This window comes from Mesocryomonas lacus (assembly GCF_055730135.2).
This window is the reverse complement of sequence record NZ_JBUZWE020000006.1, coordinates 1-56,783: the sequence shown is the minus strand read 5'-3', so window position 1 is coordinate 56,783 and position 56,783 is coordinate 1. Positions and strand designations below refer to the sequence as shown.

The following is a 56,783-nucleotide window of genomic DNA, read 5'->3' as shown; positions in this document are numbered from 1 at the left end:
TAGGTAAGTGGACCAACGCGAGAAGATGTTTCCCACACGGTGACGGCGTCGACCCTCCGAGTGGCGGGTCACGGCGCCTGATTAAGGGCAAACAGCCTGTTCCGCCGGCGCAGGCCGGGCCGTCTCGGCGACACAGCTCAGCCGTTCAGGTAACGGGCATGTCATCCTGCGAGGATTGCCAGCAGTTTCTTGCGTTCTTCGGCGTTGACGAAGCCGAGAAGCAAAATGGCCGCGGCGGTGCGCGATCGCAGGCGAAGGGTCCGGTCGTCGTACTCCCCCGCTGTCCAGAAAGATAGTGAACCTCTAAAGGCGATAGCCAACTGGTCCGGAAGAAAGCTGAGCGCCAGGTCACGCGTTGCATCGATGAGACCGCGGCCATCGCCAAGGGCTTCGGCCCACAGCGCTCTCGATTGCGAAGAGATGTCGCCAGGCTCCTCGCTAGGTGCGCCGATCGTCCCCATCACGACCCGGTTCACCCCCGGCGCTTCCAGCATGACGGAGACGGCGACATCCACGGTTGCGAGGACACGGGCAGCCACGGTTCCATGGGGCAGGTCCCGGACCAACCGCTCCTGCATGAGATCGATCCGGCGTTTCGACAGCGCCAGCATTATGGCGGCTTTGTTGCCAAACTGGTTGAACGGCGTGGCGAAGCTCAGCTCCGCCTCGGTCGCAAGGTCTCTCATGGAGAAGGCTGCATTGCCCCGGACGAGAAGTCGTTCGGCGGCGTCCAGCACTCGCTCTCGTGTGGATGGTTTCTGCGGTGGGTGGGTCTTGTCACTGGTCATATAATTTTATATCTTGATATAATCTCGAATATCAATGGAGATTCCATGTCCGCTTCAAAGACATTTCTCATCACCGGTGTCAGCTCCGGCCTTGGCCAAGCCTTCGCCCGTGGCGCCCTTCAGGCCGGCCATAAAGTGATTGGTACCGTGCGCCGAGGCGCCGACGCGGATGCCTTCGCTTCGTTCGCGCCCGGGCGGGCCCATCCGCTGGTCCTCGACGTGACCGACTACGACGCGGTTCCGGAAGCTGTCACTGATGCCGAGCGCCAGGTCGGTCCGATCGACGTCCTGGTGAACAATGCCGGGTACGGTCACGAGGGAGTTCTTGAAGAGTCGTCTGTCGACGATCTCCAGCGCCAATTTGCCGCCAACGTGTTTGGACCGGTAGCGATGATCAAGGCAGTTCTGCCGGGCATGCGCGAACGTCGTCGGGGGCATATCTTCAACGTCACCTCGATGGGCGGCTTCATCACCATGCCGGGCATCACCTTCTACTGCGGCAGCAAGTTTGCCTTGGAAGACATTTCCGAGGCGCTGGGTAAGGAGGTGGCAAGCTTTGGCATCAGTGTCACCGCCCTTGCACCCGGCCAGTTCCGCACCGACTGGGCAGGGCGCTCGATGGACCGGACGCCCCGGAGTATTCCGGACTACGACGCGGTGATGGATCCAATACGCGCCGCCCGGCAAGCCAAGAGCGGCAACCAGCCCGGCGATCCGGCAAGGGCAGCGAAGGCCTTGCTGGAGTTGGTCGAGGCAAAGGACCCGCCGGTGCGGCTATTCCTGGGTGGGGATGCCCTGTCCTTAGTAGACGCCAAGCTGGATGCCATGAAAGCGGAACTCACCGTTTGGGATACCCTCTCGCGTTCCACCAACTTCGCGGCATAGACCCGCGCTCACATCGGAGAAGCGGCCATGCCCATTATAACAGTCGACGGTGTCTGCGAGATCAATTTCGTGCGGGCGGGGCCCGTTGGAGGAACGCCTCTCGTGTTTCTCCACGCGGTCGGCTTGGACCTGACGTGGTGGAGTGCGCAAGTGGAGGAGTTCGGGCGCGACTACGATGTCGTCGCTCTCGACCTCCCGGGGCACGGATTGTCGGGAGGTCTTGCCGTCAAGCCCAGCTTCGACGCGATGACCGCTGCGGTGGAGGCACAGATTGCTCATCTGGCTGCCGGGCCCGTTCATCTGGTGGGTATATCGTTTGGTGGCATGATCGCGCAGACTTTGGCTTTGCGACGTCCAGACCTCGTATGCTCCCTATCGCTGGTCGCCACGCTTTGCACTTTCCCTGACGCCGTCCGACGCGCGCTACGCGAGCGTGCCCGGGTTGCCAGTGCCGATGGGATGGCGAAGATCGCAAAGCTTTCGAACGAGCGGTGGTTCACCCCAGACTTCCGTGCTCGGCGTCCGGATATGCTTGACCGGGCCACGAGAAGCCTTTTGTTCCAATCCCCGGACTTTCACGCGTCGATCTGGGATTTGATCGCGGATCTCGATCTGGAGGCTCAACTTCCTTCGATCTTCTGCCCGACCCTCGTGGTGGTGGGAGGCAAGGATATCAACGCTCCAATGGCAGCAGGGCAGCGGATAGCCGCCCTCATCCCCGGTGCCGAGTTACATGAGATGGAAGGCCTAGGTCACTTTCCGCCGTTTGAGGCACCCGTGGCTTTCAACGTCGTTCTCAAAAACTTCCTTGGCATGGTTGGCAAGCGATGACCCGCTGGAGGGCCTGAAATCAATACGACAGCGCTCCGTTGGTTGGGGTGGTATCCTGCCTCAGAAAGCGCAGACGGCCGAAAGGCAGCAGATCGAACGGCCGCTTTCGGGTTGACCGTTCGGAGCCGAGAACGACCTTAGAGAGACTTATACGGAAGGGCCGCTATCAGCGACGGTAACTCAGAAGCGGACGGGCCGCTTTCGGCCCACTGCGGTATCGGAAATCATTTCCGGACGGGGTGGATTAGGTCTGTCCGCTGTTGGACTCAGACAGAGAAAAGCGGATATTCTTTTTTCCAAGGCCACGTTTCAGCCGGGGCGGAGGTCGCTTACGAGCGTTGGGATGAGTTCAGACACCGTGGGGTGGATGGGCACGGCACGTTGGAAGATCGTAAAGGGGAGGTCGGCGTTCATTACGTTGAGGATGCTATGGATTGCCTCGTCGCCTTCGACTCCCAGAATTGCAGCACCGAGGATTCGGTGGGTTTGTGCGTCGGCCACGAGTTTCATAAAGCCCTGCGTTTCGCCTTTCTCGACTGCTCGCCCCACCCGGCTCATCGGTCGCTTGGCAAACAGAAGCGACCGGCCGCTCGTGCGAGCCTGCGCTTCTGTCATGCCGACACGGCCGAGTGGTGGGTCGATGTAAAGCGCGTAGGCGGGAATGCGCTGGTCGAGGCTGCGCGTTCCGCCATCCAGGAGATTGGCGGCGAGAATCTCGTAGTCGTTGTAAGCAGTGTGAGTGAAAGCGCCGCGCCCGTTGCAGTCGCCGAGCGCGAAGATACCCGGCACGCTTGTCTCCAGCCGATTATCCACCTCAATGTAGCCACGAGCGTCTGTTCGAATGCCTGCCGCATCGAGGCCGAGATCGTCGGTGTTCGGGCGCCGCCCGACCGCCACCAAAACATGGCTTCCAACGACCTCCGGCGCGCCGGCGCGGCAATCCACGCGGACCGCGGTGCCGTCCACATGAGGCGCGAAGGAAATGCATTCTGCGGACGTGCGGACCTCGACGCCCTCTGTCTCGAGAATCACCCGTACTGCTTCCGAGATGTCTTCGTCCTCCCGCGCAACCAGGCGTGGTCCCTTTTCGACCACCGTCACGGCCGCTCCGAAGCGGCGGTACATCTGCGCGAACTCCAGTCCTATGTAGCTGCCGCCAATCACCACGAGGTGGCGCGGCAGCGTGTCCAGCGCGATCATGTCGGTGTTCGTCATTATTGGAACCTCGCCGATGCCCGGCAGGTCCGGCATGTGGGCGCGGCCGCCGACGTTCAGGATGATCAACGGAGCAGTAAACCTGTCGGACCCGACAGCGAGTGTATGAGCGTCGAGGAAGCGGGCATGGCCGCGGATCAGGGTCAGCCGATCCATGTTCTCCAGCCAGATTTCATTGCTCTCCCGGGCGTTGCGCGACACCGTGGCGGCGCGGGCTTGGACGAAAGGCATGTCGACTGCGACTTCGCCAGACAAGGCGATGCCATACTTCGCCGCCTGCCGAGCCATGGCCACAACCTTCGCGCTGGCGACGAGCGTCTTCGTCGGCATACAGCCGGTGTTCACGCACGTACCACCGACAAGGTGGCGCTCAATCAGTGCGACTGTCCGCCCCGCTTCAGTAAGGCGGGCGGCGAGCGAGGGACCGGCTTGGCCCGCCCCGATAATAATCGCATCGAAGGCACGAGTCATGTGGCTGCCGACACGATCAGAAGGGCACCGGGGATTGCAGTCGCGTCCTCTACATGCGCGGCTGGCAGGTCGCGCCGGATGGCTGCGGCAAGCCTACCTCTGGCGGCCGCCCCGCCTAAGGTACCGATTACCGCCCCGACGACGCCCGCCACCGCCCGAAGCAAGGACGAGCCCACTGCGTAGCCGACTGCGGCCCCGCTCATGGCGGCAGCCAAGAGTCGGGTCCCGAACTGCACGGGCCCGGCGTTGTTGACCACCATGGTCACTGAGTCATCGGCGCTAAGACAATCTTCGGTCCGCTTGAGGCCCGCCGGATCGCTCAGGTCCAGGACAAGTAATTCGATCGAGCGTCCTGTCTTGGCGAGGCTAGCCTTAAGCTCCCCTAGCCGTTCGTCGTTGCGCGCTATCACAACGACGTCGTAGTACCGCCGAGCGAAGCGTTCAGCGAAGGCGGCACGGATGCGGGGCGACGCGCCCGTAACTATGGCGTGGTTGAGCTTTGATAGCATGACTGGTGCCTTCCAGCAGAGAGGGGATCCCCGCGCTCAGGGGGCGTACGGATCCAAGAACACAGTTTTGCGTCGGTAAAGAAGCTTCAGCAGTATACATCCGCATCGGCGACGCCGGTACATACGTCGATGCCATTCTCAGTCAGGGCCAATTCTCAGAGCAGGTGCATCGACCGATCTGACAGAGCCGTTCGACACAGTGCTTCTAGAAAGCTATCTCGGAGACTTGGCCTCGCGCTTTGATCTACGATGATGCCACGGAGCGAACCGTTAACATCGTTGACGATGACCCGCCTTTCAGCGACAGCAAATTGCTGGCCATATACGATCTGCACTGATCGGCTCAGATGGGATTCCAGCGGAATGGCAGCTTTTTTAGAGATCGCCCCGGAAGCGGAAGGACCGCTTTCAGCCCAATGACGTCGGACCTTAAAACGCTGCGTTGGGTGGAAGAACGAACCCGCTTCCACGGGAACGGCGGCGGCTTCGTCGTTGGTGGACTGACATGAGCGCGCTGCGCTGATTGAGCGTCGCCCGGTGCGGGCGGCCGATCCTGGCTCCTTCACCCAGACGGAGCCTTCCCATGACGACCTCCATCATTCCCGCCGCCACGGTCAGTCCATTGCGCCAGCGCCTGATCGCCGACATGACGATGCGCCGGTTTTCGGCGGATACGCAGCGCAACTACCTGCGCGACGTCGGACGTCTGGCCTCGTTTCTCGGGCGCTCACGCGGGCAGTACCACGCTCTTGCCGCCATCGGCCATTGCAATCGACCCGACCATAAAGCTTGCTTCGTCGGATGCAAGAAAGGCAATCACTTTCGCGATTTCCTCTGGCTGAGCCGCCCGGCCGATCGGTGCGTTTTTGCCAAAATCGGCGAGCGCCGAGGGGCCGTCCTCGTGGATATGATTGAGGATATTGGTCACGGTATCGCCCGAGCCCACCGCATTCACGCGAATGCCGTGGTCGATCGCCTCCACGGCAAGCGTCCGGGTGAACTGCGCAAGAGCACCTTTCGAGGCGGCATAGGCCGCGATCGAGGGAAAAGTTTGAAAGCAGGCATACGAGCCTACATTGATGATGGCCCCACTCCCGTTGGGAATCATCGCACGCATGGCTTCACGCGAGTGCAGGAACACGCCCCGAATGTTGACCGCGAAGATGCGGTCCCAGTCGTCGAGGGTCATATCCACCACCAGCTTATTGATGATGATGCCCGCATTGTTCACGAGGATGTCCAGCCGACCGAAATGCTCAATCGCAGCGGCCACGGCCTCTCGGGCGGCGCCTTCTTCTGCTACGTCGGCAACGAGGGGGAAGATACCGGGTCGGGCAAGAGAATTGACCTCGGGATTGCGGTCCTCCGCGACAACCGATGCGCCACGCGCGTGAAGCAACTCCACGGTAGCGCGGCCTATCCCACTTGCGGCGCCAGTGACGATCGCGACCTTGCCCACGAAATCTCCTGCTGTGTTCATCGTATTCATATCTAGGCTCCTTATGATGTCGAAGACACTATTTAGGCCCGCCACATCATGATCATAATACCGCAAATTTTGGATGAGCTATCCTGCTGTGAGGCTACAATCGCTCAAGGCTTTCCTGCGTCCCGCAAGGAGGCGACGAAGGTTTTCACCGCAGTCGACCGCTGACGATGCGGGGTGTAGTAGAGCGCAAAGCCCGGAAAGGTGGCAGAGTACTCCGTCAAGAGGGGGAGAAGGCACCCTGCAGTGATGAGCGTCTGCACCTCGCTCTCCAGCCAAAATGCTATGCCGGCCCCCGCGACCGCGGCATCGAGCGCTGCCCGCTGATCGTTGAATGCCAACGGACCGGCTACAGCCACGGAGAACCACGCACCGTTTTCGCAAAACTCCCAATTGTACGCTCCATGGCCTGGCCACCGGAAGCAGATACAGAGATGGTCGCGAAGCTCGCGCGGATGAAGCGGCGCACCGTGTTGCTTGAGATATGCCGGAGCCGCAACGGCGATTTGCCGTACATTAGGTTGCAGTGGAAAGGCAATTACATCCTGATCCAGCAACTCGCCCAGCCTTATCCCTACGTCGAACCGCTCGGAAACGATGTCCACGCCAGCATCGTCAATCTGAACCTCCACGCTGATCTGCGGGAAGCGGCGAACGAACTCAGGCAGGAACGACCGTAAGAAGAGTTCGTATCCTAGGCGTTGCGCATGAACCCGTACCAGACCAGCGACTTCACCACTCATCGCGCCTGCTTCGCTCAGAGCTGCCTCGATTTCTTCGAACGCCAAACCGCAACGTGCGGCCAGGCGTTCGCCCGCGGGCGTAGGGCTGACGCTGCGCGTGGTGCGATTCAGAAGTTGGACGCCGACATTGCGTTCCAATCGGCGAATCGTCGCGCTGAGTGCAGAGCGCGACACGCGAAGCTCTCTGGCAGCGGCGACGAAACTGCCGCGATCGATGATAGAGCGCAACGCGCGAAGGTCAGAATAATACCGGTCGGACATCGTCGTCCTAAGCACAGATGCTAAACTCCAACGGACCTACATGCGCTATCATGAACGGGAGATTCTACTGGCGCGACACGACGAGATGCGAGGCAAGATGTCGATCTCGCTCGGTCCCGAACGATGTGATCCAGTCGAGGAGTTTGAGTTCGAGCGGATTACTCCGCAGATCTTGCAGGCACGTGGATCACGCTCGGCTCATCTGCAAGCATCGGTGCCAAGGCTGCCATGAATTGCGCATGGGCTCTGCCTGGTTCGAAAACCTCGACATGGGCGGCGAGATCGCGCCAATCGACCTCGAGGAGGTAGAGATCGGCATGGTCTAGCGCCGGAACAAGGCGATGCCGGATGTGCCCGTCCGCGTCCGCCAGAAGTTGAGCGACGCCAGCGAAGGCGGCTTCAAAGGCTGGTCCAGCGTCAGGCTTGACGCGCAGGACGACGAGTTCTGTGATCATTTTAGGTCCTCGGAATAGATCGGCCGACCGTGGGATGGTCCGATGGTCGGCCGGCGCAATGCCTAACTAATTTAAGGGAGCACGACCGTCTCTCCGGTGACGTCGATCGCAACCTTTCCGCGAAGCCGTCGGGGCCCTTTGCTTTCGAGCAGTTCATGGGCCTCGCTCATCCGGGCAAGCGGCAAGATCGCACCGATCACCGGCTTCACGAGGCCGCGCTCGACGAGGTTCGTCAGTCCGTCCAACTTGCCTCTGTTCTGGCGGGTGAAGACGAAATGGTATGCGGCGTTCTTGCCCCAGGCCTCGACAAGGTTCTGCGGCTGCGCGATGTCGACGAGGCTGACGACACGCCCCATGTCTGCCAGCGCCAGTGGGCTTTTCGAGAGGGCGTCCCCACCGATGGTGTCGAAGACGACGTTCACCCCTTGCCCCCCGGTCAACTGCGAGACGGCGTCGACATAGTCCTCCGAGGTAAAATCGATCACCTCATCCGCCCCGAGGCCGCGGACAAATGCGTGGTCGTCCTTCCGCGCTGTCGTGATCACCCGTGCCCCCATCGCTTTCGCAACCTGGATCGCGATGGTGCCGACGCCCCCGGCACCGCCGTGAATGAGAATGGTCTCGCCGACGGCGAGCTGGGCACGCGTGACGAAGGATTCCCACACTGTTCCACCAACGAGGGTGAGGCTTGCCGCTTCCAGATGACTGATGTTGCGCGGCTTGCGGCCTACAAGCTCGACATCGGCGACGTGCTGCTCGGCATAGGACCCGGGGCCACCAAAAATCTTGGGCGTGTAATAGACCTCGTCCCCGACGCCGAATTCGCTGACATGCGATCCTACCTCCTCAACGACCCCGGAAATGTCATGGCCGATGATGGCGGGAAGTGGCACGTAGTCGGCATAGTCGCCCCGGCGGATCTGGTAGTCGAGAGGATTGACGGCGGTTGCGTGGACACGCACCCGCACCTGCCGCGGCCCGACCGCCGGTATGGGAACGTTGCGCAGCACAAACGCGTCAGCGCCGCCGAAGCGGCCAAGCACGATAGCCTTCATGGTATCGGTCATTGCGAAATCTCCTTGGTGCGATCGACGTTCGAAGCAGCTTTGAAGATGCCCGACGTCTCTGACGGCTCATGACGGAGGACATCTCGGTGACATGTCTCCGAGGCTATGAGTGCCGCCGGTCCAGAGGCTGACGATGCCTCTCGACCTATTTGGCTTGCCAGGCTGTCCGATAGTAGTCGGGTGAAAGCCGAAGCAGCTTCAAGGATTTTTTGAAGCTGCTGTACGATCGAATTCTCATTTGACGATGGCATTTGCCGGGAGGCGAAGACTTTCAGCGCGTCAATGCCTGTGATCGATCCACTCGAACCGCCAAATCGCGGTCCCAGTACGGCTCCGGGCCAAACCGGGCGACGAGCCAGTCGATGAAAACCCTGACCTTAGGGGCCAGTTCGCGGTAGCTTGGATAGAGCGCCCAGAGGGTCTGCGTCGACACCAGGGGATAGTCGGAAAGGATGGGGACGAGCGCTCCGGTCCGAAGCTCGTCGGCCGCGCACCAGGTTGCCATGAGGGCGACCCCAAGCCCGGCACAGGCGGCGTCGCACACCGCGCCGCCATCGTTGATCCGCAGCGCCGGCGTCACCCGCTTGGCGATCGATTTCCCGTTCGCCCCTCTGAAGGTCCAAAGGTCCAGGGTGCCGACGACCAGGCAGGTATGCGTGTCGAGATCCTCGGGGTCACGGGGGTGACCCTTGCGCTCGAGATATCCCGGCGATGCTACAAGGACACGGCGATCGGGCGCGAGCCGCCTCGCCACGAAAGATGAATCGCTGGGCTCGGTATAGCGAACCGCGACGTCGAACGCTCCTTCGACAAGATCGACCACGCTGTCGGAGAGCCGCATGTCGAGCTTGAGAGCTGGATAGCGGGCGGTGAACTCGGAGAGGCCGGGCACGATATGCATCCGGGCGAAGGAGGAGGGGGCCGCGATCCTCAGCGTACCCGTCGGCATCGTTTGCTCGCGCCCCAGGGCGGCACGCGCAACGTCGGCGGCGTCCAGAAGGTGCTCGGCGTGCGGCAGGAAGGCCTGACCGTCCTCCGTCAAGGTCGCCATCCGTGTCGTCCGGTGAAGGAGGCGAGCGCCGAGACGTTTTTCAAACGACTGGAGCCGGGCGCTGGCTGCGGCGGGGGCCAGGTTGAGGTCGCGTGCCGCTGCGCTGATGCTGCCCAATCGAGCAATGCGCACAAAGAGGGTCAAGTCACTGAAGTCCAAGGCTTCATCCAAACTGCTGGAGGTCGTCGATAGGGCGGACGGTGTCTGAATGCCTCGGTGATCGTGACGGCTACCCAGCATCACCGAAAAAGTTGCGTTCGAGGCTGTTGCCTTTGCCGCGCGACTTAAAGCTGACGTTCCTGGCTCTTTCGAGGGCGCTGCGCCACCCGTGTTTCAAAAATGGGCGAGCCCCGTCTCAAGTCTCCACCTCTCGCGAGGCCGAAATTGCCCCCGCGGCGACAATCAAGGCACCACCGGCAACGATGCCAATGCTCGGGACGGCAAAGCCACAGGCGATCAGAATCAGGGCCCCGGCCAAGGGCGTCCCATAGGCCATGATGGCGAGCAGCCGCCTGTCGCCGCGCCGAATGCCGTTGTCCCAGGCCAGGGCGCCCAAGGCCAGAGGCAGGATGCCGACCAAGAGCGCCAGCAGCAGCGAGCTGACGGAGGGCACGACCGTCGTCTCCAGCGCGAAGTGCAGGACGGCGCCGAGCACTGCCGAAGCGGCAAAGCCGCTGGCCAGGACGTTGCTGGCGTCCTTACCCTCGTAAAGGCGAAACAGGCAGAACGCCGCCCAGGTGAGACCACTTCCCAGCGCCAAGCCGATGCCCGTCCACGACAGGGTGAACCCGCTGCCGCCGATCACCAGCGCGGCCCCGGCCAGCCCGATTGCGACGCCGAGCCTTTGCCTCCAGGTCACCGACATCAGCCCGAGCGCACCGCCCATGACCACGATCATGACGGGCCAGAGATAGGCGATCAGGTTCGCTTGTGCAGGCGGAATGCTGTCCATCGCAAACACGTAGAGAGCATTGGAGATGAGGTAGCCGACCACCGCCATGGCGATCGTTACCCATTGCGACAGCCGGCCTGGAGAGGCAGCAGCCTTGACTGGGCGGGACCGATCTAGAGCGAAAAGGAGCAGCGCACCGGCGCCGAAGGCGATGGCGAGCAGCTCGAAGGTTGGCAGGCGGCTGTCGGGCGCCGGAACCTGCCCGGACAGCGTCGCCAAGAGGGGCCACGTCGCCCACAAGGGAATGGCCGACAGGCCAACAAGCGTCCATGTGCTCCGTCTTTCCCAGAAACGTTGAGGTTCGGGCGCCGTCGGCAGGGACATCTGCAAGGTGAGATCACCCATGGCTCAGTTCCTTCCCAGTCAAATAATGACGCAGCACCGCGAGAGCTTCACGATCGTTGGTCAGAGCACTCCGAGCGCAGCGACATCTCCCCCGCTGGCCTTCAAAGCCGTGGCTGGTGCCACAGCGTTTGCACGAAGCGCGCGACCTCCGCTGCCAGCTCAAGATCCTCCGGTGTTCCACCACCGAAGCCCCCGTGCGGCATGGCTTCGAACACGTGCAGTTCCGCCGCAACGCCGACTTTGCGTAACGCGCGGTGCAGCCGAACTGCGTTGGACAGAAACAGGTCCCGAGTACCCGACTGAATGAACGTCTCGGGAAGCCCCCTTAGATCGCCAAACAGCGGAGAGAGGTATGGGTCCGAAAGATCGGCTCCGTCTGCGTAGAGACGGTTTGCGGCAGCAAGGGAGGATGGGAGCACAACGTCCACCCAGCGGTTGACCTCAAAACTGTCTCCGGACTCGGTGAGGTCGACCTCCGGAGAGAGGAGGACCATTCCGGCGGGGACCTGCAGGCCCTCGGCCTTGGCGCGAAGCATCAGCGCAACGGCGAGGTTCCCACCCGCTGAGCGACCTGCGACGACGATTTTGGTGGGGTCGTAGCGGTCCAAGACGTAGCGGTATGCCGTCAGGCAGTCGTCCAGCGCGCAGGGGTATGGGTGTTGCGGCGGCATTCGATAATCAACGCTGTAGCAGGGGATGCCATGCCGGTCGGCCTGCATCCGCGCTCCTTCGCGGCAGGCATCGCCGCCGCCAAAGACCAGGGCGCCACCATGAAGGTCGATCATCGCGCAGCCCGGATGAGCCGACGTTTCGGGACGAGCCACGTGAATGACAGCATCGCCCATCGCAATCGTCTCGACAGGGGAGCGCAGCGTGGCTGCGAGGGCCCGCGCAGCCTGATCGTATTGCGAGCCGACAGCAGCCTTCATCGCGTTCCACGCTGCGTGATCGTCCGGCGAGGGCATCTGGTAGAGCGCGTTCAGCGGCACTCCGTCCTCGCCTATGAGGCGTTCAAGGGCAGCCCTGGCCTCCGGGCTGATAGAGATAGGTAACGGAAGGCTGCGTCTCGGCACGGCGACGCCGCGAAAGTCTGGTTCGGTCACGGTTCGATCCTTTCGATGGCTGACGTCGCTCTGCAGACGATGGAGGGAGGGATGAACGACATCCTCCCTTGCGTTGTTTGCGTCGATCAGCCGGCCTCACCAGAGGCAGGCGCGGTCCTATGTGCCGGCCAGGCCAAGCTGCTGCTGCATCACGGAAGCCGCATTGTAGCAGTGGAACGAGGTAATCTTGCCGTTCTCCAGATGGAAGACGTCGCAGCACGGCACGTCGATCGTCCGGCCCGTCGGTGCCAGAATTCCCGAAGGAAGCGCCAACTCGCCCTTGTGCGTCCCGCGAATGGCAAGCTCGACCACGACGACGTTTCCCGTGACGTAGATTTGGAACAGTTCGCGGTGAATATCCGGGAAAGCAGCGGTGAGCGCGCCGATGTAGTCGCCGATGGCCTTGCCGCGCTGCGTCGCCCCGGCGGGAATGTCGGTCATGTATCCATCGTCCGAGAAGGTGGAAACGAACGTCTTCATATTGAACATGTCTCCTTCCGCGACGGCGTAGAGCTCCCGAATGATCGTCTCGTTGTCACTCATGGCCTGTCCTTTCGGTTTTTGATTGGCGGTTCCGCGGCCGCCCGTTCGCACGGTCGCGAACCTTCTCGACGCCCGGTCTAGATCTGCGCCTGTCCGCCATCGGCGAAGAGCTCGCTGCCATTGACGAAGCTGCTCTCGTCGGAAGCCAGAAAGAGGGCCGCAGCAGCCGTTTCGTCGGGTGTCCCCATCCGCCCCAGCGGAACCTGCGCTTCCATCGCCGCGACGAAGGCCTGCTTTGCCTCCGCGGTTGAGGAGAGACCGTGCAATCCCGGGGTCGAGGTGGGACCCGGGACGAGGACGTTCACGCGGATCCGGCGGGGTGCCAGGTCGAGGATCCAGCCGCGGGCAAAACTGCGGATCGCCGCCTTACTGGCACCGTAGACGCTGAAGGCCGGCGAGCCCGTGCTGGCGGCCGTAGACCCGGTGAGGATCACCGAGGCCCCGTCGACGAGAAGCGGCAGCGCCTTCTGCACGGTGAACAGCGTTCCCTTGACGTTCGTCGAAAAGGTGCTTTCGTAGTCCTCCTCGGTGATATCGGCGAGGGAGGCGAACCTTCCGCCGCCGGCATTGGCAAACAGCACGTCGATCCGGCCGGCTTCCTTCCGCACAACGTCATAGAGCCTGTCGAGATCGGCCAGGTTGGCGATGTCCCCCTGCACTCCCTGGGCGCCGTGGCCGACCTCGGCCACCGCGGTGTCGAGTTCACGCTGCCGGCGTCCGGTCATGAACACCCGCGCGCCCTCCTGCGCAAAACGTTTGGCGCTGGCCAGTCCGATGCCGCTATTGGCACCGGTGATGACTGCGATCTTGTTGTCGAGCCTGCCCATCGTCTTCTCCTTTTTCATAAGGGCGATATAGACAGGCGCTAACATCGGAAATAGTACATACCAAAAGGTAAGTGAGAGATTTCACGATGAGCACGAGTGATCCCGATTGCGGCCTCGACATCGCGCTGGCGGTCATGGGCGGCAAGTGGAAGCCGCTGATCCTGTATCATCTCGGGCACGGCCCGAAGCGGTTCGGAGGCCTTCGGCGGTTGGTCACCGGCATCAGCGAGAAGGTGCTGATCCAACAATTGCGCGAGCTGGTCGGGGCCGGCGTGCTGGTCAGGCACGACTACCGGGAAGTGCCGCCGAAGGTCGACTACACCGTGACGCCTTTCGGCCAGACGCTTGTCGATGCACTCCGGCCCCTGTGCGCGTGGGGGACGTCGCACCGGGTTCACGTCGAGGAGATGCTGGACTCCCCCGTGGTTGATCAGGATCCCGCCCATCGATCGTCGTGACAGCCGACGGCGCACGAGGGCGCGCGCAAACCGGGCGAAAGTGACCTCATCCCATGCTCAAGGCGCATCGACACCTTCGATTTTCGGGAGGCGGTCGACGGCAAATTCGGCAAAGGCCCGGACTGCCGGGCGCATGAATTTGACGGACGGGTAGGCCAGGAACATCTCGGTCGGACGCACCACATAGTCCGGCAAGATGCGCACGAGGCGACCGCTCGCGAGATCGTCGGCAACCATAAGATGCTGGACGGGGCCTGCCGCATGGCCTTCGAACGGCGTTCTTGAGATCACTTGCGCATCGATGATCCACAGGATGGACCAGGCGCCCACCTCCGTCCCGGAGCAGCGCCAGGCGGTTCTAGTGGATTGACCGGAACGGATGAGTCCTTTTGTGGATTCCCATTGCGGTTGACGCATGCCACGGTTGGCCATGCGAACAGGAATATCCATTTCCTTGATGCGGCGGATCGTGAGGCTCTCGAAGCCCTCGCCGCAGACCGCAACACTCCTCAGAAGTATGTCTGGCGCGCCCGGATTGTCCTCTTGAGCGCGGACGGCGTCGGCACGAACGCCGTCATGGCCGCAACCGGCACATCAAAGACCACGGTCTGGCGCTGGCAGGAGCGGTTCATGGCCGAGGGCGTCGCCGGCCTGCTCCGCGACAAGACCCGGCCACCCGGCAGGCTTCCGATCACCGGGGATCGGACGGCCGCCGTCGTTGCGATGACGCTGAAGCCGCCGCCCCACGAGGCGACCCACTGGACGGCGCGGGCGATGGCCGGTTCGGTCGGGCTCGCTGTCTCGACGGTGCAGAAGATATGGAAGACCCATGGCCTCGCGCCGCACCGCTGGCGCAGCGTCAAGCTCTCCAACGATCCAGCCTTCGCCGAGAAGCTCCACGACGTCGTCGGCCTCTACGTCGCTCCGCCTGCCCATGCCGTGGTGCTCAGCATCGACGAGAAGGCGCAGATCCAGGCGCTCGACCGCACCCAGCCGGGCCTGCCCCTGAAGAAGGGACGCGGAGCCACCATGACCCACGACTATAAGCGTCACGGCACGACCACCCTCTTTGCCGCGCTCAACGTCCTCGACGGAACGGTGACGGGCCGCAACATGCAGCGTCACCGACATCAGGAATTCATCCGGTTTCTCAACGCTCTGGAGCGGGACATCCCGGCTGGCAAGGTGGTCCACGTCATCCTCGACAATTACACAGCGCACAAGCATGTCAAGGTCAGGCAGTGGCTCGAGCGCCATCCCCGCTGGACCTTCCACTTCACCCCCACTTCCAGCTCCTGGCTGAATGCGGTCGAGGGCTTCTTCGCCAGGCTCACCCGGCGGCGCCTGAAGAACGGCGTCTTCCACTCCATCGTCGACCTCCAGGCTGCCATCAACCGCTTCTTGGCAGAACACAACCAGAGCCCGAAACCTTTCATCTGGCACGCCGATCCCGATGCCATCATCGCCGCGCGATGCCGAGGGTTCCAAACGTTGGAGTCAATCCACTAGGGTTACGGAGCGGGGCGTTGTATTCGACGGCACCTCCGACAACCGATCGAGTGACTTGGCCTGCTGCCAATCGAGGCCGGCACACGGCGTGCCGGGCTTTTGCTAGAATTCACAGAGTGATCGGTGCGATGGCGTTCGGCCCGGTTGCGAAGTGCTTGGGGACGGATCGTGGGTGATAGAGAATCCGTGGTTATACTAACCTTCAGGTAGGTTCTATCGCCGCTAGCCGGGTCGCTCTATATTGTCCTGATGCCTGCATCACAAGGGCATTCTGTACGAGTGTCTAGAGTACGCTCCTGGTTCCAACGCGCATTTCAATATTACAGCTCAAGGTGTGAGCAACATGAATACCAACATCGTCAGCCAATTTCAGCTCGGAGTTCCGCTGATCCAGGCCCCCATGGCGGGAGTGTCAACGCCATTGCTTGCTGCCGAGGTGTGCGAAGCGGGTGGCCTCGGCTCGATCGGCGTAGGTGCCACCGATGCCGCTAGTGCCCGAGACATGATTGTCGAGTTGAAGGCCCGTACGAAGCGGCCGTTCAACGTCAACCTGTTCGTGCATGCCGAACCTGAAACAGATCAGGTTCGCGACGCCGCGTGGCTGAAAGCGCTCTCTCCCCTTTTCGCAGAGTTCGGCGTCCGCCCGCCCAGGGAATTGCGACCGATCTACCGGAGCTTGGCCGCCGATGCTGATATGCTGGCGATGCTGTTGGAGGAGGCGCCCTCCGTCGTCAGCTTCCATTTCGGCTTGCCTCCAACGGAAATTCTGGCCGCCCTCCGCGGACGCGGCGTACATCTGATTGCGACAGCGACCAGCATGAAGGAGGCAGCGGCCATTGAGGCGGCTGGCCTGGACGGGATCGTGGCCCAGGGGATCGAGGCCGGCGGGCATCGCGGCATATTCGATGCCGACGCGCCCGATGATGGCCTCGGCACCTTCGCGTTGACTCGCCTGCTTGTGAAACGAACGCGCCTTCCGATCATAGCAGCAGGTGGCATCATGGATGGTGCGGGGATTGCTGCCGCGCTCGCCCTCGGTGCCGAGGCCGCGCAGCTTGGCACGGCGTTCATTGCCTGCCCGGAATCGGCCGCGGATCCCGGCTATCGCAATGCGCTTGCTGGCCCTGGCGCTTGGCATACCACGATGACCCGGCTGATCTCCGGACGGCCCGCGCGCTCGCTCGCCAACCGCTTCACGGCCCTGGCTGATCGGCTCGACGGATTGCAGCCACCAAGCTACCCGATCGCTTACGACGCCGGCAAGGCGCTGAACACGGCAGCAAAGGCAGCCGGCGAGTACGGCTTCGGCGCGCAATGGGCTGGGCAAGGTGCGCCGCTCGTCCGGGCAATGCCGGCAGGCGAACTGGTCCGGACACTCGAGCATGAATGCCGCAATTCGCGAGTGTCTTAAGGCTCGTGCCAGCGATCTGGCACAAGCCACCGCTCCTCCTGGCAAAGGTGCGGGCGCGTCTGGCGTACAGACAGGAGTGATCCTCTCATATGCTTCCTCGATTGCCGTCGTGCAATCGGAATGACGGTCACGATGGAGACAGGAATGACCAAGCAATTCAACGCAACATCGACGACCGACGACGTGCTCGCCGGAATCGATCTCTCCGGGCGACGCAAATTGGTCACCGGAGTATCGGCGGGATTGGGTGTCGAGACGGCGCGCGTGCTGGCCAAGCACGGCGCGGAGGTCGTCGGCACGGCCCGTGACGTGGCGAAGGCGAAGCGCGCGCTGGCTGCGGTTACAGCCCACCTTGACGGGCAGGGACGCATCGATGTGGTGGAACTCGACCTTGCATCCTTGAAAAGCGTGCGCGCCTGTGCCGACTCGCTGCTGAAGGACGGCAGGCCGTTCGACGTCGTCATCAACAATGCGGGTGTTGCGAGTACGCCGTTCTCCCGGACGGAGGATGGCTTCGAGATCCAGTTCGGCACCAATCACCTTGGCCATTTCGCTTTCACCAACCAGATCGCGCCGCTGATCGCATCGGGGGGGGCGGCTCGTGGTCCTCGGATCGTCCGCGCACCGCTTCGCCGACATCGACCTGGACGATCCGAACTACGATCATACGCGCTACGACACAGGCCTTGCCTATGGCCGCTCCAAGACGGCGACGATCCTGTTCGCCGTAGAGTTTGACCGTCGTCATCGCGAGCGCGGCGTGCGTGCGGTAGCGGTCAACCCCGGCGTTATCCCGACCGAACTCGACCGCCATATGGACGCCGCGGCACTGTCCAAGATGTTTGACGACCTGAACAGGCAGCGCACGGCGAAGGGTGAACCCCTCTTCGCGTACAAGACGGTCCCGCAAGGTGCCGCGACCACGGTATGGGCAGGCTTCATCGCCGATGCCGAAGAAGTTGGCGGCCGTTACTGCGAGAATTGCCACGTCGCGCGGATCATCGAAGATCCGGTGGATGCGGTCGCCGAAGGAGTGTTCGCCTACGCCGTCGATCCCGCACGCGCACAGGCGCTGTGGCAGAAGAGCGTGGAACTGGTGAACGAACGCTGAGGAGGAGCGGCCAAGGCCGAAGGGCGCCAGAATTCCCTTACACGTCTTTCGTCAATTCGACCCCAACGGTGACCGAACCCGTTGCCGGCTCCACTCCTGGGCGCAGCTCCACAAACAACATTGCATAGCGTCGCCGTAGTCGTGCACATTTCCATATCACGGATGGCTCATCTTCTCAGTGTAGCGACAAGATTATTATAGCAGTGGAACGATTTTACTTTTCCACTTTCGAGTTTCCATATGTCACAGCACAACACATCGAACTTTCTGCCCGTGGCTTTAAGGACGCCGTCGGGAAGGGGAAGGTCACCATTATGGGTGCCTTGCAGCTTGAGCTCGACCACAACCACATCGTCAGACGTGAAGTGGAACCTCAGCAGCTCACGATGCATGTCGGGATAGGCCAATAATAGTCCCGTGACGGGCTCTCGAACCTCTTGGCCGACCCATTTCTGCCCTGACGAAACATCGAAAAAGTATCCATCGTCCCAGAAAAGAGAAACGAATTTTTCTGCGTCGAGACTCGTTGCCTCAGCTACCCGGTATAGTTCTCTTATGACCGCTTCGTTCGTTGAGGGAACGGGCGCCTGTGCACGAACTCGCTGCGCCAGAGGCAACGCCGCGAATGTCGCAAGGCCAGTTAAGATAGATCGTCTGTAGAAATTCATTATTTTATTCTAGAGTGCTGGAAAGAATTGCGATCCTCACGATATAATTTCCTGTCTATTGGGTCTAGTACTTACTATTTGGTAAGTGTATTATTTCCAGAATGACTGCGTATCTTGCAGAAATCCTTCGCCACACACACACAGCGTCAGACGTTTTGACTGCAAAATGGCGCTTGGCTAACGGTCGGCGGCGAGCTTCTGATCGAGTTTCGACAAATCGGGTAAAAGGTCTCGATGCGCTTACAGTTCTGTCACAAGTGGTTCCCAGATATTGCCGCGAGACGGTCGATGAGGGCGGAAGATGGCGGGAGGCAACCGGGGGAAGCCAAGCGAGATGTCGACCTGGCTGCCTTCCTATCTTGCAATGGGAACAGAGGGACTGGCTCCCGTTTCATACACAGTGCGCAAGTTTACCGGGCAGGGATCCTGCACCGATCGCTGCCGCAGCGACTGGTTCTCGGCTTCCAATTCCGCCAAGCGAGCTCGGAGAGGCTATAGCGCGCCCTCAATCTCGTCAGCGGTAAACCGTGGCACGATATATTGCGGGCAGTTCCAGTCGAAGCTCTCAAGGCTCAGCGTCATGATCCGCTCAGCACGGCTAGTCGCCGCGTCTCCCAGAATCTTTCGCGTCAATTCGGGGTCGTCATCCAGCGCGTGGGCCTTCGCCCGCGCGTAGATCTTGAGCCGCGTTTTGTTGGGGTAGTCCATGAGAAAAAGGCTTGCTTTGTCGTTGGCCGAAAAGTTGCCGAGACTGATGTATTGTCGGTTGCCGCGATAGTCGGCGAAAGCGAGCGTGACATCATCGACGACCTTGAGAAAGCCGCGCGCTCCGCCTCGGTGCTGGACATAGGGCCAGCCCGTCTCCGATGTGGAGGCGAGGTAGAAGCTGTCGCGCGCCTCGATGAAGCGTTTCGTGGGCTCATCGAACCGGTCGAAGGCGCGATGCCCTTTGAAATCCTGCCACATCTGCGTTGCGCCATTCGCTTCCTGCGCGGCGCGGACGGCGGGCGTCACTGCGATGTCGAGAAATCCGTAGGCCATGCTTGCCTCCCTGGAAGCCGCAGTTGTCAAGTATTCAGGCGGAGGGATCCGTCACGCCGTTGAGGAAACGACGCATCAGTGCCGCGATCTCGCTTGCATGCGTTTCCAATGCGAAGTGCCCGGCGTCGAGCAGGTGAATCTCCGCGTCCGGCAGGTCACGCCGATAGGCCTCGGCGCCGGCCGGCAGGAATGCCGGGTCGTGCCGTCCCCAGACGGCCAGGAGCGGCGGTCGATACGCGCGGAAATAGGATTGGAAATCAGGATAGAGCGCGACATTGCTGCGGTAGTCGAGGATGAGGTCGAGCTGGATTTCCGCCGCCCCCGGCCGCGCCATGTAGGCGATGTCGAGCTCGTAGCCATCGGGCGACAGGAGCGCTGGATCGGCGCCGGTCCCGTATTGCCAGTTGCGGATCGTCTCCGGCGCCAGCGAAGGCCGGCAGGCTTCGCGGTTGGCGGCGCTTGGTTCGCGCCAATATGCCTCCCAGGGACCCCATTCGTCGCTGAAACCATCCGTATAGGCGTTGCCGTTCTGCGAGATGATCGCCGATACCCGTTCGGGATGGCGCATCGCCAGACGCAAGCCCACCGGCGCGCCGTAGTCGAAGACGTAGAGCGCATATCGATCGAGCGACAACGCTTCGGCAAATCCCTCGATCACATCGGCAAGGCGGTCGAAGGTATAGTCGAACGTGCCTCGCGGCGGCGCCTTGGTCTGTCCAAAGCCCGGCAGGTCCGGCGCGATCAGCCGGAAGCTGCCCGCAAGGAGCGGGATCAGATCGCGAAACATATGGCTCGCGGTCGGAAAGCCGTGCAGCAGCAATATCACCGGTGCGTCGCTCGGCCCCGCCTCGCGGTAGAACACGTCGACGTCCCCGACTTCCTGAAACCCATACCTGATCGTCATCGATTGATCCTTTCATCTGTCCCGCCAAATCTAGGAGATTTAAGATCTCGACATAATGCGTTGACGATGGAAGGCTTGATTGCAGAAGGTGGAACAATGGATCGTCTGGAAGCGATGTCGGTTTTTGTGGCCGTGGTGGAGGCAGGCTCGCTCGCGGCCGCAGCACGCGCGCTTGGTTGCTCTCCGGCGTCTGTCACCCGCGCCATCGCGGGCCTCGAGGTGGTCGCCGGCGAGCGCCTGTTGGAGCGCACGACGCGTCGCTTCTCCGTCACTGAAGCCGGTACACGTCACCTCGCGGCTTACAGGTCGGTACTGGGTGAACTGGCGCGTCTCGATGTACGATCGCCCGACGTCGAAATCCGCGGCAAGGTGGTGGTGACCGCTCCGGAACTCTTCGGCCGCCTGAAGGTGCTGCCGGTGATCGAGGGTTTCCTCACGGCCCATCCCGGCACGCAGGTTCGACTGCTGCTCCTCAACCGCGTGGTCGACCTTGTCGGCGAGGGCGTGGACGTCGCCGTGCGACTGGCCAACCTGCCGGACTCGTCGATGACGGCGATCCGGATGGGCGAGGTGCGCAGGCTGACCTGCGCTGCGCCTTCCTATCTCGCCCGGCACCCACCGCCGGGCTCGCCCTCCGACCTTGCGGCCCATTGGTGTATCGGCTTGAATGAGGCCGGCGCTCAGGAGCTGTGGCGGTATCGCCGATCCGCCCCGGCGCGCCGTGTCCATTCCGTCCGGGTCACCTGCCGACTGGCGGTCAACGGCGTCGGCGCCGCGATCGAGGCCGCCGAGCGGGGCATGGGCATCGTGCGCCCCTTGTCCTACCAGGTCGAGCGGCAGATCGCGGAGGGGACCCTCGTCGCCCTTCTGCCCGACTACGAGCCGGAGCCGATCCCTGTGCACCTGGTCTTCCTGCCCCGCCGGGATGACGGCAGTGCCGTCCGCGCCTTCATCGACTATGCGCTGCCTCTTCTGCGACGTTCGACGGGCTGGGGCGCTTGAACCGTCATGGTCCGCCCTCTGGAAAATGTGGCCCTCCCCTGGAGAAGCTGACCTCGAATGGCGGTTGCCGAACCTGCGAGAGGCCCGATTTTGCTCGGACGGCGCGAAGGTGACAGCAACTGCGGCTCAAAGAACATCCACGCCTTCGATCTTCAAAAGGCGTTCGACAGCAAACTCCGCAAAGGCGCGGACTGCCGGGCGCATGAACTTGACCGAGGGATAGGCCAGGAACATTTCGGTCGGGCGGACCTCATACTCGGGCAAGATGCGCAAAAGCCGGCCACTCGCCAGATCCTCGGCAATGAGCAGATGCTGGACGGGGCCTGCCGCATGGCCGTCCAGCAATGTTCGCTCGATCACTTGCCCATCGATTGTCCGGAGGATCGACCAGACATCCACCTCCGTCTGGGTGCCGTCCCGGAGCAGTGCCATGCGGTTCTGCGGGGTGAGGGAGCGGGGGGTCGTGATCAACGGCACTTGCGACAGCCGGTCAAGGGAGTCGATCGGGCCGTGTTTTGCAAGAAAAGCCGGGCTCGCGACTAGGATGCGGCGGACCAGACCCAGGCGGCGGATGATCACGTCCTGCGCCTCTGGACGACCATAGACGAGTGCCAGGTCGAAGTTCTCGAACACGAGGTCGACCGTCCGGCTTTCGAGAACGAGGTCGATGGCGACATTCGGATGATCCCGCTGGAACGCCATGACGATCAGGTGGAAATGCTTGGCGCCGATACAGGACGGGGCGTGGACGCGGATCGTCCCCTCGATGCGGCCGGAATCGGCCTGCAAGCCCTCGACCGCCGCGTCGATCGAGGCGAGTGCCGAACGGCTCGCATCATACAGCGCCTGCCCCTCCGCCGTCGGACGAACGCTCCGGGCAGACCGCTCGAGGAGGCGTGCCTGCACGCGATGCTCCAGGTTGGCGATATGCTTGGACACCGCCGGCTGGGAAAGCGAGAGGTCGCGGGCCGCAGCCGTCAGCGACCCGCGCTCCACTGTTCGGGCAAAGGCACGCAGGGCGGCGGTCAAATCCATTGCGTCATTCCAAACGGTTATAGGTCACATTCCGGCATAGCCGTTGTTTATGCACGGATGATCTGGTGCTCTCAAGTCTTCCATTAAAGGTGATTGAGAATGAATCGACGGATATTGATGCTCGGAGCGCCTCTTGCTCTCGCGGCCTGTGCAACGATGGCGGAGCAACCGACCGCCGTGCTGTCTTATGTGCCGCCAGAACCCATGATCGATCCCGCTTATCTCGCCATGTATGCGGCGCTGGATGGCGAGCCGTTCCCTGTACCGGCGATCGATCTGAAGCGGATCGTCGACCCGAAGTTCCTGCGCCGGGAGGTCGATTACGCGACCAACGAGGAGCCGGGCACGGTGGTCGTGGATCCGAACGAGCGCTTTGCCTGGTACGTGCTCGGCAACGGCCGGGCGGTGCGGTACGGCGTCGGCGTTGGCAAGGTCGAAGCCTTCAACTTTCAGGGTGAGGCGACGATCGCCTGGAAGGCGAAGTGGCCGAAATGGACGCCAACCTCCGACATGATCGCCCGCGATCCACAACGCTACGGCCCGCTCCGGAACGGCCTGCCCGGCGGACCCGGAAACCCGCTCGGTCCCCGCGCCCTTTACCTGCACCGCGACGGTCGCGACACGCTCTACCGCCTGCATGGCACGGTGGAGCCATGGACGATCGGCACAAAGGTTTCCTCCGGCTGCATCCGGCTTCTAAACCAGGACATCATCGACCTGTACGACCGGGTTCGAGAGGGCAGCAAGGCCATTGTCCTGCCGATCCGCAGCGAGGCTGTGGCCTGACGCTTTAGGAGACGTGGGTGCAAGATCTGGAACGCAACAAGGCGGCTGTTGTCGCCTTCTACCAGCTGATGTTCAACGAGAGCAGACCAGCTGAAGCGGTCGCGCGCTATGTCGGGGCGGACTACATCCAGCACAATCCGCTCCTCGCCACGGGCAAGGATGCCTTCATCGGATATTTTGAGCAAATGGCACGGGCGTGGCCCGGCAAGCGCGTTGAGATCAAGCGGGTCATTGCCGAAGGTGAATATGTCGTCCTGCATTGCCTTCAGCACTGGCCCGGGGACCAGGACTATGCCGGGATCGATATCTTCCGTTTGGATACCAGCGGGAAAATCGTCGAGCACTGGGATGTGCTGCAAGCCGTTCCGGATAGTGCGAAAAATCCGAACGGCATGTTCTAGTCGAGCCACTGGGCCGGGCGTTTGAGCCCCGTAACTGGATCGAGCCGTCCGTGCCGACGAGCGCTTTAATCGTGCAGTGCAGTACGCTCTTCCTGACGGGTCGCCTCCTTCACACTTCCACAGGTGGCGCTTTCCTTGACGGCCTCGTGCGCCACGTCCATCCGCCGGCGCGCGACTTTGCCAGTATCCTCGGATCCAGAAGCTGGTGACGGACCACGCTCGGGCGGCGGGCGCATCTATCCCGCTTCGGCCGTCAAGACCGGCATCTTCACCTGAGACAACGCGATCGGGGCCTCGGCCAGCGGCACCGTCATTGCGGGCGGCTCAGGCTATCCGGTGCTCAACTGGGCAAACGCAGTCCTGGTTGCGCTCGTTCCGGTGCTTCTGTCGTCCTGGATCGGCCGAACCGACGCAGAATCCGTCGTCCCTTCCGACGTTTTTAGTCTGAGGTCGAGCATCTGACTGATGCCGACAACGCGCTGGCAATCCGGGCTTCGTGGCTCCCGTTGCGGAGCCCGCAGAAGCCTCAACCATTCTTTCCGCCCTCGCTTTCCACCTTCCGATCTCCGCGGCCGAACGCGGCAGAGGGAAAAAAGCCGTTGCGTCGAATGTCATCAAGTGACATATGAACTGTCATTAAGTGACAGAAAATTTAACTGGAGCTCTAGTTCTCGGTTTCGAGGTCGCCACACCACAGACGCAGAGACCAAGGGACGTATTCCTTTCGCTCCACCCACCGAAAGTGATCACATGCAGCTATCCAACCAGACCGGCATCAGCCGCCACGCCTTCTCGATCGGCGGCATCGGCATGCTTGCCATTGCTTTGACCGGATGCATGTCGCCCGAACAGGAGCGCATGGTGAACCTGAACGAGGATCAAAGTTCCTGCTCCAGCATGGGCGCCCGATACGGTTCTTCGGCACACACCCAGTGCATGCTTCGGCAACAGGAACGTCGGGACAATGAGGGTCTGCGTTTCGCCGAGCAGGCCCGCATCCATTCCGAGATCGCGCGCAACGCGCAGGAGATGCGCGAGGAACGGCGTCGCCACCGCCGCCACGACAACCGTGACTAGCTGTGCTTGAGAGTCTGATGGTTTCCGGTCAGAACACGGTGGCAAAGCGACGGATTCACGGGAGCCCACCATCGAACGTTCGAAGGCAGAAGAGGCGCGGCTCGCGGTTTCCCGTCACGCGGCGGATCTGTTCTGCCGGCATGGCGTCGACGGCACCACCGGTGATGACATCGCCGCAGCCTCCGGGCTCTCGAAGCGGACCGTCTGGCGCTACTTCCGCTCAAAGGAAGCCTGCATCGAGCCCTTGTTCCTCGCGACGGAACTGCGCTTCGTCGGGCATCTGGCGAAATGGCCCCGGAGCCTGTCGATCGAGGCCTATCTCCAGGCCACGATCGCCAGCTTCGTGGCGGACGAGCAGTTCGTTCGCGACGGGATCGCGGTCGTGCGCATCATCGCCATGCTTCCGAAGGAGCCGGCCCTACGCTCCTCCTGGCTGATGGCCTGCCACCAGGCCGAGGCGGAACTGGTCCCGGTCATCGCCGACCGCGCCAAGCGTTCGCCCCGGGATTTCGACGTCAAGCTCTGCACGGCCATGATCATGGCCGCCATTCGGGTCGTCGACGAGGAGATCTGTTCGGCTGCCGTCAACGACGGCCAGCACTACGATCAGGCCGAGGCCACCGACCAACTTGCCGCCGCGATCCGGGCGGCGAGCACCCTGCCGATCTGCGATCCCGTCGGACGGTAGTGCCGGCGGGCGCCCGGACACCGCATTGCCGACATCGGCAAGGCGGACCAGCGCAACAACGGAGACCTTCGATGGAAACGATCCCGACCCGGCGTTCCGGGTCCGCTTCCGCATTCTGTTTCGCATTGACCCTGGTGCTTTCGGGCGGCCCGGCGATTGCAAACGAGGACACCCCCATGATTTATCCAGAAGCAAAGCGCGGCGACGTCGTCGACCAGAAGTTCGGCACGGCGATCGCTGATCCCTATCGCTGGCTCGAGAACGACGCCCGCCACGACCCGGACGTTGCCCTTTGGGTCAAATCCCAGAACGCCATCTCTGCAACCTATCTCGCGGGTCTCCCGGGCCGGGATATCTTCCGACAGCGCCTGACGGCGCTTTTCGACCACGAGCGCCTGACGGTGCCGGAGAAGCGTGGCGCGCGATACTTCTTCACCCGCAATGCCGGCCTCGACAACCAGTCCGTCCTCTTCGTTCGCGAGGGCGTTCAGGGTGCCGATCGTGCCGTGTTGAATCCCAACGACTGGTCGGAAGACGGCGCCACCGCACTGGCAGAGTGGGCGGCGTCGGAAGACGGAAGTCATCTGGCCTACGCGGTGCAGGAAGGCGGCACGGACTGGCGCACTATCCGCGTCTTAAACATCGAGAGCGGCGAGATTCTCGAGGACGAGATCCAATGGGCACGCTTCACGCGCATCGCCTGGGCGAAGAACGGATCGGGCTTCTTCTACTCCCGCAATCCCAAGCCCGAAAAAGATGCGGGATTCGAAGCGAAGGTGGCCGGGCATGCCGTCTATTTCCATCGGCTCGGGACACCGCAGTCCGAGGATCGGCTCCTGTATGCCCCGGCGTCGGAGATGCCGCTGATCCACACAGTCACCGTGACCAGGGACGGGCGCTACGCCGTGGTCTATTCGACGGCGCTGACGGGCGGCAATGCGCTCGTCGTCGTCGATCTCTTGGATCCGGATTGGCCAGCCCGCACCGTCGTGGGCACCGTCGACCAGAGCTGGGCTCTGGCAGGCAATATCGGCACGAAGCTCTTCCTGTCGACGCAAGACGGTGCCCCGCGCGGAAAGGTCGTCACCCTCGACCTTGCGGACGCAAAGCCGAGAACCGTCGACATCGTCGGGGAACGAGAAGGCGCGACGCTCTTCGAGGCCACCTTGATCGGCGACCGGCTGCTCACCTCCTATCTCGTCGACGCCAAAACGGAGGTTCTCCTTCGCAAACTGGACGGGACACCCGACGGCACGCTGGACCTTCCAAGCATCGGCACGGCGGGTGCCTTTCGTGGCCGCCCCGGTGACGACGAGGTGTTCTTCGTTTTCACCAGCCTGGATGCGCCGACCACGATCTATCGTTTCGACGCGGCCACCAGGACGCGGACCGTCTGGGCCGAACCGGTGGCGGCGGTCGACCTCGACAACATCGCTGTCGAGCAGCAGTTCTATTCCTCCAAGGACGGGACACGGGTGCCGATCTTCGTCGTCCGGCGCCGGGACACAGCCGGCCCCGCGCCGACGGTGCTCACCGGCTACGGCGGCTTCGGCATTCCCATGGTCCCCTTCTACTCGCCCGAGGTCATGGCCTGGGTGGAGCAGGGCGGCGTCTATGCCGTCGCCAACATCCGGGGCGGCGGCGAGTATGGGAAGGCCTGGCACGATGCCGGGCGGCGCCAGCACAAGCAGAACGTCTTCGACGACTTCATCGCCGCCGCCGAGTTCCTGAAAGCAGACGGGATCACGTCGCCGAATGGACTCGCCATCCAGGGAGGCTCCAACGGCGGTCTGCTGGTCGGCGCCGTGGTCAACCAGCGGCCCGATCTCTTCGCGGCAGCGCTCCCCGCTGTCGGCGTCCTCGACATGCTGCGTTTCGACCACTTCACCGGCGGCCAGCTGTGGACGCAGGAATTCGGCGACCCAGCCGTCGAGGCCGATTTCCGCAATCTCCTGTCCTACTCGCCCTACCACAAGATCCGGTCGGGCATGACCTATCCCGCTATCCTCGCAACCACCGCCGACACGGATGACCGCGTCGTCCCAGCGCACAGCTTCAAGTATGTCGCGGCCCTTCAAGCTGCGGATCTCGGCCCGCGCCCCCGACTTCTACGGTTCGATACGCGCGCGGGACATGGAGCCGGCAAGCCGACGCAGAAGGTGATCGAGGAGATGGCCGACATCTGGGCGTTTGCCGCCCAATGGACCGGGTTGAGAGTCGAGACCCCGAAGTGATCTTGCGAGGCGACGACGGCGGATCATTCTCGCGCACCAAACGGCGTGCAAATACCCACAGAAGCTGAAAACCAAAGGCGACAGCGGTCGTCGGGAAGGAATAGCCGTGCATAATTCGAGGATCATAGCAGTCGGTTGGGTGGCGGCAGCTACAGCTTTTCTCATCTCCGGAAGCGCAACTGCGGAGCCCGCTGCTTCCCCGTATCTGCGCGACATCGTGGACAAGGTGGCGCTACCTCTGATGGAGGTGAACAAGATACCGGGAATGGCGATCGCGATCAGCGTCGGTGGCCAGAGCCATGTTTTCAACTATGGGCAGGCATCGCGAGAGAGTGGCCTTCCGGTCGATGATCGAACATTGTTCGAGGTCGGCTCGCTCACCAAGACATTCACCGGGACCCTCGGAGCCTTCGTCGAAGCGAGGGGCAAACTTTCCCTTTCCGATCCCGCAACCAAGCTCCTCCCTGAGCTCGCTGGGACGGACTTTGACCGCGTCAGTCTCCTCGACCTCGCCACCTATACAGCCGGCGGCCTGCCTCTTCAGTTTCCAGACGCGGTAACCGACGAGCAAGGGATGTTCGATTTCTACAGATACTGGCGCCCCAGCTATCCCCCGAAAGAGAAGCGCCTTTACTCCAACACGAGCATCGGCCTGTTCGGCCTTTCCGTGGCCCGAGGCGAAAGCGTCGGTTTCGATACCCTCATGACGAAGAGCTTCCTGCCCCAGTTCGGGCTGTCGAACACCTATCTGACCGTGCCGGAGAGCGAAAAGGATAGGTACGCCCTTGGCACCTCGAAGGACGACCGTCCCACGCGCGTCTCGGCGGGAATGCTCGATGCCGAGACCTACGGCATCAAGACAACGGCGAGCGACATGATCCGCTTCGTCGAACTCTCGATGGATCCCTCGTCACTTGAAACACCCCTGCGCGATGCGGTAGTCGCGGCACAGACTGGGTACTTCCGGTTCGGGAAGACGATGCAGGGGCTCGGTTGGGAGATCTATGACCGGCCGGACTCTGTCGACCTGCTCCTGGCAGTCAACGCGCCGTCCGTCACGTTGGAACCCCAGGTGGTGGAGAAGCTCGACCAGCCGCAGCCGCCGCGGCCGGACCGCTTCGTCAACAAGACGGGATCGACGAACGGCTTTGGCGCCTACGTTGCGTTCATGCCGGAGAAGCGCCTGGGCATCGTGATCGTCGCCAATCGCAACTACCCTATCCCAGATCGCGTGAAGGCCGCCTGGGCCATTCTGTCCGCCATCAGGTAGGCGCCGCGGACCTCCGCCATCGACGCATCCGCCCGCCGGAGAGTCCTGATAAACGCCGGAATTGGCTCCCCACACCACGAACAACAAGGCCACTCAAAGATGATGGATGCTTCTCGCGTTGCTCTTGCCTTCATGCTCCTCATCGCGACTCCCGCGGTGATCGGACGCCCCGCACTCGCTGGTTCGAAAATCGGCGATGCTCTTTCTAAAACTGTTGCCGCGCTGGAGATGCGAACCAATGGCAGGCTGGGTGTCAGCGTCACCGACCTCGGGAGCGGCGCTACCTGGTCCTATCGGGGCTCCGAGCGCTTTCCCATCGCGAGCACCTTCAAGGCTTTCGCCTGTGCACATCTGCTTGACCTTTCCGACAAGGGCGAGGTCGACATCCAGAAGCGGGTGCGCTTCCAGCCAAGCGAACTCGACACCTACTCGCCGGTGACGAAGGATCGGGTCGGCGGCGACGGGATGACGTTGTTCGAATTTTGCGAAGCGGCGACGTCGATGAGCGACAACACCGCCGCCAATTTCATACTGAAGAACACCGGCGGCCCGGAGGCGTTGACGCAGTTCATGCGCTCGATCGACGACGGCACCACACGGCTCGATCGTTTCGAGCCCGATCTTAACGACGTAGGCCCGGGCGAGGTGCGGGACACGACCAGTCCTGAGGCAGCCGCCGCCAGCCTGCGCGGCCTGCTGCTCGGTGACGAGCTCGGTGATGCGGCTCGTCGGCAGCTTGAGGCTTGGCTTGTGGCCAACAAGGTGGGAGGACCGCTCCTGCGCGCAAGCCTGCCGGCCGGCTGGAGGATCGCCGACCGCACTGGGTCCGGCGGGTATGGGTCCAGGGGCGTGATCGCCGTGATCTGGCCGAAGGAAGACGGCGCCGCGACGCCAGGACCCGTGGTCGTCGCCGTCTATCTCACCGGGACGGAGCTTTCCCTGGACGAGCGAAGTGCCGTCATCGCCGAAGTCGGTGCAGCCTTGGTCCAGGACCTGCGGCCCTGAACCTTGGCACGTGCGACCGGCCTGCCACCTTCCGGCGCCCATTTGGCTATGAAACATTGCGGTTCGAGGGAAGAATGCTTCGGAGGCTGCATGAGCGTTCGCCAGTCAGACCCCAGTTCGGTCAGGTAGATCCTACCCGGCCGGCGCCTTGGCGTCGGCGTGGCTGGGTGGCTATGTCGTCCTGCACTGCCTTCAGCACGGGCCCGAAGACCAAGACTATGCAGGGATTGATATCTTCCGGCTGTATAAGACTGAAAAAAATGTCGAGCACTGGGATGTGTTGCAAGTCTTTCCGCAACGCGCGGGTTGGCGACGATCTCAGGCCACTTCAGGGGCGTTGATCGACTGCTGGATCAGCAGCATGAGAGCCTCATCTCCTTGCTCAGCCATCTCCAACAAAGCTTGGTATGGGTTGCCTCGAAGCTTTAGCGCAGCGGCGAACGCTGGTTCAGTCTTTAGACCATCTTGCCTGAACGCCATAACGGAAGCTGAAAGGCGCGGACCACCTAGAGTAAGCAAGCGCCGTTCTGCCGCAAAATGACGCCAGCCCGTCTGCTCGCCTACGGGTTTGGCCTGTCCGAAAATTTCGAACCGCCAGCCATGTGCGAGGAAGGCAGCAACGACGGGTCGGTCGGCAGTTGCCCACTGCCAGATGCAGAAGTCCTGACAGGAACTAAACGCGTTCCAAACGACGGCCGTGAAACGATCGGGATCGGGCGCATGGCAAAGGACGTCTATATCGCTAGTCGAAAGGTCGAGACCCAACGGAAGCGTACCAGCAATACGTGGATCGTATCCCGCTAATTTTGCAAGCAAGCCCGTGCGCGATATGGCGTCCTGATAACTTAACCGGCTCACTATAAATCATCCTTCGAGTTCAGCATTGGTCGGCTTTAACATAATGCTGAACCACGGCAGCGAGGGAAAGATCGGACCAATCAGATGGGGCCGGAGAGCATTGCGAGCGATTTGGACAATCGTTTCAGCGGACACTTCGAGTCATTCGGAGCGACAATAGAACGTCGTTTGCGGAAGGCAGCTATTTTGCGCCATCTCTCAGAAAGCGGACGGTCTGCTTTCGGCCCAAGGCGGCATCGCAAATCATTTCCGGCTTGGGTGGTTTCCGGACCGTCCGCTTCGGGGGCGTACTTTAGGTGAGCGGTCATCCAATCGGGTACCTTGCTATCATCCTTGTGAAGATAGAACCTCTGTCCAGCATCGCATCGAGGTTCGGCTCAAGGTGAATTGCGCAATCAGTCGGCGGTGACCTTAGCATCAAATAATTCTCGAGAGTTCCGGAAGCTGTCTGCGTTCGCGACGATCCAAGTCCACATGGGCACCATCCGAACCAGCAGCTCCAAACCGCGCTTGGACAGTTCGTACTCGACCCGCGGCGGGTTCTGCCCGAAGTCGGTTCGGATCACTAGGCCGTCACGCTCCAATGAGCGTAGCGTGCGCGTCAGCATGCGCTGTGTAACACCGTGCATGCGCCGCTTGATCTCCGCATGACGAAGCCGCCCGTAGACACCAAGGGTGTGGATGACACCCAGAGACCAGCGGTTTCCAGCATGGGCCAACACCTCGCGGCGCACCCCGTCGTCGTCTTCCCGCAACCCGTCGCAGACGGTTTGGGAGTATTGAAGGACGTCTTCTCTGCTCAAGATTTGGTTCACAGGATCACGCGTGTACCTTCTTTCGAACTCGTTTGGGCAATGCCAGATGACGGCAATCGCCAACGATAAACGAGTTAGAACGATGAACGATGCAGTCTCCAACGTGAAGTCACGCAACATCCTCGTGCTGGGCGCCGGCGAGCTTGGCATGCCCGTCCTGCTGAACTTGGCGCGGCGCGCCAAGGGCATCGACAGGGCCAGGATCAGCGTGTTGCTGCGAGCAAGTGCCGTCGAGTCCGACGCGCCCGCCAAGCAGAGCGATGTCGCCGCGATCCGCCATGCGGGCATCCAGATCGTCGTCGGCGACCTCGTGAACAGTTCGGTCGACGAACTGGCTTTGGTGTTCTCGCGCTACGACACGGTAATCGGGTGCGCGGGCTATGCCGCCGGGATCAACACGCCGATGAAGCTGGCAAAGGCTGCGTTGCAGTCAGGGATCCCCCGCTACTTCCCGTGGCAGTTCGGCGTCGACTTCGAGGCGATCGGCCGCGGCAGCCCGCAGGACATCTTCGACGCTCAGTTGGACGTTCGTGAGCTCCTGCGGGCGCAGGCCAAGACCGAGTGGGTGATCATCTCGACGGGCATGTTCATGAGCTACCTGTTCGAGCCGGAGTTCGGCGTCGTCGACTTGGAGAAGTCCGAGGTCCGCGCGCTGGGCAGCCTCGACACCGCCGTGACGCTGACGACGCCGGACGACATCGGGAAGCTGACCGCGGATATCGTGTTCTTCGAGCCGACCATCCGCAACGAGGTCGTCTTCCTGGCGGGAGACACGGTGACCTACGCTGAGGTTGCCGGCAAACTGGAGGTGAGCCTCGGCCGTCCCTTCAAGCGCTCCGAGTGGAGCGTGCCCTTCCTGAAGGAAGAGCTGGCGCAGGATCCCACGAACATGATGCGCAAATACCGGGCGGCCTTCGCCATGGGCCGGGGCTACTCCTGGGACAAGGCCGGAACGTTCAACGAGCGTCAGGCCATCCCGGTCACGGACACCGACGCCTGGATCAATGCAAACCTGTGGGGTGCAAAAGACTTCGCTTAAGGCGCACCGCCACCCAATTCCTAGAGCTTCCACGTTTCGAACGTGTCCGCTTTAGGGAAACGGTGAGAACTTTAAAAACGGCAATGATGGGTCGAGAGCTGAATGGCAGCTTCCCGGTGGGTCTGCTCGATAACTGCCGCTTGGCTTTCACCCTAAATAACATACGCCTAGGCTGGCATGCACGACGAGGGATTAAGTGGGATTGTTGTTGAAGTCTCGAATCGCTTCGATCACAACAATCGCCAAGGGGAGCAAGGGACAACATCAGAGATGTAGGTGGGACAGACGATTACTCAACGGCTCGATGTACGACGTCCTTTTCGCGCTGGACGGGACCATCGGCTGACGGTCGGCACATCGGGTAAGATAAGGTTTATCCAAGAATCCAGGACAGTTAGACAAGTTAGCTGAGTTCGTCTCAAGTAGATTCCCATTCAGGAAATCATTGCGCCGTGCCCGTCGAACAATAGGCAGTGTTCCCACTGCCTGAGTCTTGTTCCGTGATGCGTCGGCCCCGCGACTGTTGGCGGGGCCGTATAATTATTTCGCCACGATTTCAAAGGACTTTCTGAGGCAAATACAGCGCAGGTTAATCTATGTTCACTTAAACCTGTATGAAGGACTCAGTGCGCAGGGCTCGGCTTTGTCGAGGTATCCCATTGCGGCGGCGCAGATAGCACAACGTCTCGAAGGTCGGCAGGCCTTGCTGCCCCCTCCATCTCGGCGTCGCCTCGCGCGGCGGCGACTGCAAACTTCGCCATCCGCTTGCCCGCGAGGGCCATGTTCTCATCCGACTGGGTGGCGAGCGGATGTGGGCCGTGGAAGACGAAGATATCTTTCAGACCGCGGGCCTTGTTGAAAGTAGCGAGGCTTCCCTCCAGCCCTTCGACGTAGTCCCAGGTTCCTTTCACGATCTGAACTGCCGGCCAGCGCGAGACCCCAGCCGCAACAGCACCGTCCGGATAATAGGTCGTCGAAAACTCTTCGCGCAGTGCCGCCTCGATCATTTCGTGTCCGGCAAGCCGCGTGCCGAGCCCTCCGGAGTTCGGACCGTAGAGAATGGCGCCCTTGATGTTTGAGCGACCAAGCGCCGGCCCGCATGCCCCGTCCGGCACGTCGCGATCGCAGTTCTCGACGAAGTTCTTCTGCATTGCATAGGCAACGGTGTACGAGCCGCGCGAGTAGCCCATCAGCACGATCGGCATTGCCGCGATGTCGGCGCCAGACATCACGGCAGTCGCCGCACTCGAACCAGCGAGCACTTCTCCTTTCGGCCCCATCGCCCGAAGACCTTTTCCAGTCGCAAGCTGCTCGAACTCGCGCACAATGTCCTTCGCCTGTTCGGCGGTATTGAACCCATTGAGGCCGCCCGAAATGCCGTTGCCGCGGCGATCGGTAACGAGAACGTCGAAGCCCGCTTCGTGAAAGTCTGCAGCGAAGCCGCGCCAGTGACGCATCCCAGGCTCCTCGGATAGCCCATCGGACCCCTCGCGAAGGGTAAACTTGCCCGTGGCCTCGTCTCGCACGACGGGCGTCGACCTCGTATCGTCGATTGCGGTGATCTCATTGCCGCCGCCGTTGTTCATGACGACGAGCGCACGTTCTCGACCGCCGTCCCTGGCGGTAATGCCCTCTCCGACGATGTACCAACCTCGCAGCTTGATCTCGCCGTCCTTCTTAAGATGCACGCGCTCTAGCGCATCCCGGGGCGCCGTGAACTCCACGACAAAGGTCTGCGGGTCGACCGCTGCAATCGGCTCAGCGTAAGGGGATTGGCCGAAATACGACGGCCGACGAATTACTGCGGGATCAACATCGCCCTCGGGATCGATCCTGCCCTTGGAGTCCACCGTGCCTGTGTCCCGCGTTTCCACGCGAGCGAAGCTCTGAGCGCCTTTGCGTGCGGCTGCGGCGCAGCTTTCATCTGCCTTGCAAGCCTGCCAGCGCTCCCGGATCTTCGTGTCGGTAAAGTTGTCAGTGTAGAAGTCGCCCTGGTAACCGTCGGGGATGAGCTGGCCCAGCGGAGTGAACGGCTGGCAGATCCCTAAACTGTCCCGGTAGCCGGGCAGGTCGGCATTGCGATCATAGTTGACGCGAGCGGTACAGTCGGGTGCAGGAACGCCTGAGTTGACGACCGGTGGTTCTTGAGCGACGGCGCTTACCACTCCCGTAAGCAGCAACCATCCGGCAGCCATAATGCTTCGAGTCATCTTGTTCTCCTATAAGAAGTTTCGCGACTAGCCCGACGTGCATTTTGCAGGCGTAGTCACTGGGTTCGCTGACTGAGCTATTTCGCTGAGGTCGGCGGGGCCATGTTCAGCCGTTGACTGACCAACCAGTTCCACATCTGCTGATCGTTTAAAGCAGCCGCTTCGACAGCCTCGTGACTGGTTGCCTCGAAGACTGTCAGACGTGCATCGCGTTTGAGCGTCTTTAGGCGTTCGTACAGCACTACCGAGTCCGACAAGGGGATCACCTCATCGTCCGTGCCATGAAAAACCCAGAAAGCAGCCTTCTCGTTGGTACGGTTCAGGTAGTGTCGGTTGCCGCCACCAGCGATGGGAACTACGGCGGCAAAGGTCTCTGGGAACTGCTCGGCCATAGCCCAGGCCCCGAACGCACCACGGCTGTAACCCACTACTGATACGCGGCTTCGATCCACACGATAGCGCGCCATCACCTCGTCGAGCGCCGCTTTGACCTTCTCGATAGGGTAAAGGAGTTCTTCGCTTGGGTTCTGCGGAGAAAAGACGATGAAGGGGATATCGCGGCCGCTCTCGATCAAAGCAGGCAGCCCGCTAGTACGGACCTTCTCGACGTCAGAGCCGCCTTGGTCGCCGCCGTGCAGCCATACGATCAGCGGGTAGGTCTCTCCTGATGTCTCGTAGCCAGGCGGCGTAGAAATCAAATAGCCAAGATCGGCAGGAATGGTGGCTTCGGCCTTCATTGCTGTTTGCTCGGCCATAGCCGGAGCCGACGCCAGTCCGAGAGCCGCCCCGAGGGCAAGCGATACAAAAATACGCATAATAGTAAGTCCTCCCTACAAACCACGATAGGACATCGGGGAGTGGAGGTCAGCCCGCAAATTGGAATCAGAACTCGGACATCGGCCTCGTGCTCTGTCCAGGGACTGATCGACATGATTGGATTTGCTAAATTCGGGGTTTCGGCAATTTGCAGGTTCGCCACAACTCGATCTTCCAGCCTTGACCGCCGCTAAGCTGCCTGCTCTTCCACGCGTATGGAAATCCCGATTTGGGCTGGGTTCGAGTCTGGCCATCTTGCCTGGTCGCACCACGATCTTCTCGTCACGACCCGGCACCTCCCTGATGACCGCATGGCTGATCACTACGCCATCGCTCGGTCCCATGGGCTTTGCCAGGCCCGGGACGGCTTGCCCTGGCGACATGACCCGCTTCCTCGATTGCGGCTTGCCGGGGCGTCGGGGCTCGAGGTCACCTGGGACCTTGCCCACTTCGACAGGCCACCGGATCCGGTGGCCCACGCCGTCGCCGTAGCCCGTGCCGCGGATCCCAATCAGCCTTTGCGCCTTTGTCCGGTAAACGAGCCATCGATCTATCCGATGCTGGCTGGAATGCCTTGGGAGGAAGCGGTCGAAATGGCAATCGCCATGGCGCGGGCTGCTCGCGATCACCATGGAGACGTGCGGCTGCTTGCATGCGACCCTATCAATGGGATCGGCGAGCGCCAGTTCGCGGCGGTCGACAGGCTGGTGGCCGCCGGCGTCGTCGACACCGTCGGCATCAACTCTTACCCGCACTCTGCACGGGCACCGCACGGCCGAGCAATCGTGAAGAGCTGGCGTCGATACAAGCTTCCTGTCCTCGTTGCTGAGACAAGTTGGCACGATGGGCACCGCGGGCAGCGGCAACGCTTTCCTGGGTTCTACAAGCGGCGTTGGCTGGAGCACGTGCTGAATGAGGTCGAATGGGCGCAGGAGAGGGGAGCCCGGGTCGAGGGCGTCTGCTGGTACCCGATCGTCGACTGCCCGCCCTGGCCCCATCCGGGGTCAGCGAAGCGATGGCGCCACGGTCTCATTCGCGAGGATCTTGACCTGGATCCCATCCTATCGGACGCATTCCGCTCCCGGATGAGTGTGCAGAACAGTGCGCCGAAGGGCCAGCTCAGCTTCGCACTCTAACTGTGTGTCGAGTCCAAGCTGCCGTAACAAAACCGGTTGGGAAGGAAGGGGCGATTGGCAGAGCGGACCGTCCTTTCATACCGCTCTAGGGTAATAGACCTTCTTGCAAAGGCAGAAACGCAATCAAAGCATCAGCGGAGGCGTCGACGCTAGCTTTTCTTCTGTCAGCCGGTAGAAGCCAGTCATCCGCTTCAATGTTCTCAGAGGCATAGGTCTTGAGAAAAGATAACCCTGCAGATCTGTGCAACCGAGAGCGATCAGGAATTCCCGCTGTGCCTCGGTCTCGACCCCTTCGGCAGTCGTTGACAGTCCGAGCGTTCGCCCGAGGCTGATGAGCGCGGATACAATTGCGGCTCCGTCTGCCCGTGTGTCGATTAAGGAAACAAACGAACGGTCGATCTTTATTCGGTCGATCCCAAACTGCATCAGATGGCTTAAAGAGGAATACCCAGTGCCGAAGTCGTCGAGGGAGATCTGAATTCCTCCTTCTCGCAGACGCTCCAAGGTGGCGGCGACATCGGAGCTATCGGCAATCAGCGCAGACTCTGTCACCTCGAGCTCCAACCGCGAGGACGGTAAGCCCTCTTCAAGCAGCACCTTTCCGACTTCTTCGACGAAACCCGGAACTCGCAACTGCAGAGGTGAGACGTTCACCGCGACGAAGGTGGCGGCTGACCAGTTCGTTGCGGCGCGACAGGCCTCGCGCAGGACCCACAATCCAAGCACATCGATCATCCCGCCTTCTTCCGCTAGCGGAATGAAGCTAGCTGGGGCGAGCAGGCCGTGCTTCGGATGATTCCATCGGATCAGCGCTTCCGCGCCGGTAGCATTGTGACCATTTGCAGCACCGTGGATGGTCTGAAAATAGAGCTCGAGGTTTCCGACTTCCTGGCGTTCGGCTAGTTGAGGAATGCCCTCCAGCCGCGTGCGTTGATTACCGCCCGCTTGGATGCCCAGCAGGGAACGAAGATCGTTCTTCAAAATCTCACGATCATTTCGGCCGTCCTCCATAGCTGGCTGGAACTGTACCGATCTCCCTCGTCCCTGATGCTTGGCTTCGTATAGCGCGACGTCGGCATGCCGCAGGATTTCGCTAGCGCTCCCGGCGGACGGAGGAACCGTGGTTATGCCGATTGAGCCGCCAACATGCGCCACCACTTCGCCGGATCGGAGGTGGAACGGACGTTTCAATTCGGTAATCAGCGAGCCTGAGACGACATCAAGCAGGGCATCGCCGCTCCCGATGTCGCGTAGAAGAAGGGCGAACTCGTCTCCGCCGAGCCGCGCCAGCGTATCGCACGGACGAATTATCGTCCGCATCCGCTCCGCAGCCGTGCGGATAAGCTCGTCACCTGTAGCATGACCGAAGGTGTCGTTTACCGCCTTGAAGCGGTCGAGATCGATGAGCGCGATGGCCCAACGCGGACCGGAGCCAGACATGTTGGCAAGGCATTCTTCGAGGCGAGCTGAGAAGAAGCTCCGGTTGGGCAATCCCGTCAGAACATCATGGCTTGCGAGGTGCTGAGCTGTAGCTTCGCTCAACTTGAGTTCGATGAGACTTGCCCTGAGCCGTACGAGCAGAAGGAGGAACAGCACCACAATGACGAGCGCGGCGCCCGACAGAGCAGGCAGTAGACGGCCGATCACCCTAGAGCCTGGCAAATCGGGGCTCCAGACGATAAATCCGATGGGTTCGCCGGTGGCACCGGCGTCAATCTGAACGGCGACTTCGTTCTCCTCAGGATCAGCCGAACGCGCGAACCGAGCTCCGTTGAGACCCTGTTCTCGGCTCAGATCATCGAGCACGTCCCCGTCGAGAAAGCGGATCGCGATCAGGAAACGCATCTCTTCCGGCTGGAAGCCATCCTTATCGACCCCGGGACCGGTTCGACGGGATATTGGAGCGATACCAACAATCGTAGGGCGACCCTCGAGACGCATGAGTTCGGCGAAGGCGCCGCGCTGACGGCCGTCAAGCGAAGTGCGACGCTGAACCAGACCGGAACTTGCCTGTCCGATATCCTTCTGCTCCTGAAGGAGCGGAGCGAGGAGAGGCTTTATCCAGAGATATCGCTTCGTCGTATCCGGATCGGAGCGCATTGCCAGCTGTCCGTTGCCATCGACGACGAATGCCCTGTCGTAGCCGAACACCGCAACGACGATGCTGCTGATGGACTCCGCCGCGTCTAGCCCGACAGGATCAGAGGTGCTCTCCGGGCCCTCGGTATCTGAGCTGGTGCGGTGAGCTAGATTTGACGACAGGAGGGACATGTATCCCGAGCCGACCTGTTCGATCGCTTCGGAAACCTGCGCGACCTGTTCGCTCAGGCGACGCGTCACGAGTCCGCGTTGGCGTTCAAGTGCGGCGGCGTCACTTTCGGCGCCTGCCCAGATCCCAGCCAAGATCACCAGACCCAATGTAGCGACGCCTATCCCGGCGATCAGAGAAAGAATGCCGCCAGAGGATTTGCCCGCCCGATACATTCTCGGCAGAGCGTCAGGGAGATGAATTCGCACGGGTGGCCTCTCGCAACAGGCCTACAATCTCTTCAAAATGTTTACTTAGCCTTACAGAATAAACGTTATCTGCTTTCGCAATGGTCATGCGAAAGTTCCGCAAGGTCGATCAATCCATCGCAGCCCACCATGTCAGTAATCGAGCCCGCCATCCGACTGTCTCCCGGATCAATAAGCGTCGATCGGAAAGGTCAACATGCGCATCGCCCTCTTAGGAACTCTCCCGCTCAGCACAGTCTTCGCGCTCGTGGCGGGGATGACGATCGTGGGTCTATCAGCAACAGCGTCGGCGCAGGACGGCGGAGCTACGAAAATAGCAGTGGAAGGCACCTTCCCACCATTCAACTATCTCGATGCTGATAACAAGCTGCAGGGTTTCGACGTGGAGATTGCACGGGCGCTTTGCGGCGCTGCGCAGCTCACCTGCGAATTCGTGACGGAAAAGTGGGAGGACATGATCCCAAACCTGAACGGAGACAAATATGACGCCATTGTATCTTCAATGTCGAAGAGCGAAGAAAGGCAAAAGCTCGTCGCGTTCACGGACAGTTACTACACCAGCCCTTCGGTGTTTATCGTTCGAAAGAATGCAGATTTACCCGATTTCCGTTCCAGCTCGCTTGGAGGCCTTACCATGGGTGTGACACTTGGCACGGTGCAGGCAGCCTATGTCGCACAATTTTTTCCAAACGCGGAAGTGACTGTATTTCCCTCATCGCCCGATCTCTACAAGGGTCTTGCCGATGGAAGCATCGACGTCGCCTTCGAGGACAAGCTCGCCATCTACGATTGGCTGACGAACACTAAGGCAGGCACCTGCTGCGAGTTCAAGGGTGCGGATATAAGCGATCCGAAGTTCTTCGGTGATGGAGCTGGTATCGCGATCCGTAAATCCGACGACGAGCTGCGGGTGAAGCTGAATACTGCTTTGGCACGGATCACAGCCGACGGAAGCTACGACGCCATTAACGCGAAGTATTTTCCGTTCAGCATCAGATGACGGCGGCGGGTCTGCTGCTCTCCCTTGCGATGCTGATCATCGACCCGCTGCACCATCCAAGAATGCAGCGTCCTACGCTAGCGCAACGACGGCGTTGCCGGGGCCTATGTTATCGAACATCCGCGTCGACACAGCCGACGACGCCGCAGGCGCTACTTTGGCCTGGGGGCAGGGGGCCTTAAGGCGGCCATGGGTGGTGAGCGGCCTGTCCGCTTGCGGTCGGTTACGGCAGGAAAGCTGACGGTCTGGCATTCGGGCACAGCAATAGCCCGCATCCCTAGAGTGCAGAACGGCAGCCCTCTCGCGCCTTCCAGTCCCGTACGCAACGGGTCGTTCTCCGTTGGGCTCTCTGCGACGGCCGTTGAGAAGACAGCCATCATCGCCGCGGATGCAAGGACAAGGGACCGCATTGGTTATCCTTCGCTTCGAAGGAACGCCGTTTCCCATCTCGACACGGCCGGAGCCGTTCTCAAGAAAAGACCCCGGGCTGGCGGGGGAACGGCGGTGAGGAGGAAGAGAAGCGCTATGCACAAACGTCGGACGATCGCGCCACGACATTCAGTTGGCTCTTCGGTCTCGGTCAGTATCTCCAGCGCCATCGGGGCGAGGTCAGCGGGAACGCGGAGGTCGGCACCTCCCAGCGCCACCATCCAGTGCGACGCGACACTGGCAACATGCCAAACGCTGGAATGAACGGGAATGCCGGCGGCCTGTAGAGTCGACAGCGCCACAGCGCCGTCCGGCAAGCCGTAGGCCCAACCGATAATGACGAAGCGGTCTGGTGCAACGGCAGCACCGCTCATCGATTGGCCAATCCCCGAGCTGCGCGCTCGGTCCGGATCGACTCGACCTCGCGCCCGATCTGATCGCGCATATCCGCCAGACCCTTTCGCACCGAGGCATGGACGGCCAAGTCGAGGGCAGGGTCGGGGTAGCGAGTGTCCCAATCGAGGACGGAACCGATCGTGCGCTGGTGCTCGGGAATGTTACCGAAGGCCCAGCCGTTCACTTCGGGTCCGGTCATCTCCAACAATGACGAGAACAGCGCCGGCTCACCCGTCGGGTCCTGATCCGGAGCGGCGTTCAGGCGCGAGCGCCAGCGCAATTGCCCGGCATAGAACCAGAACGTCGCCTCGTTGCCCTTGCCGGATTGGAGAAGCGCCGGCGCCTTCATCATGAGTTCACTCGGGTGGCGCTTCCCCATCGTCTCGGCGCCGGCGGGAAAGGCATGATCTTGAGCCTGCGACGGAGGTGCCAACGAGAGAAGAAGGGCCGCGAGGAGGCAGGGGAGGCCGATACGAAGAACCATGCGACGAAACGAACCTCCCGTTTAATGCGGAACTGAAGCGTTCCCTCTCCTTCAAGGATTGGTTGTTCGGCCGGAAATTCAAGCAGGGCGTCAAAGGACGCTTCAGCCTCGTCGCTTGGAACGACGTTCGCCATCCGCTAAGGCGGGGAAGCTTGAAGGGCATTGCGCTCTGGCAGCTCTCTCACGGGACGTACAGTGCGCCCGGTTCGGGTTCGGAGGCTCATCGTCATGCCCATTGTCGTTCATATCGTGCTGGCGCTCGTCGTCGCCGCTCTGGTGGGAGGCGGTTTTATGATGTTCGATCGCTTACGCGGCACCGAATGGGTCGTGTCGCCGGGCAAGCTCGCGGCCGCACAGGCAGAGGGAAAGGCTGGCGTTGAGAGCGATCACGGCTCGGTCACGGTGCTGCCGATCCGCTCCGAGACCGCAGATGTCCTGCCTTTCAAATGGGCTTTGGCCGGGGTCGGTGCAGGCGTCGTCTGCTTCATCGCAACGCGCCGGCGGACCCCGCGCCGGACGGAGCCCTCATGACTCGCTGGAAAAGCGCCGCGTTCGCCCTCTGCGCGGTGCTCGCGGCTGTCCTACCCGGGCGGGCGATGGCCGATGCGGCGGGCGACGAACGCTATCTTCGCCTGGAAGACGCCGAGCGCATCTACACCGGAATGGCCAAGTTCGCGCGCATGCAGGGCCCCTTGATCGAGGTCGCGGATCGCCGGGACCTGCCCGCGCTAGCCGAGCGCGGCACTGCGCTGGCGGCGCAGACCTTCTCGGTGGGTGGCGCGCGTGATGCAATGCTCGAACGACTTCGTGAAATCCCCGGCGAGGTGCCAACGGCCTTCGACGCAATCTCCGACCGGATGCGGGCCGTAGAGGCGGAGTTCGCCTCTCGCTCGCTCGAAACGTTGCAGGCCGGCGAGGCGGACGTGGTGGCGCATTACGAGGCGCGACCTGATCGTGCATCTATAGATGCGATCGGCGACGCCATGGCGGCTCCCGATCTCGCGCGTGAAACCGCCGTGACGGGCCTACGGGTCAAGTGGATCTATGAGACCCTGCTGACGGGGAACATGGAGAAGCTGCACGCCATGACGCCCGCAATGATCGAGACAGGGATCCGCGAGGTGCTGGATCGCACGCGTGCGCCGGACGAACCTGAATATGGGGCCCCGCCGCTTCGCAAGGAGTTGGTGCGTGAGCAGAGGCGCATGGGTAAATGCATGGTCCTCTCGCATCTACCCGAAGCAGATGTGGCCGCCCTTGCGGCCTTCTACACAAGCGACGTAGGCCAGGCCAAACGCCGCGCGCTGGTCGAGGTCTTCGGCGCCCACAACGACGAAGATGGCGCTCGCTTCATCCGGCAACTCCTCGAACGGGAACGCAGCAAGACACCGTAGGGATAGGGGAGGCGGGCCGATAGCTTGTCCGGCTCGCTGTCACCGCGCCGGCCCGGCCGCTCCACGAAGCCTCCCCGTCACAGGACAAAACATCCGAGCGCCGCGGGAACGGCGAGACCGAGGTCAAGAAGGGGAACGAGAAGGGCGTCGCCGCGCATGGCCGAGACTAGCAAGCCAAAGCCCGCTCCGCCGACGCTCAGCAGTCGAGGTCCAGATCCTGGCGGCGCGGCTCGTGAAGCGCATGAGATCGCCGACTCTCCAAGCAGTCTGCCGTATCAGCAGCAGGACCGGAGGCCGGCGCTTGGGGCGGAATCGGGCGATGGATAAGAGTTTTGATCACGCCGAGCGTGCCGAAAAGCGCCGCCATGGCCGCAAGGAGCGTCGGGGCTTTGAAGCGGCGATCGCAGCTCGGACGCTGCCAGTACTCGGGGTCGCTTCGCCAGGAAGCGTTCCGATTGATATGCTACGCCACGCATTTTACCGCGCCGAGGAGCGCCCACGCCCCTGCAAAATCCGGCTCGGTGCCGGCTTCCGCCTGGCCGTGCCATTCGACTGCCAGCATCCCTGCCCTCGACGGGCGTTCGGCGCGCATCGTAACGCCGTCGCCTCCCGACCCGCCGGCCTCGCGGGAGACGGCGTAGCGGACGAGGTCGGCGCCGATGCGAATTTGCCCATCTAGCCCGGGCGAGGTCGCGCCACTGGGGCTAAGCGAGACCTTCATCTCGAAGGGGCGTCGCAGATCCTGCCAGCCCTCGGGTCGGACGAGAAGACCGCTCGCGCTCTGTCGAATGTCGAAGCCGGCGATGTCGGCGATGAGCCGACACGGGGCAGGCGGCGCCATAGTGATCCTGAGGGTCGTGTCCGGAAACACGTAGTCGACGAAAGCACTGTCATCGCTCCACCGGATCAGGCGGTGCGAGGAGCGCGACCCGAAATAGGGGCCGTCGATCGGGTTTCCGCTGAGCTCGTGATGCACGCCCGGTCCTTCGACCCGGTACTCGAACCAGCGACGCGGCGTATCGGTGAGGAAGCCGCGCTCCGACCAGTCCAATACCGAAGCCGTGAAGCGCCCATCCGGCGACTCACGGGTTTCGCCGGTCCCGATCGGCAACACATGGAGGGCCCGCACGATCGCTGCTACGCCCACAAGCATCGCGAGGCCGGCGAAAGCGAGAACCTGTCGCCGGGACCTCACGAAGAAAATGCCTGATTGGAAGGTTTGCAGTTCCGAGGGTTCATTTCGGCGGCCGGTCGATAGGGACAACGGTCTTCGGATCTTCGGTCCATGTCTTCGGAAACGGATGCACGGGGACTGCGGCACCCGGAGGGATCACCCCAAGATGGCGGTGAATGCGGGCGTAGTCGGGGTCTCCCGGCGCGTAACGCAGCTCGCCGTCGCCGAGCGCCAAGCCATCTTCGGTTTTGGCGCGAAGCCGCAAAACCAGAGTGCCGTCGGCGTCCTCGTGCGCCGACCCGATCGAGGCGTCGTCCGCTCGAACTGGAGCGCACGGGAACGACAGGCTCGCGAGCACGAGACCTGCGGCGGTCCAATCGCATCGGTTCACGGTCTCGTCTCCACCAGAGACCACGGACACCGGGCGCGGGACGACGAGGCGCGCGGACCCGTAGCCGCGCGACCAGTTCGCTGTCTCGTTGCCCCCCTCGGGGCGGCAACGGCAGCGTTATGACCTGGCAATCCGTTCATTGCGATTGCTCCGCCAGCGCCATTAGCATCTGCACGAACTCCGCTCTCGGGCAGGCTGCGCCGAACTCGTGCAGCACGTCGTTCCCATCGAAAAGAGCCACGCTACAAAGCGCATCCGTCGGCCCAGAGGCGTCGATTGAAGCTACGTCGGGCGTTGTCCAGATGGTGTTCGCGGCTAGAATAACTGCATATCCCTCGCTCGTCGTCAGGGCACGGCTCACGTCGCGCTCGATGACGGTCGCCCGCTCGCCATCGCCCGTGGTCGCGGAAAGGCGCGTGGTCGCCCTGCGGATGATGCGCGCGTCAAGATCGACGATGATCCAGCTCGCCTGCGACGACTGGGCGTTCCCGGTGGCGATGAGTGCTCCCCGCCCGGGTAGGTCGTCCGGAAAGGCGAGATGCACGCCGGCGCGATCGGTCCGGAAGGGAGAGGCGGCCTTCACGGGCGAGTAGGCGAGGCGCGGCTCCGCGGCGACGCCCATCCCGATCAACGAGGCCAGTGACCCAAGGGAAGCCGCCAGCACGAGCAAACAGATCTGCGTTCGGCGTCCCACGACGGCGGGTTTCGGCGTCGTATCTCGAACGAGCGGGGCGCCCCGCCTGAGGCAGTGCGAAGGCTTGCCATCGCTCATTCCTTCGGCGCCACCAGCTCGCGACGCGCATAGGCTGCGTGCACGTATCGACCGATCAGTTCGGAGAAGGCGTCGACCCTCATGCCTTTCACGCCGAAGGCATCGATCGTCACGGTGCGTCGCCGCCGGTTGACCTTGCTGTAGAACCAGAAGCCGCGTCGTTCGGGAAGCGGAGCGTCCTCGTTCAGCACCAACTGCAAAGCGAGACGTTGGTTGGCATAGACCTGGTACTTGGTGATGTCCGTCCAGGGAATGGGATCAAGGAACCGCGACGTCTCCAAGTGTTCGGATGTCAGCACGAGGAGCGGCGCGCGGCTCCGGCGATGGGAAACAATTGCGATCGCCGCGAAGCCCAGGAAGCCCGTGGCGCCGACGGCGCCGAGGATGGCCTGCGCCCACTCATCGTGTCCGAACCCGATCTGCGCCGCGGCCAGGACGACCCCGATCCCCATGATAGCAAAGAAGCCGCTGGCGATGCCCATGACCCAGATCATCGGCTTGGCGTTGTCGTAGAGGACAAGCGCCTCGGTGCCGACCGCCGCGACCGCCGTCTCGAGGCTCTCGCGATACTGGGCTTGCGCGCCGCGCGCCCGCGTCAGGAAGTCGAGAGTGAGCGCGCGGCAGGTCTCATCCCAGTTGGTGAACGCCTTGCGGCCGAAGGAGGGCGTGCTAGGCTCTGGGCGCCGGGTGGCATGCGCCAGCACGGTCTCGTCGATGCTGACGCCGAGTGCTTCGATCCGCTGGCTGGTGGGCGGATGGCTGTCGGTCGGGTGGGGTTGTTTATCTTCGAGATGTGCCGCTGGATCGGGGAAGCCTTCCTCCGCCGTAAGCCGAGCCGTGGCAGCGACGAGATTTTCTTCGCTCTTCTCCGGTGCTTGGAAGGCCTGTTCGAGAACAAAGGAAACCGCCGGCTCAATGATCGAGCTGCGGATCAATGCGGACGCCGCCCCCACCGGCCGGCTGATCAGGCTGCCGTTCCGATCGGCTTCGAACTCGCGCAGGCGACTCCAATGCGCCACGGCAACATCGAATTGTCCGATCGCATTAAAGCCGAGACGAGTAGCGGGCTGCACAACGAACGCGCCTCGGTTCGCCTGATGAAGGGCCTCGAGTGAACGCCAGAGCGTGGCGTAGATCGGCATGAACTTGCGGCTGTAGCGCGTGTCGTCGCCGGTGAAATGCGCCAGTTCGTGGCCGATGATGGCCGACACTTCGGCAGTATCAAGGAGTTCGAGGGCAGGGGCGGGCAGATACAGCGTCCGTCCCTCGAGGACGCGGTCCTCCGGCTCGACACGCACGGCCCCTTCGGTGACGTAGAACCCCTCCGTGAGACCTACGATGATCGTATCGGGGATTGGAGCGGCCTGGCGGACGGCGAGCTCGCGCACGAAACGCCAGAGGCCAGATGCTTCCTCCTCGCCGACCACACGGGCCAGAACCTCGATCGGCTGCGGTGTGAAAAGATCGAAGACCTTGCGCAGGCTGATGATCGCCATGACCGCGCCGTAGGCGGCTAGCGCGGCGAGCACGATGCCGGCGCCGGCGAGCTTGAGCTCGTTGCCGGAAACTCGTTCCCAAAACCACAGGCTGATCGCCTCGAACGAAGTCGCACAGAACAGCGCGATCCCAAAGCCGAGAACAACCATCGCCATGAGGATGGGAAGCACGATCCGCAACCGCCCAAAACTTTCGATCAACTGGTCGCGTGAGCGCCGAGCCCGCCAACCAGCGACGCGGGCAGCCAACAGGCCCAACCCCGCGCCAAACAGTACAAGGAGGCTGCCGCAGATGGTCGCCCAGGCCAACGGACCACGCGTTCGCGCCACGGCAAGATCGGTCTCCTGGCTGGCCACGGCGTTTTCGATCTGTGTTTTGGCTTCGGAGGCGGTAAGGACGAGGACATCGCTACCGTCTCCCTGGAAGCGTAGGGAAGCTTCTGGCTCCTCAGCGGCGATCTGGCGGATCTCGCCCAATGTCTGGCGAAGACCATCGATGGAGGCCGTCTGTGTTTCGACCATGACATCCGCCCGCTGCGTCTGCCACGCTCCGAGGGTCACCAAAGCGAGCGGCAAGACGAACAGCCAGACGACAAGACCGAACGTGGGCGAACGCCGCCAAATTGGTGGAGTTGATGACTGCTGCGACATCATGAACGGCTCCGGTCGCACGATCAGGATCTCGATCGAGCTTCGACGCGTCTTCAGAGCAGACTCGTGCGGGTTTTGCTATTCTTGTCCCGCAAGATCGTTCCAGGCTTTTCTCCAGCATTAGGTATCAAAAAGTCACTCAGGATCCATCGGTCTGCCTATTTTCCCTTGAGATACCTCCTACCACTAAGATTAGGGAGCCTCCGCGGTGCGAGCCGCGCATGCGTACCTCCGACACAACCTTCGCGCTTTTTTTACATATGTGGAACCCGCGGGGGATGCGCCTAGGTTAGCCTCCCGTGACAGCCGTCACGGCATCAACGTTGAATGCATCTCTTGCGCCGTATCATCTCTACCCTCGCCGCGATCTCCTTGATGGCATCGACCGTTGCAGGCGTTGCCCAGGACAAGCCGAGTCTCGCCGACCGCCGCGCGATCACTACCTACGAGAAGGAGCACTATCCGCCCCTCAAGCAGAAGATTTGGCAGGCCGCCGGGTTCGACGTTCCGATCGAGGTCGACTGGAACAGCCTCGCCGGGCCCGGGGATGCCGCGTACTACGAGCAGGACGACTACTTCGTGAAGACGATCTTCGAACCGATCGCGGGCGCGTTGGCCCAGATCACCAAGGACGACATGGGCAAGACGGCCCTGAAGGAGAGCCTCAAGAAGATCAGCGTCCGCTATGGCGACGACGGCATTTCGGCAACGGACTATGAGGAACGGGTCAAGTTCGACGGTGGGGTGCTGACAGTGAACTTCCGTCCGTACTACAACACTGCGGACGTCGAGGATCGTACGAACGCCATCCTGAAGGTCCTTGAAGCATCTCTCTGAACCAACCCCCGACAAACTCGGCTTGCGCAACGGGATCGCCCGTACGCAGGCCGATGTCCCGTTTGCCAGGCAGTTCACCAGCGGGATCGAATATGAGGCGCCATGTCCTTGCGGTGCTGTTGGCACTGCCGATCATTCTCATGGTCATCGGTGGTTGGGAGGTAGCACGGGCGGGCGCTGACCGCGCACGGTTCGATGGATCCGGGCACACAGGTTCGGCGGCCTCAATCACCGCCGACCGTGCCGAGAGCGCGGGAACCGAAGCAGATGCGGCGGTGGATGCGCGGACAGTGGCCCGCGTCAGGCAAGCTCTGGCGTGGTCAACCCTGGCAGCGGGAGGGCTGGGCGGCGTCGCGGGCGCCGGCGGTTTGGTATCGGTCATTCGATCCGTTGGCCGAGGGCGTCGATCACGACCGGATCTGGTCTCGGCCTTTCAAGCGCTCAGCCGGCTGTTGCCGACCGTGCTAGGAACCCAGATCGTTGCCACGGTCGTCGGCGTTGCGAGCGCGGTGGCATTCGAGGTGAGCGCGCTCTGGTCCGTACCCGACCCCGACGACCGGACCGTCCTCTTGGCGATCCTCGTTACGGCCTGCGCCGCGCTCGTCCTCTGGGCCGGGTACCGAACCTTGCGGAACCTCGGGCGCGCGCTGCGAGCCTTCGAGCCGCCCCCCCGTGTCATGTCCGCCATCCCCCTCACGGAATCTGCGGCCCCGGCCTTCTTTGCCTTCCTGCGCGACATCGCGCTGGAGCGAGGTGCCATCATGCCGCGGACGATCGCTGTCGGAGCCGAGGAAGGATTCTTCGTATCGGCACGTCCGGCTCTGCTCCATGCGTCGGCGGATGGCGATCCGATCGAAGGTCCCGGTCCGCTGTTGCACCTTCCCTTGCCCGTGATGGCGACGCTGGACCTTGAGGAGTTGCGAACGGTTCTGGCGCACGAGCTGGCTCATTTCGCGGGAGAGGACGTCGACTACGGAATGCGCTTCGCTCCGCTTTTCGGCGCGCTCGGCCAGACCGCGCACGCGATGTCGCTTAGGCGGGACGCCCCCGGCAGCACCTGGATCGACCGGGTGTTCGACCGGATCGTCCGGCCGCATACGGAGCTGGCGGTCTTTGCCTATGAACAGTTCGGCCTTCTTGTTGCCCACTGGAGCCGGGTCCGGGAGACCGAAGCCGACAGTGCGGCCATCGCCTCTGGGTCCGCAGGGGCGCTTGCCAGCTCCCTGCTGCGGGTCGCTCTTGCGACCGAGGCGTCGGACGTCGCGCGACGGCGCTTCGCCGAGCGCAACCCATCCGGAAACAGGGATCTGACGGAGTCCGTCCTGCTTTCGATGGAAACGCGAGAGCCCGCTGATGCGCAGGTGCATTTGGGGGACGAAACCCCTCACCCGACCGACACCCATCCGCCCACGTGGCAGCGCATCGAGAATGTGGGCGAGACGGTGGGCAGGTCTCTCCTGATGCACGCCTCGCGCCCGGTAAAGGAGGATGACCTCGCGGCGCTCGCAAAGCTCCTCGATTGGAGGGGTCTGTCGGCCGAGTTGACGACAAGGTTCCGGGCGGAGGCCACGCGGAGCCAGGCGGCATATCGCGCCGGGCTTGCCGACGCTGCCGCAGCCGGAAACGAACTCTTTGAGACTGCACTCCGAGCATCCGTTCTGCGTCCGGTCGTCATCCTCGCGGTGACTGGAACGCTGCTGCTTGTGATCGCGGCGGGATGCATCGCCGCCGCTCTCTACGGTGGCGAGCAGGACCGAGAGGCTTGGCGTTTCCTTTTCGGGTGTGCCGCGGTCGCCGGCGCCCTGCTTGGGCTCGTCGCCCTGTCCGCCATCCGTTTGTGGCGCACGCGGAATAGACCCTACCTCGTGCTCGACCCAGAGGGTTTCAGGTCACCCGGCATTAAAGGTGCTGTCCGGTGGGTCGATGTGGCGGCACTCGGAGTTACGACGGAACTATCACCTACCACCTGGTTCTCCCTTTACCCTGAAACCCCGTTGCCAGAGCGCACCGGAGCGGTTCGGCGACTGCACGTCGACAGGGAGGCACGCGTCGTGAAATTCGTCGGCATCCTGCCACGTGGTGTCGCCCCGGAGGAGCTACGCGACCTCCTTGCCAGGCACGTGAACTCAGCTCACGCCCGGCATGCGTTGGTGCTCGAAGACGCGGAACCGCGAACCTAGAGCTTGCGAACAAACGGGAAACATGGAGCGTCCTCGCCGACCGAGGAACGATTCGCCGATGCCAGCAACCGCCTATCTCGACAAGCTGAATGCCGAACAGCGCTTGGCCGTGGAACACGGTGTGGATGGCGGCATCGCCCGCGCGGCGGCACCTCTGCTGGTGATAGCGGGCGCCGGGTCTGGCAAGACCAACACGCTTGCACACCGGGCCGCGCATCTCATCGTCAACGGCGCCGACCCTCGACGCATTCTGTTGATGACCTTCTCGCGGCGCGCCGCCGGGGAGATGAAGCGGCGGGTCGAGCGGATCGCCGGCGAGGTGATCGGCAAGGATGCCGGGGTCATGACCGATGCCTTGACCTGGGCCGGGACCTTCCACGGCATCGGTGTGCGGCTGCTGCGCGACTACGCCGAGCAGATCGGGCTCGATCCGGCCTTCACGATCCATGACCGCGAGGACTCCGCCGACCTGATGAACCTCGTCAGGCATCAGATCGGACTGTCGAAGACCGAGAACCGCTTTCCGACCAAGGGCACGTGCCTCGCCATCTATTCGCGCTGCGTGAACGCTCAGCTCGGGATCGACGAGGTCCTGCACGACACCTTCCCGTGGTGCGGCGAGTGGGCGGCCGAGCTCCGACAACTCTTTGCCGAGTACGTCGATGCCAAGGAGCGGCAGAACGTCCTCGACTACGACGACCTGCTGCTGTTCTGGGCGCAAACCGCGCTCTCGCCTGAGCTCGCCCGGGACATGGGTGACCGCTTCGACCATGTGCTGGTCGACGAGTACCAGGACACCAACCGTCTTCAGTCTTCGATTCTTCTGGGGCTGAAGCCAGACGGTGCCGGGCTGACGGTCGTCGGCGACGACGCCCAGTCGATCTATTCGTTCCGCGCGGCCGAGGTCCGCAACATCCTCGACTTTCCCGCTCAGTTCACGCCGGCCGCACGGATCGTCACGCTGGATCGCAACTACCGCTCGACCCAGCCGATCCTCGAAGCTGCCAACGGGGTCATCGGCCTTGCCGCGGAGCGCTTCACCAAGAACCTCTGGACCGAGCGCGAATCCCTCGTGCGTCCGGCGCTCGTCGTTCTCCGGGACGAAGCCGAGCAGGCGCGCTACGTCGTCGAGAAGGTGCTGGAGGCACGGGAGGCCGGGACGCTGCTGAAGCAACAAGCTGTCCTGTTCCGAACGTCGAGCCACGCCGGCCCGCTGGAGATCGAGCTGACCCGGCGCAACATCCCCTTCGTGAAGTTCGGCGGCCTGAAGTTCCTCGACAGCGCGCATGTGAAGGACCTATTGGCGCTGCTCCGGTTCGCCCAGAACCCACGGGACCGGGTGGCTGGTTTCCGGGTTCTCCAACTGATGCAGGGCGTCGGGCCGACCTCCGCGCAGCAGGTACTGGACCAGATCGGCGGTGGGGCGGATCCGCTGCGGACGCTGGACGAGATCGCGCCGCCTGCCCGCGCCGCCGCCGACTGGCCGGACTTCGTCACCGCGGTGCAGGCTCTTCGCCTGGGAGGCGCGGGGTGGCCGGCCGAACTCAATCTCGCCCGCACATGGTACGAGCCGCATCTGGAGCGGTTGCACGAGGACGCGACCGTCAGGAAGGCAGATCTCCTCCAGCTCGAGCAGATCGCTTCCGGCTACCGCTCGCGCGAGCAGTTCCTCACCGAAATGACGCTCGATCCGCCGGACGCGACCAGCGACCAAGCAGGCGTGCCCCTGCTCGACGAGGACTACTTAATCCTCTCGACCATCCATTCGGCCAAGGGCCAGGAGTGGAAGTCGGTGTTCGTCTTGAATGTCGTCGACGGCTGCATGCCGTCCGATCTCGGAACGGGCACGACACCCGAGCTCGAGGAAGAACGGCGCCTACTCTACGTCGCGATGACCCGTGCCAAGGACGAGCTCCATCTCCTCGTCCCGCAGCGGTTCTTCACGCATGGCCAAGCGAGAGGAGGCGACCGACACGTCTACGCCGCCCGCACGCGGTTCATACCTACATCGCTCCTGCCGCTTCTGGAAATGAGCTCTTGGCCGTCGGTGACGGGAGTAGACGGACAGAGAGTTGGGACACAGGGTCCGCGTATCGACGTCCGCGCGCAGATGCGGGGCATGTGGCGGTAGGAACTGCGAGCAAGTTGTAGAACCGTCCCTAAACACCTTGGGCCGACAAAATCGCGACTGAACGCAACCGCACAGGTTCGCGGTGGGAGCCTTCACGCGTTCTGCAAGTTGCGTCTCCACGAGCGCACGCTCTTCTCGACCAACTGCCCAGATCTCATCTGCTTCAGTGGCGTCTTTAACCACGCCCAAGGATACGTCCCCATGCCCAATCGTCAGAAGAGCCTCGTCGACCAGGTGGTCGTCATCACCGGCACCAGCGCGGGCATCGGCCTTGTAACGGCGCGCCGGGCCGCCGCCCGAGGTGCGTCCGTGGTCCTCGCATCGAGGGACGCGGCGTCTCTTGCGGTGATCGCCGCCCAGATCGAGGCCGCAGGCGGCAGCGCTCTTGCAGTCGTCGCAGACGTGACGAGCGAGGCCGACGTGGAGCGTATCGTCGAAACGGCGCGGGAGCGTTTCGGGCGCATCGACACGTGGGTGAACAACGCGGGAGTGGCCGCCTACAGTACCTTGGCGGAATTGCCGATCGCCGAGCACCGTAAGATCTTCGAGACCAACTACTGGGGGTTGGTGCATGGCACGCTGGCGGCTGTCCGGCACTTCCGCAGCCGTCCCGGCGCGGGCACGGTCATCAACATCGGATCGGTCAACTCCGACATCGCCATCCCGCTTCTCAGTGCCTACTCGGCATCCAAGCATGCGGTGAAAGGCTTTAACGACGCGCTTCGCCGCGAGCTTCTCGTCTCCGATCCGAACATCCGCATCACGCTCATCAAGCCCTCCGGTATTGCGACCGGCTTCCCGCAGCACGCCCGCAATCACCTCGAGAGCGAGCCGCAGGTCGTCCCTCCGCTCTACGCCCCGGAGATCGTTGCCGACGCTATCCTGGACGCAGCCGCATGGCCGCAGCGCGAGATCGTCGTCGGCGCCGTCGGGCCGCTCCTTTCGATCCCGCTGGCCCTGTTCCCGAGGTTGATGGACCGCATCCTGGCCGTTGCCGTGCCGCCGCTGTCCCGCTCGTCGAATCCGCATACCAGGTCCGACAACCTCGACTCCCCGACGGGCACGCGGGAGGAGCGCTACCGTTACGCGCCCGGCATGCCCATCAGCCCTTACACGGCAGCCCAAAAGCATCGTGGGGCGATCACGGTCGCGCTCCTGCTGGTCGGGCTTACGGCGATGGCAACGAGGATGTCCCGACTCCGGCGATAGCGTCGCGCGCCTGCGGCACGCAGCAACGACGCCGGGCCCCTGAACGTCGTCCGGCAGGTTGGGTCAGGGCTGGTCGATTTCCGGAGGAACGTTCCCCAAGGTCTCGTCCGGCTGGCCCTCACTTGAATCGGCATCTGGGCCGTGTCCGTCGTCGGCAGGTTTCAGCATGGTTCCGTTCACCGTCACGGAGCCATCGGCAGCCGTGGCGATGACCCATTCCAGACGACCATCGCCCTTCGGACGTGAGAAGCCCTTCGCAAGCTGGAGCATTCCGATAGCCTGGTTGAGGGTCGGCTCCGTCGCCGCCGCGCTCTGAAGGGTGGCGATGGTCGCGTCGAGGCCACCGACATCGACCGCCATGGTTGCGACAGGCAGTCCGGACGGGAATGAGACGTCGCCACTGAAAGCGAGGTCGAGATCGCCTGCGTGGATGCGGCTCGGCTTGATGTGCGTGCGGATTTTCTCCGGTGCAAAAGCCGCCTGGACCTCAGCCTGTGCCTCAGGCGACAAGGGCGGATCTTTCGTAAAGTCTGCCTCACGAAGCGCTATCTCGGCTGGTGCCGACAGATTGGCACCGGACACCGTGAAGCCGATCTCGATCAGGTCCGGCACGAACGAGTTTCCCCAAGCCGGCATCAACGGTGTCGCTGCCGTTATCCCCTTCAGTGACAGGTCCATGTCGAATGACCCGTTAGAGGAGATCCCGCTCATTCGCAGGGACTGGCTCGCCTCTTGGACCCCGACCTCGCCGTAGAGGGAGCTGATCTTGATGTTCCGAGCGGACGCAGATCCATCAAGGCTGTCCCACAGGGGGAGGACAGCACGCAGCTTGTTCTTCAGCTCGGCACCGAACGGACCGGCCAGCGTGCCCTTGGCGTCTGTTTGAAGTTCAGCGGCCCGCGAGATCGCAAGTGTGTACAGGTCGAGCACCGCCCGGGTACGAGCCGTCTTGGCACCCCCCTCCGATATGACCGTCGCGGCGCCGAACTCGAATCCCACCGTCGTGGCCGCGGCGTCCCCTTCTGTCGGAAACTGGAATGAGGTCGTTTGCCTGACGGTATCGTAGGTCTGCTTGAAAGCGATATCTGCCGCACCGCCGTTGGCGGGCGAAGCGCTCATCGACATCCGCGTCGTATCAATCGTGGAGATGCTGCTCGACATCGCATCGCGTGAAGAGCTGTTGGTGGTGCCAATCTCCCCCTCAGCACTAAGGAAGGCAGCAAGCTCAGGCGAGAAGACGCCCTTCAGGACCTGTGACGCCTGCCGATAGTCGAAGCTCTGCTCTTCGCCCTCCACGTTGACGGTTGCGGAGACTGCGACGGGGTCGGCGGTAAACACGTTCCATGTTCCATCGCCCCGTTCGCTGACGACGAAGGACAAGGGCGAAAACGTTAGGGGTTTGCCAGCCAGCTCGGACAAAAAGGAGGCTGGGTCCAGAATGATCTTCTGTCCCCGCGGATCCGGTTCGATCCGCAAGAATCCGTTCTCGAAGGGCACGGCCGTGACATAGGAGGTCAGGGCATCCTTAAGCATCGCGGCACCCTTGACGGTCCCAGCCGCTGCCGGATCCGGGAGGGACTTTGCGTCCTGGGCGAAGCTCGGTACGGCCAAAGCCGACGACAGCGCCAAAATGATCGTCGAAACAGCGAATACGGGTCGCATTCAGGGCATCTCCGTATGTGGCAGAGATTCAATACGGGCGTGCAATGTCATGCGTGTTGCAACACTACCGCCTCTATGTCGAGAACTTCGGCCAAGGTCTCTAACTCATCGCTCGTGGCTGCTAAGCCTTGCTCGATCTCGTTGAGCCGTTCGTCGGACATCCCGGCGGCAGCGGCGACATCGTGCTGCGCACGACCCGCCTCCTGCGTGATCGCGCGCACAGGCGGTGTCCCATCATCGATTGCTTCCATCACGGTCTCCGGCATTGACTGACGTTTCCATGATCGTTCTCTCCCCACGACTGTTCTAGTAGCCCGCAGCTCAGCATTGGGTGCCGAACATCAGGAGAACATGGAACCTGAACCTTTGTTCAGCGGCCAGCGAACGATATTGGTTCGCGCGCCCTGCATTCGAATGGCTGTCTCAGATTGCCCATAATTTGTACGCCGCTCCGTTGTTGCCTTTTGTTTTGGTCCGCTGATGATTGTCCTCCTTGCTCTTTTTCCGCTCGCTCTTTTTGCAACTTTAACGTTGAACGTCGCGCTGCGCGTTCGATCAGGGAGCTGGCTTGCAACTTCAGGCGCTCCGCTTCTCCTGCTGCTGACATTGGCGGCCTGCTACATCGCTGGCTTCCTTGAGGTGTCCGCAGATCCATTCTTCGACGACAACGGCTCCCCCGAATTCATCGAGCTGAGGTTTCGCTGGGTCTGGGTCTTGATCTTCGGTGGCATGTTTTCGCTTGTGGCCGTTCCCTTGGTGTTTCTCGTGCGCGCGGTATGCAGTGGCTTCCGCTCGAGGCGGAAGGCCAAGGGTGCGCGCCCCGGGTAGACGTGTCGAAACCTGTCGATCCTACCGTCGCGTTTAATGTAGCACACTACGCTAACCGAGAGGCCGCCCGGAGGCCGCCAAACGTAACGGACGAATCCGCCATTAGGTAGCAAAAGCCACCAAGTGAGATTGACCCCGAACGTTGGAATACTGACTAAGCTGGGTGGCAAGCAGTCCGTCAGCTTAGAGGCCGCCTAAAAATGAAAAAGCTGCCGTTTGTGATTGG

Annotated in this window: 52 protein-coding genes and 3 pseudogenes; 25 read left to right on the top strand and 30 right to left on the bottom strand. The window is 62.3% G+C overall.

The annotated features are described in order from the left end of the window. Positions 1-161: 161 nt before the first annotated feature. Complete coding sequence (locus ACZLZY_RS11110) at positions 162-737, bottom strand: TetR/AcrR family transcriptional regulator (RefSeq protein WP_472933968.1); 576 nt, start codon at positions 735-737, stop codon at positions 162-164. A gap of 96 nt (positions 738-833) precedes the next feature. Here ACZLZY_RS11110 and ACZLZY_RS11105 point away from each other — a divergent pair, with 96 nt between their 5' ends. Beyond that, positions 834-1,673: an oxidoreductase gene (locus ACZLZY_RS11105; protein ID WP_472933967.1), complete on the top strand. Its 840-nt coding sequence runs from the start codon at positions 834-836 to the stop codon at positions 1,671-1,673. A gap of 27 nt (positions 1,674-1,700) precedes the next feature. Beyond that, positions 1,701-2,504 carry an alpha/beta fold hydrolase gene (locus tag ACZLZY_RS11100; RefSeq protein ID WP_472933966.1) on the top strand — a complete coding sequence of 268 codons (804 nt, stop codon included), beginning with the start codon at positions 1,701-1,703 and terminating at the stop codon, positions 2,502-2,504. 309 nt (positions 2,505-2,813) lie between these two features. Here the strand turns inward: ACZLZY_RS11100 and ACZLZY_RS11095 are convergent, their stop codons facing one another. The 11 genes from ACZLZY_RS11095 to ACZLZY_RS11045 all read right to left on the bottom strand — a co-directional run bounded on the left by ACZLZY_RS11095 (position 2,814) and on the right by ACZLZY_RS11045 (position 13,532). Continuing rightward, positions 2,814-4,190, bottom strand: coding sequence for an FAD-containing oxidoreductase (locus ACZLZY_RS11095; protein WP_472933965.1), 1,377 nt, complete (start codon positions 4,188-4,190; stop codon positions 2,814-2,816). Beyond that, positions 4,187-4,699 carry an SDR family NAD(P)-dependent oxidoreductase gene (locus ACZLZY_RS11090; protein WP_472933964.1) on the bottom strand — a complete coding sequence of 171 codons (513 nt, stop codon included), beginning with the start codon at positions 4,697-4,699 and terminating at the stop codon, positions 4,187-4,189. Before ACZLZY_RS11090 ends, ACZLZY_RS11095 begins: the two co-directional genes overlap by 4 nt. A 727-nt stretch (positions 4,700-5,426) precedes the next feature. Next, a complete protein-coding gene (locus tag ACZLZY_RS11085; protein WP_472933963.1) occupies positions 5,427-6,188 on the bottom strand; it encodes an SDR family NAD(P)-dependent oxidoreductase in 762 nt (253 codons plus the stop codon). A 104-nt stretch (positions 6,189-6,292) separates the two neighbouring features. Beyond that, a complete protein-coding gene (locus ACZLZY_RS11080) occupies positions 6,293-7,189 on the bottom strand; it encodes a LysR family transcriptional regulator (RefSeq protein WP_472933962.1) in 897 nt (298 codons plus the stop codon). Between the two features lie 158 nt (positions 7,190-7,347). Then, on the bottom strand, positions 7,348-7,644 hold the full coding sequence (locus tag ACZLZY_RS11075; protein WP_472933961.1) for an antibiotic biosynthesis monooxygenase family protein: 297 nt from the start codon (positions 7,642-7,644) through the stop codon (positions 7,348-7,350). Positions 7,645-7,715: 71 nt separating this feature from the next. Next, positions 7,716-8,711 carry a zinc-dependent alcohol dehydrogenase family protein gene (locus ACZLZY_RS11070; protein ID WP_472933960.1) on the bottom strand — a complete coding sequence of 332 codons (996 nt, stop codon included), beginning with the start codon at positions 8,709-8,711 and terminating at the stop codon, positions 7,716-7,718. 271 nt (positions 8,712-8,982) lie between these two features. Further along, positions 8,983-9,921, bottom strand: a complete 939-nt coding sequence (locus ACZLZY_RS11065) for a LysR family transcriptional regulator (protein ID WP_472933959.1) — start codon at positions 9,919-9,921, stop codon at positions 8,983-8,985. 196 nt (positions 9,922-10,117) lie between these two features. Then, on the bottom strand, positions 10,118-11,059 hold the full coding sequence (locus tag ACZLZY_RS11060; protein WP_472933958.1) for a DMT family transporter: 942 nt from the start codon (positions 11,057-11,059) through the stop codon (positions 10,118-10,120). Between the two features lie 101 nt (positions 11,060-11,160). Beyond that, complete coding sequence (locus tag ACZLZY_RS11055) at positions 11,161-12,162, bottom strand: alpha/beta hydrolase (RefSeq protein ID WP_472933957.1); 1,002 nt, start codon at positions 12,160-12,162, stop codon at positions 11,161-11,163. Positions 12,163-12,279: 117 nt separating this feature from the next. Then, positions 12,280-12,705, bottom strand: a complete 426-nt coding sequence (locus ACZLZY_RS11050) for a nuclear transport factor 2 family protein (RefSeq protein ID WP_472933956.1) — start codon at positions 12,703-12,705, stop codon at positions 12,280-12,282. A 77-nt stretch (positions 12,706-12,782) separates the two neighbouring features. Then, positions 12,783-13,532, bottom strand: a complete 750-nt coding sequence (locus ACZLZY_RS11045; RefSeq protein ID WP_472933955.1) for an SDR family oxidoreductase — start codon at positions 13,530-13,532, stop codon at positions 12,783-12,785. 86 nt (positions 13,533-13,618) lie between these two features. Here ACZLZY_RS11045 and ACZLZY_RS11040 point away from each other — a divergent pair, with 86 nt between their 5' ends. Beyond that, entirely contained in the window at positions 13,619-13,990 is a 372-nt protein-coding gene (locus ACZLZY_RS11040; protein WP_472933954.1) for a winged helix-turn-helix transcriptional regulator, read from the top strand. A gap of 57 nt (positions 13,991-14,047) precedes the next feature. Here the strand turns inward: ACZLZY_RS11040 and ACZLZY_RS11035 are convergent, their stop codons facing one another. Beyond that, entirely contained in the window at positions 14,048-14,422 is a 375-nt protein-coding gene (locus ACZLZY_RS11035; protein ID WP_472933953.1) for a LysR substrate-binding domain-containing protein, read from the bottom strand. Between ACZLZY_RS11035 and ACZLZY_RS11030 the strand changes: the two are divergent. The 3 genes and pseudogenes from ACZLZY_RS11030 to ACZLZY_RS11020 all read left to right on the top strand — a co-directional run bounded on the left by ACZLZY_RS11030 (position 14,421) and on the right by ACZLZY_RS11020 (position 18,021). Then, positions 14,421-15,499 (top strand): annotated as a pseudogene (locus ACZLZY_RS11030) (IS630 family transposase). The gene ACZLZY_RS11035 and the pseudogene ACZLZY_RS11030 sit on opposite strands and share 2 nt — an antisense overlap. A gap of 343 nt (positions 15,500-15,842) precedes the next feature. Further along, positions 15,843-16,910: an NAD(P)H-dependent flavin oxidoreductase gene (locus ACZLZY_RS11025; RefSeq protein ID WP_472933952.1), complete on the top strand. Its 1,068-nt coding sequence runs from the start codon at positions 15,843-15,845 to the stop codon at positions 16,908-16,910. Between the two features lie 144 nt (positions 16,911-17,054). Next, positions 17,055-18,021, top strand: a pseudogene (locus tag ACZLZY_RS11020) (SDR family NAD(P)-dependent oxidoreductase). Between the two features lie 167 nt (positions 18,022-18,188). Here ACZLZY_RS11020 and ACZLZY_RS11015 read toward each other — a convergent pair. The 3 genes from ACZLZY_RS11015 to ACZLZY_RS11005 all read right to left on the bottom strand — a co-directional run bounded on the left by ACZLZY_RS11015 (position 18,189) and on the right by ACZLZY_RS11005 (position 20,634). Then, positions 18,189-18,689: a nuclear transport factor 2 family protein gene (locus ACZLZY_RS11015; protein ID WP_472933951.1), complete on the bottom strand. Its 501-nt coding sequence runs from the start codon at positions 18,687-18,689 to the stop codon at positions 18,189-18,191. Between the two features lie 492 nt (positions 18,690-19,181). Beyond that, complete coding sequence (locus ACZLZY_RS11010; RefSeq protein WP_472933950.1) at positions 19,182-19,730, bottom strand: pyridoxamine 5'-phosphate oxidase family protein; 549 nt, start codon at positions 19,728-19,730, stop codon at positions 19,182-19,184. 34 nt (positions 19,731-19,764) lie between these two features. Next, complete coding sequence (locus ACZLZY_RS11005) at positions 19,765-20,634, bottom strand: alpha/beta fold hydrolase (protein WP_472933949.1); 870 nt, start codon at positions 20,632-20,634, stop codon at positions 19,765-19,767. A 96-nt stretch (positions 20,635-20,730) separates the two neighbouring features. Here ACZLZY_RS11005 and ACZLZY_RS11000 point away from each other — a divergent pair, with 96 nt between their 5' ends. Further along, entirely contained in the window at positions 20,731-21,636 is a 906-nt protein-coding gene (locus ACZLZY_RS11000) for a LysR family transcriptional regulator (RefSeq protein ID WP_472933948.1), read from the top strand. Positions 21,637-21,762: 126 nt separating this feature from the next. Here ACZLZY_RS11000 and ACZLZY_RS10995 read toward each other — a convergent pair whose 3' ends face one another. Further along, positions 21,763-22,671, bottom strand: coding sequence for a LysR family transcriptional regulator (locus ACZLZY_RS10995; protein WP_472933947.1), 909 nt, complete (start codon positions 22,669-22,671; stop codon positions 21,763-21,765). Positions 22,672-22,875: 204 nt separating this feature from the next. On the opposite strand from ACZLZY_RS10995, the gene ACZLZY_RS10990 reads away from it, so the two are divergent. The 8 genes and pseudogenes from ACZLZY_RS10990 to bla all read left to right on the top strand — a co-directional run bounded on the left by ACZLZY_RS10990 (position 22,876) and on the right by bla (position 30,132). Continuing rightward, positions 22,876-23,457 carry a L,D-transpeptidase gene (locus ACZLZY_RS10990; RefSeq protein WP_472933946.1) on the top strand — a complete coding sequence of 194 codons (582 nt, stop codon included), beginning with the start codon at positions 22,876-22,878 and terminating at the stop codon, positions 23,455-23,457. Between the two features lie 17 nt (positions 23,458-23,474). Then, positions 23,475-23,858 carry a nuclear transport factor 2 family protein gene (locus tag ACZLZY_RS10985; RefSeq protein ID WP_472933945.1) on the top strand — a complete coding sequence of 128 codons (384 nt, stop codon included), beginning with the start codon at positions 23,475-23,477 and terminating at the stop codon, positions 23,856-23,858. A 750-nt stretch (positions 23,859-24,608) separates the two neighbouring features. Next, positions 24,609-24,935 carry a hypothetical protein gene (locus ACZLZY_RS10980; RefSeq protein WP_472933944.1) on the top strand — a complete coding sequence of 109 codons (327 nt, stop codon included), beginning with the start codon at positions 24,609-24,611 and terminating at the stop codon, positions 24,933-24,935. 70 nt (positions 24,936-25,005) lie between these two features. Beyond that, positions 25,006-25,164: pseudogene (locus ACZLZY_RS10975) on the top strand (TetR/AcrR family transcriptional regulator); the annotation flags it as partial. 15 nt (positions 25,165-25,179) lie between these two features. Then, a complete protein-coding gene (locus tag ACZLZY_RS10970; protein ID WP_472933943.1) occupies positions 25,180-25,623 on the top strand; it encodes a hypothetical protein in 444 nt (147 codons plus the stop codon). Positions 25,624-25,799: 176 nt separating this feature from the next. Continuing rightward, positions 25,800-27,857 (top strand): prolyl oligopeptidase family serine peptidase, encoded by a 2,058-nt coding sequence (locus ACZLZY_RS10965; RefSeq protein WP_472933942.1) that lies wholly within the window; start codon positions 25,800-25,802, stop codon positions 27,855-27,857. Positions 27,858-27,963: 106 nt separating this feature from the next. Then, complete coding sequence (ampC, locus tag ACZLZY_RS10960) at positions 27,964-29,127, top strand: class C beta-lactamase (protein ID WP_472933941.1); 1,164 nt, start codon at positions 27,964-27,966, stop codon at positions 29,125-29,127. A gap of 99 nt (positions 29,128-29,226) precedes the next feature. Next, positions 29,227-30,132, top strand: a complete 906-nt coding sequence (gene bla / locus ACZLZY_RS10955) for a class A beta-lactamase (RefSeq protein WP_472933940.1) — start codon at positions 29,227-29,229, stop codon at positions 30,130-30,132. A gap of 318 nt (positions 30,133-30,450) precedes the next feature. On the opposite strand, the gene ACZLZY_RS10950 is transcribed toward bla, so the two are convergent. Both ACZLZY_RS10950 and ACZLZY_RS10945 read right to left on the bottom strand, forming a co-directional pair. Continuing rightward, positions 30,451-30,990: a DUF4269 domain-containing protein gene (locus ACZLZY_RS10950; RefSeq protein ID WP_472933939.1), complete on the bottom strand. Its 540-nt coding sequence runs from the start codon at positions 30,988-30,990 to the stop codon at positions 30,451-30,453. Between the two features lie 395 nt (positions 30,991-31,385). Further along, positions 31,386-31,793, bottom strand: a complete 408-nt coding sequence (locus ACZLZY_RS10945; RefSeq protein ID WP_472933938.1) for a winged helix-turn-helix transcriptional regulator — start codon at positions 31,791-31,793, stop codon at positions 31,386-31,388. Positions 31,794-31,851: 58 nt separating this feature from the next. On the opposite strand from ACZLZY_RS10945, the gene ACZLZY_RS10940 reads away from it, so the two are divergent. Beyond that, positions 31,852-32,844 carry an aromatic alcohol reductase gene (locus tag ACZLZY_RS10940; protein ID WP_472933937.1) on the top strand — a complete coding sequence of 331 codons (993 nt, stop codon included), beginning with the start codon at positions 31,852-31,854 and terminating at the stop codon, positions 32,842-32,844. Between the two features lie 623 nt (positions 32,845-33,467). Here ACZLZY_RS10940 and ACZLZY_RS10935 read toward each other — a convergent pair. Together ACZLZY_RS10935 and ACZLZY_RS10930 are read right to left on the bottom strand one after the other, a co-directional pair. Next, positions 33,468-35,054: an alpha/beta fold hydrolase gene (locus ACZLZY_RS10935; RefSeq protein WP_472933936.1), complete on the bottom strand. Its 1,587-nt coding sequence runs from the start codon at positions 35,052-35,054 to the stop codon at positions 33,468-33,470. A 77-nt stretch (positions 35,055-35,131) separates the two neighbouring features. Beyond that, positions 35,132-35,872, bottom strand: coding sequence for a carboxylesterase family protein (locus tag ACZLZY_RS10930; protein WP_472934201.1), 741 nt, complete (start codon positions 35,870-35,872; stop codon positions 35,132-35,134). 309 nt (positions 35,873-36,181) lie between these two features. Here ACZLZY_RS10930 and ACZLZY_RS10925 point away from each other — a divergent pair, with 309 nt between their 5' ends. Continuing rightward, positions 36,182-37,006, top strand: a complete 825-nt coding sequence (locus ACZLZY_RS10925) for a hypothetical protein (RefSeq protein WP_472933935.1) — start codon at positions 36,182-36,184, stop codon at positions 37,004-37,006. Positions 37,007-37,129: 123 nt separating this feature from the next. Here the strand turns inward: ACZLZY_RS10925 and ACZLZY_RS10920 are convergent, their stop codons facing one another. Continuing rightward, positions 37,130-39,523 carry a putative bifunctional diguanylate cyclase/phosphodiesterase gene (locus ACZLZY_RS10920; RefSeq protein ID WP_472933934.1) on the bottom strand — a complete coding sequence of 798 codons (2,394 nt, stop codon included), beginning with the start codon at positions 39,521-39,523 and terminating at the stop codon, positions 37,130-37,132. Between the two features lie 181 nt (positions 39,524-39,704). On the opposite strand from ACZLZY_RS10920, the gene ACZLZY_RS10915 reads away from it, so the two are divergent. Continuing rightward, positions 39,705-40,523, top strand: a complete 819-nt coding sequence (locus ACZLZY_RS10915; RefSeq protein ID WP_472934200.1) for an ABC transporter substrate-binding protein — start codon at positions 39,705-39,707, stop codon at positions 40,521-40,523. A gap of 413 nt (positions 40,524-40,936) precedes the next feature. On the opposite strand, the gene ACZLZY_RS10910 is transcribed toward ACZLZY_RS10915, so the two are convergent. Together ACZLZY_RS10910 and ACZLZY_RS10905 are read right to left on the bottom strand one after the other, a co-directional pair. Beyond that, positions 40,937-41,326 (bottom strand): hypothetical protein, encoded by a 390-nt coding sequence (locus ACZLZY_RS10910; protein WP_472933933.1) that lies wholly within the window; start codon positions 41,324-41,326, stop codon positions 40,937-40,939. Then, positions 41,323-41,832 carry a hypothetical protein gene (locus tag ACZLZY_RS10905; protein WP_472933932.1) on the bottom strand — a complete coding sequence of 170 codons (510 nt, stop codon included), beginning with the start codon at positions 41,830-41,832 and terminating at the stop codon, positions 41,323-41,325. The genes ACZLZY_RS10910 and ACZLZY_RS10905 overlap by 4 nt, the downstream gene beginning before the upstream one ends. Before the next feature lie 228 nt (positions 41,833-42,060). On the opposite strand from ACZLZY_RS10905, the gene ACZLZY_RS10900 reads away from it, so the two are divergent. Together ACZLZY_RS10900 and ACZLZY_RS10895 are read left to right on the top strand one after the other, a co-directional pair. After that, a complete protein-coding gene (locus ACZLZY_RS10900; protein ID WP_472933931.1) occupies positions 42,061-42,363 on the top strand; it encodes a hypothetical protein in 303 nt (100 codons plus the stop codon). Then, positions 42,360-43,226 carry a hypothetical protein gene (locus ACZLZY_RS10895; RefSeq protein WP_472933930.1) on the top strand — a complete coding sequence of 289 codons (867 nt, stop codon included), beginning with the start codon at positions 42,360-42,362 and terminating at the stop codon, positions 43,224-43,226. The genes ACZLZY_RS10900 and ACZLZY_RS10895 overlap by 4 nt, the downstream gene beginning before the upstream one ends. 463 nt (positions 43,227-43,689) lie before the next feature. On the opposite strand, the gene ACZLZY_RS10890 is transcribed toward ACZLZY_RS10895, so the two are convergent. The 4 genes from ACZLZY_RS10890 to ACZLZY_RS10875 form a co-directional block, all read right to left on the bottom strand. Beyond that, complete coding sequence (locus ACZLZY_RS10890) at positions 43,690-44,490, bottom strand: Tsi3 family protein (protein WP_472933929.1); 801 nt, start codon at positions 44,488-44,490, stop codon at positions 43,690-43,692. Next, entirely contained in the window at positions 44,462-44,791 is a 330-nt protein-coding gene (locus tag ACZLZY_RS10885) for a hypothetical protein (protein ID WP_472933928.1), read from the bottom strand. Before ACZLZY_RS10885 ends, ACZLZY_RS10890 begins: the two co-directional genes overlap by 29 nt. Positions 44,792-44,927: 136 nt before the next feature. Continuing rightward, a complete protein-coding gene (locus ACZLZY_RS10880) occupies positions 44,928-45,563 on the bottom strand; it encodes a hypothetical protein (RefSeq protein WP_472933927.1) in 636 nt (211 codons plus the stop codon). After that, positions 45,560-47,713 carry a M48 family metalloprotease gene (locus ACZLZY_RS10875; protein WP_472933926.1) on the bottom strand — a complete coding sequence of 718 codons (2,154 nt, stop codon included), beginning with the start codon at positions 47,711-47,713 and terminating at the stop codon, positions 45,560-45,562. The genes ACZLZY_RS10880 and ACZLZY_RS10875 overlap by 4 nt, the downstream gene beginning before the upstream one ends. Positions 47,714-48,085: 372 nt before the next feature. Here ACZLZY_RS10875 and ACZLZY_RS10870 point away from each other — a divergent pair, with 372 nt between their 5' ends. The 4 genes from ACZLZY_RS10870 (at position 48,086) to ACZLZY_RS10855 (ending at position 54,067) form a co-directional block, all read left to right on the top strand. Continuing rightward, the gene (locus ACZLZY_RS10870; RefSeq protein WP_472933925.1) at positions 48,086-48,547 is read left to right on the top strand and encodes a hypothetical protein; all 462 of its coding nucleotides are present in this window, start codon (positions 48,086-48,088) and stop codon (positions 48,545-48,547) included. 92 nt (positions 48,548-48,639) lie between these two features. After that, positions 48,640-50,727 carry a M48 family metalloprotease gene (locus ACZLZY_RS10865; RefSeq protein WP_472933924.1) on the top strand — a complete coding sequence of 696 codons (2,088 nt, stop codon included), beginning with the start codon at positions 48,640-48,642 and terminating at the stop codon, positions 50,725-50,727. 58 nt (positions 50,728-50,785) lie between these two features. Next, positions 50,786-52,858 carry an ATP-dependent helicase gene (locus ACZLZY_RS10860; RefSeq protein ID WP_472933923.1) on the top strand — a complete coding sequence of 691 codons (2,073 nt, stop codon included), beginning with the start codon at positions 50,786-50,788 and terminating at the stop codon, positions 52,856-52,858. 108 nt (positions 52,859-52,966) lie between these two features. Further along, positions 52,967-54,067 (top strand): SDR family oxidoreductase, encoded by a 1,101-nt coding sequence (locus tag ACZLZY_RS10855; RefSeq protein WP_472933922.1) that lies wholly within the window; start codon positions 52,967-52,969, stop codon positions 54,065-54,067. 63 nt (positions 54,068-54,130) lie between these two features. Here the strand turns inward: ACZLZY_RS10855 and ACZLZY_RS10850 are convergent, their stop codons facing one another. Both ACZLZY_RS10850 and ACZLZY_RS10845 read right to left on the bottom strand, forming a co-directional pair. Next, positions 54,131-55,729 carry a hypothetical protein gene (locus ACZLZY_RS10850; protein ID WP_472933921.1) on the bottom strand — a complete coding sequence of 533 codons (1,599 nt, stop codon included), beginning with the start codon at positions 55,727-55,729 and terminating at the stop codon, positions 54,131-54,133. Positions 55,730-55,776: 47 nt separating this feature from the next. After that, positions 55,777-55,980, bottom strand: coding sequence for a helix-turn-helix domain-containing protein (locus tag ACZLZY_RS10845; protein ID WP_472933920.1), 204 nt, complete (start codon positions 55,978-55,980; stop codon positions 55,777-55,779). A gap of 229 nt (positions 55,981-56,209) precedes the next feature. On the opposite strand from ACZLZY_RS10845, the gene ACZLZY_RS10840 reads away from it, so the two are divergent. Next, on the top strand, positions 56,210-56,557 hold the full coding sequence (locus ACZLZY_RS10840) for a hypothetical protein (protein ID WP_472933919.1): 348 nt from the start codon (positions 56,210-56,212) through the stop codon (positions 56,555-56,557). Positions 56,558-56,783 lie beyond the last annotated feature (226 nt).

Excerpts from the sequence above, each read along its gene's own strand:
- ACZLZY_RS11105 (WP_472933967.1), top strand. The coding sequence starts at position 834 with ATGTCCGCTTCAAAGACATTTCTCATCACCGGTGTCAGCTCCGGCCTT.
- ACZLZY_RS11100 (WP_472933966.1), top strand. The coding sequence starts at position 1,701 with ATGCCCATTATAACAGTCGACGGTGTCTGCGAGATCAATTTCGTGCGG.
- ACZLZY_RS11095 (WP_472933965.1), bottom strand. The coding sequence starts at position 4,190 with ATGACTCGTGCCTTCGATGCGATTATTATCGGGGCGGGCCAAGCCGGT.
- ACZLZY_RS11090 (WP_472933964.1), bottom strand. The coding sequence starts at position 4,699 with ATGCTATCAAAGCTCAACCACGCCATAGTTACGGGCGCGTCGCCCCGC.
- ACZLZY_RS11085 (WP_472933963.1), bottom strand. The coding sequence starts at position 6,188 with ATGAATACGATGAACACAGCAGGAGATTTCGTGGGCAAGGTCGCGATC.
- ACZLZY_RS11080 (WP_472933962.1), bottom strand. The coding sequence starts at position 7,189 with ATGTCCGACCGGTATTATTCTGACCTTCGCGCGTTGCGCTCTATCATC.
- ACZLZY_RS11075 (WP_472933961.1), bottom strand. The coding sequence starts at position 7,644 with ATGATCACAGAACTCGTCGTCCTGCGCGTCAAGCCTGACGCTGGACCA.
- ACZLZY_RS11070 (WP_472933960.1), bottom strand. The coding sequence starts at position 8,711 with ATGACCGATACCATGAAGGCTATCGTGCTTGGCCGCTTCGGCGGCGCT.
- ACZLZY_RS11060 (WP_472933958.1), bottom strand. The coding sequence starts at position 11,059 with ATGGGTGATCTCACCTTGCAGATGTCCCTGCCGACGGCGCCCGAACCT.
- ACZLZY_RS11050 (WP_472933956.1), bottom strand. The coding sequence starts at position 12,705 with ATGAGTGACAACGAGACGATCATTCGGGAGCTCTACGCCGTCGCGGAA.
- ACZLZY_RS11045 (WP_472933955.1), bottom strand. The coding sequence starts at position 13,532 with ATGGGCAGGCTCGACAACAAGATCGCAGTCATCACCGGTGCCAATAGC.
- ACZLZY_RS11040 (WP_472933954.1), top strand. The coding sequence starts at position 13,619 with ATGAGCACGAGTGATCCCGATTGCGGCCTCGACATCGCGCTGGCGGTC.
- ACZLZY_RS11035 (WP_472933953.1), bottom strand. The coding sequence starts at position 14,422 with ATGGCCAACCGTGGCATGCGTCAACCGCAATGGGAATCCACAAAAGGA.
- ACZLZY_RS11025 (WP_472933952.1), top strand. The coding sequence starts at position 15,843 with ATGAATACCAACATCGTCAGCCAATTTCAGCTCGGAGTTCCGCTGATC.
- ACZLZY_RS11015 (WP_472933951.1), bottom strand. The coding sequence starts at position 18,689 with ATGAATTTCTACAGACGATCTATCTTAACTGGCCTTGCGACATTCGCG.
- ACZLZY_RS11010 (WP_472933950.1), bottom strand. The coding sequence starts at position 19,730 with ATGGCCTACGGATTTCTCGACATCGCAGTGACGCCCGCCGTCCGCGCC.
- ACZLZY_RS11005 (WP_472933949.1), bottom strand. The coding sequence starts at position 20,634 with ATGACGATCAGGTATGGGTTTCAGGAAGTCGGGGACGTCGACGTGTTC.
- ACZLZY_RS11000 (WP_472933948.1), top strand. The coding sequence starts at position 20,731 with ATGGATCGTCTGGAAGCGATGTCGGTTTTTGTGGCCGTGGTGGAGGCA.
- ACZLZY_RS10995 (WP_472933947.1), bottom strand. The coding sequence starts at position 22,671 with ATGGATTTGACCGCCGCCCTGCGTGCCTTTGCCCGAACAGTGGAGCGC.
- ACZLZY_RS10990 (WP_472933946.1), top strand. The coding sequence starts at position 22,876 with ATGATCGATCCCGCTTATCTCGCCATGTATGCGGCGCTGGATGGCGAG.
- ACZLZY_RS10980 (WP_472933944.1), top strand. The coding sequence starts at position 24,609 with ATGCAGCTATCCAACCAGACCGGCATCAGCCGCCACGCCTTCTCGATC.
- ACZLZY_RS10965 (WP_472933942.1), top strand. The coding sequence starts at position 25,800 with ATGATTTATCCAGAAGCAAAGCGCGGCGACGTCGTCGACCAGAAGTTC.
- bla (WP_472933940.1), top strand. The coding sequence starts at position 29,227 with ATGATGGATGCTTCTCGCGTTGCTCTTGCCTTCATGCTCCTCATCGCG.
- ACZLZY_RS10940 (WP_472933937.1), top strand. The coding sequence starts at position 31,852 with ATGACGGCAATCGCCAACGATAAACGAGTTAGAACGATGAACGATGCA.
- ACZLZY_RS10935 (WP_472933936.1), bottom strand. The coding sequence starts at position 35,054 with ATGACTCGAAGCATTATGGCTGCCGGATGGTTGCTGCTTACGGGAGTG.
- ACZLZY_RS10925 (WP_472933935.1), top strand. The coding sequence starts at position 36,182 with ATGGCTGATCACTACGCCATCGCTCGGTCCCATGGGCTTTGCCAGGCC.
- ACZLZY_RS10910 (WP_472933933.1), bottom strand. The coding sequence starts at position 41,326 with ATGAGCGGTGCTGCCGTTGCACCAGACCGCTTCGTCATTATCGGTTGG.
- ACZLZY_RS10905 (WP_472933932.1), bottom strand. The coding sequence starts at position 41,832 with ATGGTTCTTCGTATCGGCCTCCCCTGCCTCCTCGCGGCCCTTCTTCTC.
- ACZLZY_RS10900 (WP_472933931.1), top strand. The coding sequence starts at position 42,061 with ATGCCCATTGTCGTTCATATCGTGCTGGCGCTCGTCGTCGCCGCTCTG.
- ACZLZY_RS10895 (WP_472933930.1), top strand. The coding sequence starts at position 42,360 with ATGACTCGCTGGAAAAGCGCCGCGTTCGCCCTCTGCGCGGTGCTCGCG.
- ACZLZY_RS10880 (WP_472933927.1), bottom strand. The coding sequence starts at position 45,563 with ATGAGCGATGGCAAGCCTTCGCACTGCCTCAGGCGGGGCGCCCCGCTC.
- ACZLZY_RS10875 (WP_472933926.1), bottom strand. The coding sequence starts at position 47,713 with ATGATGTCGCAGCAGTCATCAACTCCACCAATTTGGCGGCGTTCGCCC.
- ACZLZY_RS10870 (WP_472933925.1), top strand. The coding sequence starts at position 48,086 with ATGGCATCGACCGTTGCAGGCGTTGCCCAGGACAAGCCGAGTCTCGCC.
- ACZLZY_RS10865 (WP_472933924.1), top strand. The coding sequence starts at position 48,640 with ATGAGGCGCCATGTCCTTGCGGTGCTGTTGGCACTGCCGATCATTCTC.
- ACZLZY_RS10860 (WP_472933923.1), top strand. The coding sequence starts at position 50,786 with ATGCCAGCAACCGCCTATCTCGACAAGCTGAATGCCGAACAGCGCTTG.
- ACZLZY_RS10850 (WP_472933921.1), bottom strand. The coding sequence starts at position 55,729 with ATGCGACCCGTATTCGCTGTTTCGACGATCATTTTGGCGCTGTCGTCG.
- ACZLZY_RS10845 (WP_472933920.1), bottom strand. The coding sequence starts at position 55,980 with ATGGAAGCAATCGATGATGGGACACCGCCTGTGCGCGCGATCACGCAG.
- ACZLZY_RS10840 (WP_472933919.1), top strand. The coding sequence starts at position 56,210 with ATGATTGTCCTCCTTGCTCTTTTTCCGCTCGCTCTTTTTGCAACTTTA.